The sequence below is a fragment of the Streptomyces sp. NPDC006294 genome, from assembly GCF_042870895.1.
GTDB lineage: Bacteria > Actinomycetota > Actinomycetes > Streptomycetales > Streptomycetaceae > Streptomyces.
The window spans coordinates 1-50,414 of sequence record NZ_JBIAHV010000029.1; the positions used below are offsets into that span (position 1 = coordinate 1).

The following is a 50,414-nucleotide window of genomic DNA, read 5'->3' on the forward strand; positions in this document are numbered from 1 at the left end:
CACCCGTAAACACCCACTGACCAGCCCCGCAACACCCATCCCCGGACCAGCGCGACCGACTCTCACCACCACCGACACCAACCCGAGAGATCGCAGTTCTGTGTGACCGGTTGTGGCGACAACGCGTCTTGGAGGACACGCACGGTCAGATGCCGCACACGCTGGCCGAGGTTCCCCGTCTGCTGACCGAGTTGGCTCGCCGTCTGGGCCGCCCGTGGCTGGTGGAGCAGCTTGCCGCCTCCAGCGCAGGAGCGTTGTTTGCCTGGGTACGGGCGTGTGTGCGGCGGGAGCGCGGAGCAGTGCCCGAGGAAGATGTGTGGGCGGTTCCGGTCGCGCACCGGCCTCGTGGGCTTGCGGCGCAGGTGCGGGAGTTGCGCTTCCAGCACGTCGGCAGTGCGCCGGTGGGAGGAAGGCTGTCCCGTGCAGAGCAGGCGTATCGGGTCGGCTTGGCACATGCCCGTTCCTACACGGCGCGTCACGGGCATCTCGCTGTTCCCAAGTACGGCCGTCACGAGGGATTTGCTCTGGGAGCGTGGCTGGCCAATCAGAGAACCGGAGTAGCAGCGCTCCCCATAGAGCGGGCACAGGCGTTGCATCGCATCGATCCCTGGTGGAATGGTCCCTGGCCTATCTCCTGGCGACGGACGTATCACCGCGCCCTGGTACACGTTCGAAAGCATGGCCTCGTCGACGCCACGGCGGGATTCCCCGGCACCAGTCTCGCCTTGGGCGAGTGGCTCCATGAGCAGTGTTCCCGGTACGACGACCTCCACGTGGGCCAGCAACGCCTGCTCGCGGATCTCGGAATCCGGCCCGCGCACGCGCGCTCGGCACACCCTCGCCGCAAAAGCCTTGCTCAGGCCTTCGCGGCCGGCCTGGACTACGCCCGAGCCTTTGCCGCCGTCCACGGCCACCTCGCCACGTCCAAGAGCACGCGGCAGGACGGTTTTCCTCTTGGGCAATGGCTGATGAGCCAACGCAGCCGGGCCCGCATGGCGGAGAAGGAAACCGACCGGAGCCGTGCGCTGTCCGCGATCGACCCGTGGTGGAACCCGCCGTGGCCCATGGCATGGCAACGCGCCTACCACCACGCCCGCAAGCAGTGCGGCAGTAGTCAGCTGCTGGTGCCGGGGGATGGCTTCGCCGGGGTGGAGGTGTCAGCCGCATCATGGCTGTACACGCAGTGCGCCCTGTTCGAAGAGCTCCACCCCCGCCAGCAAGATCTACTGCGGGAGGTCGGCATCACCTCCGAGGCCGCACAAGCCAGGCAGACCGCGCAGTACCGTGCCACCGGCGCCCGGATCGACTTCGCCGTGGGCTTGGCCCATGCCCGGGACTACGCCGGCGTTCACGGCCACCTGGCGCTGCCGCACCCCGTCCAGCACAACGGGTTCCCTCTGGGCAGGTGGCTCGCCAGCAAACGCGGAGAGGCCGGAGCTCATGCGCGCCGCACACCGGCTCCGTGGCCGGGCATGCAGGCCCTCGCTGCTCTGGATCCGTGGTGGTTTCCTCCGTGGGCGTTCGCCTGGCAGCGCGACTACCACCGTCTGCGCCTCTTGCTCACAGCTGGCCTCGAACCACCGCCCAAGCTGCGCTCCTGGATCAGTGAGCAGCTCGCTCAACGCCACACCCTGTTGCCCGGCCAGCAGCGGCTCCTGCAGGAACTGAAGGATCTCCCGGTCTGACCACGGTGCAGGGGCTCGGCATCGCAGCCGCCGTTCACCCGTTCGGGTGGCGGATCCGGATCACGGCGTCCAGCAGCCCGCCATGGACTTGGCTGTTGAGTGTGGAGGGGCACGAGCACAGCAGGCGGGTGCAGCAGGCTGCCGCAGGGGGCGGCAGTGCGGGAATCGAGGCCGCGTTCACCACGGCCGCCGGGCAGGTGACGCAGTTGCCGTGGGATCAGGCGGCGGCGTCGGTGCGGTTCGAGGACCTAGCGCCGGTATCCGCGTTTCCGGTCGTTCCGGGCCGCCGGTGGGGGCCGGGCTGGTGGTGGTCGGCGACCACTGGACGGCACGTCGTACACGGTTCGGCAACGATGCGCACCCAGTTGATGGTCCTGGACCGGAATCCGGACGTGACCGGCCTGGCCGCCCGTCCGGTACGGCTGCTGTGGCGGGACGCGGCCGACGGGCGGGTGCGCTCATGGGTGCCTCAGCTGTTCGCCCGGTACGCCGACGGCACCGGCCTGCTCGCCGACTGCCCATCCAGCCCGACCGCCGGTGGAGACGGGGCGCAGCGGGCGCGGATAGTCCTGGAGGCGGCGTGTGCCCGCGTGGGCTGGGCTTACCGGCGCCTCGAGCCACCTCCAGCGGTGGTGGCGGCGAACCTGCGATGGCTGGCCGGCTACCGCCACCCACGCAATCAGGGCCCGCCCGGGCTGCAGGCCGCTCTGGCTGAAGCGTTCGCCGGGCCCCGGCCATTGGCCGACGGCGCAGCCGCGATGGGTGATCCTCTGCAAGTGCTGCCAGCTGTCTATCACGCACTGTGGTGCGGGCATCTGACGACGCCTCTTGATGAGCCGCTGCACGAGGAGACGCTGGTCTGCGCTGACGCAGAACGCAGTGGCGGGGGCGTCGAAGAGCGGCTGGGCGCTGGCGGCGGCCGAGGAAGGAGTGAGCGCAGTGGGCGGCACACACGGTAAGAGCCGGCGGCCGGTGGTGGAGGTCGGCGCGCACGTCGCCTACCGGAAACAGACCTGGCAGGTCGCCGCCCTGCAGGGCCAGCAGGTCTACCTGCTGCAGGAGGACGGCACCGAAACGAGACTGCTGCTGGGGCGGTTGTTCGCCGATCCGGGCTTCGAAGTAGTGGGCGCACGGGCGCCGGACGTGGTACCGCAGTGGGGACTGTTCGAGACCGTTCCTGTGGCGGCCCAGCAGCGGGCGCTGGCCTGGCTGCCCCACATCCGCGAGGTCGAGACCGGGTGGCCGCATCCTGAGGGCAGCCGCGAGGGGCAGGCGATGCGGCCGGAGTACGACCCCGAGCGGTGGACCCTGGCGCAGCGGGACGCGGCCAAGGCGAAGGAGCTGGCGGCGCTCGGCCTCGCGCGGGTGACGCGTACGACGGTGGAGCGGATGCGGTACGCCTACCGCAAGCAGGGTTTGTGGGGGCTGGTCGACAAGCGCGTGGTGCCGGCCCGTGGCCGTCATCCGACGGGGTATGCCGACGAGCGGGTCGTGGCCGCGGTGCTGGAGGCGCTGCGGCGCCAGCGGGGCCGGTCGAAGGGGACGGTGAAGGGACTGCAGGTACTGGTCGGGCAGATCCTGGAGGACACGCACGGGCGCGGGGTGGTGGAGATGCCGTCACGCTCGACGTTCTACCGGCTGGTGAGCGTGCTGGCCGACCCGGCCGACCGTCCGGGACGCCCGGCGCGCACCGCCACCGCACCCGCCCGCGCCTCGTCGGCGCCGGTGGTGCTGCGGCCCGGGGAGCAGGTGCAGATCGACACCACCCGTCTGGACATCATGGCCGTCCTCGAGGACGGCAGCCTGGGCCGGCCGGAGCTGACGATTGCCGTCGACGTCGCCACCCGCTCCATCCTGGCCGCCGTCCTGCGCCCGCACAGCACCAAAGCCGTCGACGCCGCACTGCTCCTGGCGGAGATGGCTGTTCCGCATCCTGCCCGGCCGACCTGGCCCTCAGCGCTGCATCTGTCTCGGGCCGAAGTGCCCTATGAGCGGATGCTGTCGCTGGACGAACGGCTGGAGGGAGCAGCTTCGCGGCCGGTGATCGTGCCCGAGACGATCGTCGTCGACCGCGGGAAGATCTACCTCTCGCAGGGCTTCGTCGCCGCCTGCGAGACACTCGGGGTGAGCGTGCAGCCCGCTCCACCGAGGCGGCCTCAGGCCAAGGGCGTGGTGGAGCGAACCTTCGGCTCGATCAACGACCTGTTCTGCCAGCACGTCGCCGGCCACACCGGCTCCAGCCCCCAGCGCCGCGGCTCAGCGACGGCGGCCGAAGCACGGTGGACGGTTCCGCAGTTGCAGGACTTCCTCGACGAATGGATCACCTGCGGCTGGCAGAACCGGCCCCACGACGGACTGCGCCACCCCGTCCTTCCCAAAACCGCCCTCACGCCGAACCAGATGTGGGCCGCGCTGATCACCATCAGCGGCTACGTGCCCGTCCCGCTGACCGGGGCCGACTACCTCGAACTGCTGCCGGTGCGCTGGCAGCCCATCACCGAACGCGGCATCCGCCTCGACTACCGCACCTACAACCACGACATCCTCGACCCCCACCGCGGCGAGCGCTCCCCCATCACCAGCAAGGACGGCAAGTGGGAGGTCCACTACAACCCCCACGACGGCCGCCAGATCTTCGTCCGCCTCACCGACGGACAGCTCCACGAAATCCCGTGGATCCATGGCGACCACGTCCACCAGCCCTTCAACGACGCCATCTGGCGCCACGTCCAGGCCGAGGTCGAACAACGCGGGGATCGCGAGCAGCATGAGGCCGACCTCGCCGACGCCCTCGACCAGCTCCTGCGCCGCACCCGCCACCCCGCCGAGACCGAGCAGAAGACCCGCCGTCGGAGAGCCTCCCGCTCCGGTACGGCAGCACAGTTGCCCGATCTTCCAGGCCAGCGGCGCCCACTCGACGCAGAGACCGCACCGGCCCCGGCACCGGACTGGAGCGAGAGCCTGGACGACCTCAGCAGCGTCGACACGGCGGCCGAGACCGGCACGAGCGAGCCGGAGGGCGCGAGCGTGCTGCCGGCCGAGGCAGGCGGGTACGGGCTGTGGGACGCCGAAGCGGAAGCCGAGCAATGGTGAACACCTCGCCGGGCACGAACGATGCACCAGCCGACAGGACCCTGTCAGCGGCGGACCGGCCTACCGGTGCCGCGGCAAGCGCCGACGGCGACGCCCCTGATCCGCCGCCACAGGCGGTGACCACCTGGGACGGCTTCCAGGCCTTCGCCACCACCCCCGTGGCCGCTCCTCCCCCACCCGGCACGCCGCACCGCAGCCTCGAGGAGCGCCTGGCCTACCACTCGCGGTTCGTCACCGTGCGCACCCCGGCCATCGACACCCTCGCCAAGAACGTGCGCACCCTGATGCTCCTCGGCCGCCACCAGACCGTCACCGCACGGCCGTCCCTGATCGTCACCGGCCCCGCCGGCGCCGGAAAAACCACCGCCCTGCTCCAGGTCGGACGCGCCTGCCACCTCGCCCACACCCGACGTCACGGCACCACGGCAACAGCCGGGCAGGCCCCGGTCGCCTACGTTCTGGTCCCACCCGCCGCCAGCGCCAAGACCCTCGCCATCGAGTTCGCCCGCTACCTCGGCATCCCCGTCACCACCGGCATGTCCCAGGCCCAGATCACCAACTCCGTCTGCCACACCTACACCGCCGCGGGCGTCCAGCTGGTGATGATCGACGAAATCCACCGGCTCAACCCCCGCACCACCACCGGCGCCCAGAGCGCCGACCTGATCAAAGACCTCACCGAACGCATCGGCGCAACCTTCGTCTACGCCGGCATCGACGTCACCACCACACCCCTGTTCACCGGGGTACGCGGCGCCCAGCTCGCCGGACGCGCCTCCCTCATCGACTGCGCCGCCTTCCCCGCCCGCCTCGGCGACGAAGAGCCCTTCCGCGACCTCATCACCGCCATGGAAGGCGCACTCGACCTGCGCCGCCATCGGCCCGGAACCCTCCCCAAGCTGGCCCCCTACCTGCATGAGCGCACCGCCGGCCGCATCGGCAGCCTCGCCCGCCTCATCCGCCAGGCCGCCATCACCGCCCTGGTCGACGGCACCGAACGCATCACCAAGACCACCCTCGACGCCATCCGCCTCGACCACCTCGCAGAACAGCACTACCGACCCCACACCCGGCCCCGAAGCCGCAGTACCAACACCCCGTGACCCGGACAGACGTCACGGCCCGGGATACGGCCCCAGCCGCTCCCGCGCAGCGCAGCGTCCCTACCACAGAGGCATGGCTGCGGACCCCGTCAGCAGCACCGGGCGTGCTCCGCGTACGGCCACTGTCCTTTGAGGCGACCGCCTCATATGTCCAACGCCTCGCTATCGCCTACCGGCTGACGCTCCACCATCTCCTCGACGGCGTCGGCATCACCCTGACCGGCCAGGGCACCCTGCCGGCAGCTGAACTCCACCTCAGCCCTGCCGCCTGCCACCACCTCGCCGCCCTGACCCGCATCCCACTCCCCCACCTGAGACGCGCCCTGCCCCGCCTCGCCCCCAACGACGACGCCCACCACACCGCAGCCGCCGCACGCTGGAAACGGCTGGAGGCCGCACAGCAGCCCGTCCGCGCCTGCACCCTGTGCACCCGCCACCGCAGCCACAGCGCAACCCACGCCGCCTGGGTACACCCACCGCCGCACCGGCTGGTGTGCCCGCGCCACCAGCAAGCCACTCCCGACCCACGGCTCGCCTCCCCCATTCGCACAGGGGCCGTGCCCGAGCTCACCGCCGCAAGCTACGCCCACCAGCGCCTGCTACGACACCCCCGAGCCGCCACCGCCTGGACCACAGCACGCGCCATCACCACCCGCTGGTACGACCACCAGCAACACCTCACCCACCGCTGGCACACCCGCCTCACCCAACTGATCGCTGATAGCCCCCACCTGACCACCACCAGCAGCGCCTCCCCCGCACTCCTGGCACGCGACCTGGTGACCTACCCCGAAACCGTCACCCTCGCCCGCACACTCGCCGTGCTGCCGAACCAGCCACACCACGACACCGACAGCACCCACACCCTCATCGCCCACCGACTCGAACTGCCCCGCCTGGCCAGCAACGCGAACGACCCCCTCCGCGTCTTCCTCACCCACACACGCCACTGACCAGCACCATCCGGAACCCCAAGCCCCAAAGAGTGCAGCTGCCTATAGACGGACCACTACATCGACGGGAAAGCCAAGATCAATCCCACACAACTACCGGACCGCAGACCAAGCCCCCGAACAACCAAACCGAACACAATCCCCAGCCACGCCCACCACGCCCGAACGCAACCGCTCCCCCAGCTCAAAATCCCAACGCAAAGACGGAACACCAGACCAGAACATCCAAGACACCTGAAGATCACTGGCCCGTCACACCAGCGTCGACACCGCAGGGGCGTGGCTGCGGACCCCGTCAGCAGCACCGGGCGTGTTCCGCGTACGGCCACTGCCCAGCGAAGCGACCGCCTCCTACACCCAGCGCCTCGCCATCACCTACCAGCTGACCCTGCCCCAGTTCCTCCACGGCGCCGGCATCACCCTCCACCGCCACGGAACGCCACCGGCCGCCGAACTCATCCTCACTCCGCGCGCGGCCCAGCACCTCGCCGCCCTCGCCCGCATCCCGCTTCGACGCCATCGCCGAGGCCAGCTCCCGCGTCGCCGGGCTCAAGGCCACCATCGATGCCATCACCCAGTTGCGCGAGTCCTGGGCACGGGTACGTACCATCGACGCGGACATCCGCTCGATCAAGGCGGAACGCAGCCGGGTCAACAAGGCCATCAAGGCCATCAAGGCAAAATCCGAGCAGCTCAAGGCCAGCCAGACACTGGTCGACGACCTCAGCACCGAGTTCGGCCGGCTCCTCACCGGCTGGAATCTGCCCTGGGTCGACACGGCCGTCATCGACCGCGACACCTATCTGCCCGTCGTCAATGGACAGCCCTTTGAGAGCCTGCAGGCATCCGGCGGCGGCATCGCCACATCCGTCAACCTCGCCTACAGCCTCACCCTCCTCGCCTTCGGACTCGACCACTCCGAGGTTCTCGTGCCGTCGCTCCTCGTGATCGATTCACCACGCAAAGCCTTCGGGAACAACCAGTCCGACCGGCAACGGGAGGCCGAGATCTACAGCCGATTCAGAACTCTGGCCGACGCGTACGGCGAACGCCTGCAACTGATCATCGCCGACAACGACCCCCCACCCATCACCAGCGACTCCTTTGACAAAGTGGAGTTCGACTACGACCACCCCATGGTGCCCGACGTCGACCACCCCGGCCCCGACCACGCGGGCCGCCTCGAAAACGAATCGGACGGCTAGCCCAGCTACCCTCCGGCGGTGAGCGTCCGGGCGGTCCACGGGGCCCGTCGTGCACCCGACACCGCAGCCGGGCAGGGCCGCCCTGTGTCCCGTGTCATCGAACCTTGAGCGTGTGTCACCGAAGACACCTCATGTTGCTATGCCGTCAAGTCGGTCGGCCGTGAGGGCCGGGGTCTTCGAACACTTCCGACCGGGCTTGGAGAGAATCCCGGCATGGTGATGGCACGGCACTGGTACTCCTCGTCGCCCGTCGTGGACGGGCACCCGCTCCTGGATGAGCCGGGCTTCTGGCCCGCGTACTTGGCGGACCTGGCTGACGGGTTCGCGCCAGAGGCTTTCGGATCGGACGCGGGCGACGCGGACGCCATGCTGGACACGCTTCACGACCGGTCGGCGTGGCCGATGTTCACGGTGCCGCTGGTCGGCGGCTTCGCGATCGTCGTGCACTTCAACAGCGGCGAGGAGTTCACGACCACGGACTACTTCCTCACGCATCCTGACTGGAGCCAGGATCTCGTCCTGGCCAGCGACGATCAGGACCGCATCGGACCGGGGCTGTGCTGGCCCGAGCTCGCCGCCCTGCTGGAGGCGCCACCGGGTGCGGCAGGCGTCACTGACTCTCACGGCCGTCTCCTCCTTCTTCTGCCTGTTCTCGGCGACGCGGCGGTTCCGGAGGAGGCCGTGACGGCGGTGGTGGAGGCTCTGATCGCTCAGGGTGCGCCCGAGGCGAGCGAGGCATTGGCCAGACACCTGCTTCAGGGGCACCCCATGTGGGACGCCGAGGACTGGTGGTTCGACGATGACGAACAGAGCTGGCTCTGCGAGGGCGAGCACAGCCCCCGCAAAGTGCCCCTCGGCGACCATCTGCCCCCACAACAGCGAGCCGCCCTCGAAGCCTGCCTCGCTCCCCGCTGAACACCTCAAGCCGCGGCGACAACGGCCTCAATGGGAGGGGTCCCGAAGGCGAGCGACTCGTCGTAGGTCGTGCTCTGCGTCAGGCAGTGGTAGAGCTGGCCGATCATGCGGTTGAAGAGGTTGCGTTGGGCGGCCGCGTGCCAGTCGCCTTGTTCGCGGCGGCGTCGGTAGTGGGCGTTGGCCCCGGTGGACGCTCGTAGTGAGGCGAAGGCCCAGAGGTAGTCGGCGTGGTTGAGCCGGTCGTTCTTCACCCACCGTCTGGTGATGGCGGACTTCTTGCCGGAGGCACGGGTGATGGGTGAGGAGCCGGCGTAGGCCTTCAGGCCGCGGGCGCCGGCGAAGCGCGTGCGGTCGTCGCCGATCTCGGCCAGGACCCGGGCGGCAAGCTGGATGCCGAGGCCCGGGGAAGCTCAGCAGGATTTCGGCGTCCGGGTGCTGGGAAGGCCTCTTCGACCGCTTCGGCGAGATCGTCGGCGGCGGTGCAGGCGGCATCCAGCTGGATCAGGAGGGCGAGCATCTGCTTGCCGAGCGCGTCCTCGACCAGAGGTAGGCTGATGGGCCCACTCGGCGCGGAAGGCCTCGCGGAGGCGCTCGGCCTCGGCTTCGATCCCGCGCTGGCGGCCAGCGCGTTTGAGCGCGGCCTGGATCTGAGTGCGGGTCAGCCGCGCGGCCCGGGTCGGGGTCGGGGCGGTCTTGAGAAGTTCGCGGGCCTCGGGGCGGCACAGGCCATTGGTCCAGGTGGCGAAGGCGGCCAGGGCTGCGGGGTAGTACTCGCGCAGCAGGGATCGGAGCTGGTTGGCGAGCTGCTGCCGGTTCCACAGTCCTGCTGGGCGCGGGCCAGGACGGCGATCGCGCGGCCGAGATCGGAGTCGTCGGGCAGGGGCCGGTGGGCGTGCATGTCGGTGCGGAGGATGTTGGCCAGGACGAGGGCGTCGCCGGGGTCGGACTTCTTGCGGGAGACGCTGTGCCGGTCGCGGTAGCGGGCGGCGGCCATCGGGTTGATCGCGAACACCTTGCGCTTGCCCGTCCGCAGGACGGCGACCAGCAAACCGCGGGAGGTCTCGATCGCGACCGGGATCGGGTTCTCCTCGGTGTCGCCGTACTCGGCGAGCAGTTCCAGCAGGATCTTGTAGCCGGCCGCGTCGTCGGTGATGTGCCGCTTGGCGAGCAGTTGGCCGGTGTCGTCGACCAGGGCGACGTCGTGGGTTCGTTCCGCCCAGTCGATTCCGCAGTAGATCAAGATTCCCTACCCAGGGCTCGGTGTTTGCGCTGGTCACGAGCGCATGCGGGCCACGCAGCGACCTAATCCCAGGCCTCGACCGCATCGCGGTCGGGCCGCCACCTCACTAGCCGTTCGTGGCACCAGCGCACCCCACGGGCCTCGGTCTCAGCAGGAGCTCAAGCGGCTCGGGCATATCGAGAGGTCACCGTGCGGCGGGCTCGCACCACCAATGGCAACGAGTAATCAAGGCAATGGGGTCGTCGACGCCGGACGGCACCAGCCGAGACCTCATGGGCCAGGCTGGCTTCAGGTATCCGTCCGGCTCCGACGAAAGTGGTGGCGGCCACGGAGACGCCGAACGCCGCCGCTCTTCGGTGAGGCGTTTCACGCCGGGTTGAGCAAAGGAGTCCGCCCGACGCCCACGTGACCGCCACCACTCGCACCAGACCGCGCACCGATCTACGTTGAGGCCTCCACGGCCCGGCTGCACCTGGATGTCACGGTCTGGTACTCGAACGCTCCGAGAAGCACCCGCTCCTGCAGAACGCTCATAACTACGGATTAGGTTGATCGCTACCGGCACCCCTATCAGGCCGTTGGAGGAGATACGCCCGATGGTCAGACAGCGCGTAGCCGCGGCCCCTGGAGAGCTTCCGGCTCCTCAACAGGGGTGTCGGAGGTGGCTTCTGCCGCCTCCTCTGCCGTGTCCTGGGCCGCGGGGCGGAACTTCGTCTTGAGGTGCGGGGAGCACCTTGGCCTCCAGGGCCGCCACCTTGCGCTTCAGGGAACATCCCCGCGGGTGCGGGGAGCACGGACTGGTGCGGTCATGGCGGACACCCTAGGGGGGAACATCGCCCCGGGTGCGGGGAGCACACTTCGTGACCTGCGGCTTTGTCAGGAAGGCGGACCGTTCTGAAGTAGTTTCACCGACTCCGGCAATTCGCACGTAAGGGCCTGATTGCCTATCACCTGCCGTACCGGCGGCGCTTGGCCGCGTTGCTCCAGCCCTTCGGCGGGGTGGAAACGGCGTTCTAGGAACTCTGGGCGTTCGGGCGGCGGATCAGGGTGACGCCCTCGTGGTCGACCGGGTGCCAGTTGCGGTCGTGGGTGCGGAAGGTGAAGCTTTGTTCGTTGTTCGTGGTGTGGGCCAGCAGTGCGCGGCCTTGGCCGGCGTACTGCTGGACCTCCTCCCACAGCAGGTCGCGGATGCGCGCCGACGGGTTGCCGATGAAGACGCCGGCGGAGATTTCGAGTAGCCAGCGGGTGAGGAAGCCCCGTAGGCCGGGCGGGCAGTTGGTGAGGACGATGACGGTCACCAGGCGCCCTCCGTAACCTCGTAGGCGTCGTGGTCGTCGGTTTCGCTGCCGTAGTTGCGGCCCGCCGTGACGGTGTGGCCGCCGTCGCTCTGGAGGGTGACGACGTCGAGGTCGTCGTTCGTCGCTCCGGTCGCGGGAGTCTCGGGCAGCAGAAGGCGCTTGATGTCGTTGACACAGCGGTCCAGCAGAGAAGTCTCGTTAATACGGTCTCGCAGCGCCCGGCGGGTGCGCGGGCCGACGTCCTCCTCGTCCTCGGCAGCGATGTCGAAGGCGAGCGGAATTCCGATCTCGGTCTTGTAGAGGTCGGCGATGTCGAGGACGAAGGAGAGTTCGTGGCCGGAGTGGACGAAGCCGAGGGCGGGGCTGCAGCCGAGGGATGCGACGACCGCGTGCGCGATGCCGTACATGCACTGGGCGGCAGCGGTGATGGCCTGGTTGACCGGGTCGCCGCTGGTGAAGTCGCCGGGGGTGTAGCGGCGGCCGCGCCAGGGGACGCCGGTACGGGCGGACTGGGCACGGTAGCAGTCCTTGACGCGGCTGCCTTCGTGGCCGAGGAGCTGCTGGCGGGTGAGGCCGGCCGGGTCCTCGTCGGGGAAGCGCAGTCGGTACATGGCGCGGGCGACGGCGAGCCGGCTGCGGACGTTCGCCCATTGCACGGCCTGCGCTTCGGCGAGTGCGGAGGAGCGGGTCAGGGCGCGGCCGCCGGCGTAGTAGCGCACGCCCCGCTCCCCCACCCAGCAGACGGCGGCGCCGGTCTCGCCGAGGACGCTCATCGCCTGGTGGGTGATGCGGGTGCCGGGTCCGAGGAGGAGGGTGCCGATGGTGGCCGAGGGGATGTGGGTGGTGCCGTCGGCGTCCTCGGCGGTGATGGCGTTGGCGTCCCGGTGCACCGTGCAGCGCTCCAGGTACACGAACGAGAGCCGTTCCCCGGTGCGGGTGAGCTGGCGTGGGGTGAGCGCGGTGCGTCGGGAGACCGTGGTCACTCTCTCGCTCCTGTCGTGTCGAGCGGGGCCAGGGTGAGCAGGCCGCAGCCGTAGGCCTTGGCCTTGCCGATCCCGTGGGTCAGGGTGCGGCGCAGGAGTTGGGGGTCGGTGACCTCGAGCCGGCCGTCGAAGGTGACGGTGACCAGGCTGACGGGTGCCTTGCGGCTGGCGGCGCCGGGGCTGCGGGATTTGTCGAAGGCGAGGGCGCGTTTGTCGCGGACGGTCAGTTCGTAGCGGTCGCCGTGGTGCGGCTGCCCGGTGTGGGTGGTGCCGCTGGGCAGCAGGCGCTTGTCGTCGGACTTCTCCACGATGCGGAAGCCGCAGGATTCCTGTCGCTTGAGGAGCCAGCCCATCTGGTGGACGGGAGTGAGGTGTGCGGTGCGTTTGGTCGGTTCGCCGTCCTTGCGGCGGGCGTGGTGGACGGGGTTGGCGGTGAGGCGGAACGCCCACTGGTCACCGGTGGCGAGGCGGTCGAGGAACGGAGCGTAGGGGCGGCTCTGCCAGCCGGGCTGGGACGGGTCGGCGGTGGCTGCGGCGGGCCAGCCGGCCTGCTCGACGAGGTGGGTCAGGTCGGGCCGGTCGGGGCTGACGACGTACAGCATGACCTCGGCCCTGGCCGTGTGGTCCAGGCGCCACAGCACACGCGGGCCGTCGGGCGTGGGTGTGTCCGTGGGCAGCAGGTTGGGGAAGGACGACATCACGGCGGCGTGCATGGCCTGGGGCGAGGAGAGGAGGCGGCGGGCGCCGGGGCGCGCGGTGTTCACGCGGAAGCGGGTGAGGAACATCAGGCGCTCTCTTCGTCCAGGGCGTCGAACGGGTCGTGCCGGGGCAGCTGCCGGGCGGCCGGGTTGGAGATGCGCACGCTGGAGGTGATCTGGGTGCGCAGGGTATGGCGGCGGTGTTCGGCGGCGAAGCTGAGCGGCTGGTCGCGCAGGGTGTCCGCGGCAGCCAGCTCGTGCTCGTGCGCCTCGCGCAGCACGGTCAGTTCGATGTCGTCCTGGCCGTGGTACTGCCTTCGGTACCAGGCGCCGGCCTGCCACGGCACCTCGCGCAGTACGTCCATCAGGCTGCCCTTGTCGTGGACGCCGAGTTCGACGGGCAGGGCGGGCGGGCAGGAGCGGCGGCCGAGGAACGGCGCGTACACGGGGGCGCGGAGCGCGGCGTGCAGGTCGGCGAGGAGCGGGCGGTCGCCTTCCAGGGCGGCGACGAAGACGGCGTCGGCGAGATAGAAGCGCTCGGACAGGGGCATAGATTTGCCGGTGACGCCATGGTGAGCGGTGTGGAAGTCCCGTAGCCGGGTGCCGGGCTGGTCGATCCGCACGCCGAACTGCAGGGCGGCCAGTGGTGCGAGCCTGTCGTCGTCGCCGCGTTCGATGCCGACGGCGGCGGCGAGCATGCCGACGACGCCGCTCTTGGTGGGGGCGGACTCGGTGGTGCGGCGGGCGAAACGGGCCGAGGCCCCCCAGGACTGCAGGGGGCCGGCGAGCCGGAGGGTGAGCACGCTCATGCGGGCTTCTCCAGGCGCTCGACGACGGCCTTCCCGACGGCGGCGACGAGCTCGCCGAGGTTGTCGGACTCGGTGCCGATCCCGGCGAGCTTCTGGGTGTTCGGGCCGACGCGCAGCACCCAGGTGAGGGTGGAGTCCTCGTCGCCGTAGGCCCGTTCGATGTCGGGGATGTACTCGGCCAGCCGCTCGGACGCCTCGCGGACGTGGCCGCCCTGGTCGCCGCGGACCGGGTCCTCGAACGCGGCGACGAAGCTGACGGGCCGGGTGGTGCGCAGTTTGACGATCACGGCGTCCGGGAGGGTGTGGTGCCCGAAGGTGTTGATCTTGCCGGTGGGCAGCGAGGCGACGAAGCCGTGGACGAAGGCCTCGACGGCCCGGCGCACCGGTTCGGACCGGGATTCCTCCTCGCGCAGTCCCTGGCCGAGGTTGGCGGCCAGTTGGTGCACGCCGAGCGCGGCGTAGCGGTAGAGGGTGGCGGAGTTGAAGTCGACGGTGCCGATCATGCCGGCGCCGGTCTCCGCGTCGGTGTTCTTGTCGTCGACGGCGGTGTAGTAGTCGGACTCGTTCTCGACGCGGTGGACGCTGATGGCGTGGGCGACCTGGACGGCGGCGTCGACGTTGATGTCCGGGACGTCGGCGACCATGCGGCCGAAGAGGGCGATGTCGACGGAGTGGCGGGTGTCGGCGAGTTCCTTGGCCTTGTCCTTGTTCTTCTTGTCCTTCAGGAAGGCCGTGATGTCGGCTGCGCCGTCGACGGCGAGGCGGGCCAGGCCGTCGAGCTGCCGTGCGCTGAGGAACACCAGGTACTTCGCCTCGGGCGCCGGGGCCGGCTCGCCCTCCTTGGCGGAGTCGGCCTTGCGCTTGGGGACCTCGGTCTTCAGTCCGGTGGCCTTCACGGTCTCGTCCGCGATCCGCAGGGCCGTCTCGTCGGTGAGCGAGGGGTCAAGGGCGGTGATCCTGCCGGCGACCGCCTCCACGATCTTCTTGGTCCGCACCCCGAGCTCACTCGCGTCCAGCAGGTGCTCGCCCTCGAAGTAGGTCCGGGTGGCGCGCTTCCACGCCTGGCTGGACACGCGGGCGCGCGGCACTCCCCCGTACACAGCCGTCTTCGGCGCGCCGGTGTCGTCGCGGTTGATGTTGCTGGGCGGGACGGTCTGCAGGGCGTGCACGTCGAGGAAGATGCGGTTCACGAGGCGTCCTTGTCGGTGTCCGTGGAGCTGGTGGTGTCTGAGTCAGTGGCCTGACCGGCGGCGGAGGGCCGGCTGCCGCTCTTGGGCTTGTCGTGCCAGGCGTGGAAGGAACGGCCCCATTCCCTGCGGACGATGTCCGCGCCACCGGGCCACTGCCAGGTGTAGAGCTGGCCGGCGAGCAGCGCGTAGTCGAGCTCGAAGCCCTCGCGGCGCAGCAGGACGACGATGTCGCGAAGCCGCTGGGCGAGGGTGGCCAGGTCGGGGGCGGTGCCGGCCCGGACCAGGCGCTTGTGCACGGGTTCGTCGATCTCGCCGGGCTTCATCATCCGGCGCACCGCGGCTCCCAGACCCCGGCGGCGGTCGGGCCGGTCTGCCTGGTGCATGCCGGCCGAGCGGGACTGCTGGTGCAGGGCGTAGAGGGTGAGCGCGACGTGCAGGGCGTCCTCGGCCCGGACCAGTTCGCTCTCGCTCAGCGCCCGATCGCCCTCAGGGGTGTCGTGCAGGGGACCGGTGTCGATCAGGGCCCACAGGTCGGGCAGCTGCCCGGACTCCCGGCCGGCGCCGCGCCGGAGCCGGGCCAGGGCTGCGACAGCGTGAGACCGGTCGGCGACATAACCCTGCTGCAGGGCGGCGATGTGGTCGGCGGCGAGCCGGGCGACCCGGGTACGCGGGGCGCCAGGTGCGGTGACGGTGGTCATGCGGGTGCCTTCACAGTGGTCTCGGAAGCCGGAGCCGTGTCCGCGTCCGGCGGCATGTCGGAGGAGTCGGGGCGTCCCAGGCCCTTGCGCAGCGCGGCGCGGAACCACTTGTCGGCGAGCGCGGAGTTGAGCCACTCCGTACCGTGCTTGAGCTGCACGGTTCGCCCCTGCCAGGCCGCGTCCCCGGCTGCGGCCATCAGCCGGTCGCCGAGCCGGAGGGCGGTCTCGTACACCTGCTGCTGCCAGTCGGTGCGCCGCGCGTACGGGTCGTCGGTGTCGGCGAGGCGGGCGAGCCAGGTGCGGTACGGCGCCTCGAAGAGCCCGTAGGCGAGATCACGAGCGGCGGATCGGGGCCCTTCGGTCTCGATGCCGGCCGCGCGGGCCAAGTTGGTGGCGAGATCGCCGAGCGCGTTGACGGCAAGGTCGGCATCCGCGACGGCCGCGACCGCCTGCTCGGCGTAACGCCGGTCCTGCCGGTGGAGCAGGACGACGGCCATGGAAACGTGGTCATCGACGATCTCGTCGATCACGGACTGCTGCGTGCCGTATGTGGCGCCCACGATCCGGCCCCGGACGAGGAAGCCGCGCTCCAGCTCTCCCTCCGTCACCAGGCGGGCCACCCATTCCAGGATCCCCGGCCGCAAGTAGGCAGGCGCCTCCGAGCCCTGAGCACTGCCGGCCTCGTTCGCGACCAGGGCGCCGATCCCGCGCCACGCGGAGCGCTCGGGAGCGTGCTCGCGCGGCAGATAGACCGGAGTCTTCTTGAGCTTCTTCTCCTGAGGCTTGCTGCGCCGCCAGGCAGACATCGGCTCCCGGTGCTGACGGTCACGTGCGGCAAGCGGATCGCCGTAGCCGAGGACGACACCATGCACGCCGGCATCGTCGAAGTGGAGCCGCAGGCGCCGCGTCTGCCACGTGTACAGGTCGCGTACACCCGTGGGGGCGCGCTCCGCGCCACCCGGGCCGCACGGCTCCCGGCGCCATGCCGGGGCGTCACCGCCGTCGATCTCCAGGTTGGAGGTGTCGGCGGCCACCAGATTCAGCAGCAGCGTCTCGCGCAGCGTGCCGCCCTCGACGAACACGCCACCGAGGGCCCCGGCCCAACCGACACCGAGCGGATAAACCTTGCCCCCCTTGGCCCGCTCGTCGCCCTCCACACCGGTCTTGATGCCGGAGGTGTCGTAGGCATGCGCGTGGACGACCCAACGGGCCGCCTCCGCGAACGTGAGCCGCTCGACGGTGGGCATCCGGGCGCTGAAGAACGGCTCCCCGTTCGGGACGTCGGCCACAATCCGGTTGAGGGAGAACACCTCGTCCTTCGCCGTGCGCAGTGCAGCCGTCTGAAAGAACGGCGCGTCGCCGTCCAGCAGGTCGAACCGGCCGCGATGCGCCTCGAGATACGCCCCCACCGGAGTGAAGCAGCTCTCGTCCGCCCACAGCTCCGACCACACCTCGATGTCCTGCGGGCCCTCGAGCGCGTCGTGCGCGACGGCAAGCAGCAGGCGCATTAGGGCGAACTCCTGGGTAGGCAGGTCACCGACAACCCGCCGCAGTCCGTGCGCCTGCTCGAACACCTCGCGCAGCGACAGCTCGTCCTGGCTGCCGTCGCGCCGGAGCACGGGGATCCACGGCCGGGTGGTCAGGTCGAACGACAGCACGCCGTCGCCGCTGGAATGATCGGTTTCAGGCACGGGTCACCTCAAGGCCGTCGCTCTTGCTGTGGCGGAGACAGAAGCCTGCCAGGTGGGTCTGACAGTCCTCGTCGAATCGGCCAGAGTGACCAGTTCTCCCAAGGGCTGGCCTTTGGGGAGCGCCCAGAGGTTCACCCTCACTGACTGTCCGAGCTGCACCAGCAATTGCCATACGAAGCCCCGGATCCTCTAGAGTGCTCGAATCAACTACGGAACAGTCTAAGGGGAGTTGCGACTTGAGTGGTTGGGTCCGTTGGATCCTGGCGACAGGAGCGGTAGTCGTGATCTTCTGGTTAGGTCTCTTGGTTGGCCGCTGGCTGCCATTAGGCGGTCCTGAAGATGAAGGCGCCCAATGGGGAGCGGCCACAGCCCTAGCGAGTGCTGTCTCCGCGGTAGCTGGCCTGCCGTTGGTCCGTTGGGCAGAGGGCCGCCGACCGTCTAAGGAGAGGTGACCCGATCTCCGCGGCTCTTCGGCTATGTGGAGCGACAGGCCAAGAACTTGATCCCCGGCCAATGGGTGAAGTTCAAGTAGCATGCAGCGCTGCTCCCCACTACTCCTGCGGGGATGGCCCCAGTCTGAGGGGCGTATCAACACTGCTCCCCGCCTCTGCGGGGATACCCACATCGCGTGCCACTCGCCGTGATACCTAGCCTGCGGCACGGGTCACCTCAAGGCCGTCGCTCTTGCTGTACCGGAGGGCGAAGCCTGCCAGGTGGGTCTGACAGTCCTCGTCGAGCGGCAGGATCAGCTGACCCGCGAGCCAGTGACTGCCTTTCACCTGCCAGGCCCGGATGTGCAGTTCCTCGAGTTCGTCGATCGCCCGGTCCATGACGTCGGCGTAGCTGAACTGGATCGGCAGTCGCAGCCCGCAGCTCGCCGCTGTGCGGGCCGCGAAGGCGGTGGGCACGTGGTCCGTGGGCAGCGCCAGTCCCGCGCGGGGGCGACCCTGGCGGTCCGGCTCGAGCCACGGCACCGTGGCCAGGGTGCCGTCGGCACGCCGCTGTACGACGACGACCTCCAGGCTTTCCCGGCTGTCGCGTACCTGAGCCTTGCCGGCCGGGGTGTCGTCCGCGTCTCCGACGCCTGCCGCGACCCAGCCGAACAGGGGCCTGCCGGGCCTCGCGGCCGGGTCGAGCCGGAAGGTCGCGGCCCGCTCGGCCTGGTCCGCGCGATGCTCTCCGTACCGCGTGCGGGCGGTCTCGAGCGCCTCCGCCCATTCTGCCGGGCCATCGTGGCCGTCGGCGTACGCACGCTGCACCAGCGGACTGAGGTCGGCCGGCAGCCGCACCGGGCGCCGCGCGCCGTCGACTCCTCCCTCGAGGTGCGGCAGGAGTGCGGCGGCGGAGCGCAGCAGCGCGTAAGCCCCATACACCGCGACCGAGCCGCGCACCGGTACAGGAACGTCCCCGGCCCAGTCGACGCCGGTCACCAGACAGCGCGCCGTGCGCAGCCGGTCAGGCCGGTCGGCCTGCTCTGTCCCGCCGCGCACGTGGCGGTGGAGCCGCCCCATACGCTGCAGCAGCAGGTCGACGGGGGCGAGGTCGGTGACCAGCAGGTCGAAGTCGACGTCCAGGGACTGCTCGGCAACCTGGCTGGCGACGATGTGCGCTCCCTCGGGTCGGCCCTCCGCTTTGCCGGGCGGCCCGAAGCGCCGGAGCAGGTCTGCGTCCTTGGCGGCCCGGTCGACGTCGATGAAGCAGGAATGGGCCACGGTCACGTTCGCGTCGCCGAACCGCTGCCGCAGCGCGGCGGCCGCGTCAAGAACCCGGCGAACGGTGTTGCGCACGACCAGCACGCAGCCGCCGCCGACGAGTTCGCTCTCCAGCCGGTCGGCCAGGACGTACAAGTCGTCCTCGATGCGCTCCAGCTCAACGTCCGTGGTGCGGCCGGACGCCGCCGGGCACCGCATCACCGGCGTACCACCAGGCGTGACGGCTGTCAGCAGCGGATAGTCGCCCGCCTCAGCAACGGCGTCGAATGCCGCCACGGCGTCACCGGTTGCCTTGCCCGCGTATGCCTCTGCCAGCTCCCGCCGCCGTCCTGCGGGCAGTGTCGCGGACAGCACCACCACGGGCACCCGGTAGGCGCCGAGCCACGACAGCACCCGGTCGAGGTAGACGCTCATGTACGTGTCGTAGGCGTGCGCCTCGTCGATCACAATGACCTTCCCGGCGACCGCGAGGTGACGCAGCGCCAGGTGCCGGCTCTTGAGCCCGGCGAACAGCAACTGATCGACCGTGCCCGCGACGAACGACGACAGCATGGCCTTCTTCCGCCCCCGCAACCACGCGTGCGCGACGAACTCGGCCGCAGCCGTACGGTTCCGGCTCGACGGCCGCCACTCAAGCTCCTCGGTGCCGTCGACGTCGACCGCGGCAACCCGCCCGCCCTTGCCCATCAGGGCGACGAAGTCGTCATTGAGAGCGGCCTTGGAGTGGGCGAGAAGGACCGAGTGCCGAGTGCCCTCCGGCGCCGGCAGGCGATCAAGCCAGTCCAGGAGGCGGGGGAACATAGCGTTGCCGGTCGCCATCGTCGGCAACGCGAAGAACACCCCGCCCGCCCCGGAGCGCGCGGCAAGGATCTCGGCGGCAGCCAGCGCGGCCTCCGTCTTCCCCTCCCCCATCGGCGCCTCGATCACCATGAGCCCCGGCTCCTCCATCGACCGGGCCAACTCGACGGCCGCCTCCTGCACCGGCCGGACCTTCGCCCCCGGCGGAAGGTCGAACCGAGACGCGAACACCCCCTGTGCGTCCCCGGCCGGCTCCTCGGCACGCCACGGCCCCGGCAGGTCCAGGCCACGCCAGGCAGCGACGACGCGCTCGGAGCCAGTGCGAGGCACGTCCTCGGGAAAGTAGGGAAAGAGATCGGGATTGCTGGCGATCCAATCGGCGACGATGACCAACGCAGACAGCAGCACCTGGACCGGCTGCGGCAGCTTCACCGTCCGCCACGCCGCCAGGCGATCCCGTGCGCCGAACTCCTCCGCGCAGGCATCGAGCAGTTCCTCCTGCACCCGCTGCCACAGCGTCCGGCTCGGGCCGTGCGCCCGCAGCAGGTCGGGGTGGCGGTCAAGGGCCTGGATCTGTCCGTGCTCGGGAGGCACCCCGTGATGGCCGCCCACCGCGACGGTGAACTGCCCCGTCTGCCTGACCGGCCAACCGTGCCGCTCCTCCAGCCACTCCCCCAGCAGCACCTGCCCGGCCAACCCGTGTGGCGCCAGCCGCCGGTCCGCACCCATCGCCTGCCGCGAACACATCTCCAACCCGTGCTCACGCATGACCTGCGCCAACTGCTCGACCTGGCAGGCGAACGCAGGCGTCGCCTTCCCGATGTCGTGCACACCGGCCAGCCACACCACCAGCCGGCGTCCGTCGCTCTCCCCGCCGGGCAGAGCACCTGCGATCAGAGTCCGTACGGACAGCGGCAGCCATTCGTCCCACAGCCGCCCGGCCACGGCGGCACTGTCATCCATATGCCGCCACAGCGGCAGCCATCCGTCAAAGTCACGGTCGTGCTTGGCCCACACAGTCAGCGCCGGCCCGCGCAGTCGGGCATGAAGACCTGTACGGGCAGCCCCCTCGCCTGTCATGTCAGATGAATACAGGGCAACCAGGAAGCATGGAGACTGGGGAGAAAACGCTGCCAGTTCCCATGAGTCGGCTGACAGTCACAGAGGGGCAAGCCTAGAGTTGGATCTTTGGGTAGCCGCCAAGACAGAACCAAGGAAATCGATATGCGACCTATGCCGGGATCGGTGAAACTCATGGAAACCACGCCGGCTGCCGCGTAAACCCGCAGGTCGCCAAGTCTGCTCCCCGCACCCGCGGGGATGGTCCCAGCCGCAGCTCGCCCAGGGTGGGCATCCCGTTCTGCTCCCCGCACCCGCGGGGATGGTCCCACGGGTATCAGATCAACGTGTTGGACGACAACCTGCTCCCCGCACCCGCGGGGATGGTCCCTCCCCGCCTCGCTACGCCCCCCGGCCCCCGCGCTGCTCCCCGCACCCGCGGGGATGGTCCCACGAGCAGGCGCAGCAGGCCACCGAAGGTGGACTGCTCCCCGCACCCGCGGGGATGGTCCCGCGTGCTCCACCGACACCGGCTCAGGCTGCCGCTGCTCCCCGCACCCGCGGGGATGGTCCCGTGGGGGCGACCGATGGCGGGAACAACACGATCTGCTCCCCGCACCCGCGGGGATGGTCCCGCGCACCTCCATCTCGATTACGTCGGGCACGCCTGCTCCCCGCACCCGCGGGGATGGTCCTTTTGCGGACGACGGGAATGACAGTGTTTTCGACTGCTCCCCGCACCCGCGGGGATGGTCCCTCCATCGCCCACGCCGTCCTCCTCGCCTGCCACTGCTCCCCGCACCCGCGGGGATGGTCCCTACACCCGGACAGGTGGCGCCCGATGACGACGCTGCTCCCCGCACCCGCGGGGATGGTCCCGGCAACGTGCACCTGCGCCTCGGGTCCTTCACCTGCTCCCCGCACCCGCGGGGATGGTCCCAGCTACGGCGCGTCCAACCCGGAAGGCGACCACTGCTCCCCGCACCCGCGGGGATGGCCCCCAGCAGGACACGATGCTGACGTCCTTGCAGGCCTGCTCCCCGCACCCGCGGGGATGGCCCATCTCCCCGAACCGGTCCTGCGACCTCTTGTCCCTGCTCCCCGCACCCGCGGGGATGGTCCCACCAGGGCGTAGGTCTTCAGGAACGACGCGTTCTACTCCCCGTACCCGCGGGGATGGTCCCATCTGCAAGATCGCCGACCTGCCCGACCTGTACTGCTCCCCGCACCCGCGGGAATGGTCCCCCGCCGTCAGGGAACCCGCCGATCGGACCGCCCTGCTCCACGCACCTGCGGGGATGGTCCCCGTCCACGACAGTCCGGCAGCGTCACCGACCCTGCTCCCGGCATTCGCGGGGATGGTCCCGACGGGTCGAGCCGCTCCATCAGGCGGCGCTCCTGCTCCCCGCACCCGCACCCGCACCCGCACCCGCACCCGCACCCGCAGGGATGGTCTCACCATGACCGCCGGCGCCCCCGCGGCGGCCGACTACGCCGCCGACGTCAGCCGTCGCGATACCCCGACCTGACCCATTTCATTTCTGACGCAGGCGACGGATCGGCTTCAGGGAGAGACCCACCGTCCCTGCGGCGCCGACACCGACCGCGCACACCGCCACAGCAATGGTCGCCCCCTGGGCGTCGGCGAGTGCGCCAAGTGCGTTGTTGCCCACCACCAGCGCCAGACTCTGAACGAGCATCAGCAACGCCTGCATCCTGGCCAGGTGCGTGTCCGGGATGTTGGTCAGCACCAGCGGACTGATGTGGCAGGCGAACATCCCGGAGCCCGCACCGACCACGATTCCTCCGGCCACGGCTACGGCGGCTGTCTCAGCCATGGCCACCGCAGCGATTCCCAGCGCCGAAACACACAGCCCCAATGCCGCACCCACGCCTATCCGGCCCAGGGTGCCCCGCCGCGAGACCACCAGCGCCACCGCGACCATCCCGAGGCTCTGACCACCGGCGACCAGGCCGGCCACCTCCGCACTCCAGCCCTGCTCCCGCGCCAGGAGCGGGTTCAGCAGGGGCACCACCGGCAGGAGGAAACACGCGGCAGCGGCCGTCAGCAGCAACGCGGGCCGCAGGACTGGATCCCTCACGGCGATCCGCACCCCGTCGACCGCGCCCGTCAAGAGACCCTCCCCGCGAGGGGACCGTTCGACGTCGAAGGCCGGCCGGACGCAGACGAGCATCACGAGGACGATTGCGAAGGTGCCCGCATTGGCGACCGCCGCGCCGGTCAGCCCGGCGGCCGCGACGAGTACGGCGCCCACCGGAGCCCCGAGCAACGAGGCGATCTGGCCGCCGGCCTGCTGCATGGCCAACGCCCGGGGGAGCTGGTCCTTCCCCACCAGACGGCGGGGCATGGACCCGGTGGCCGGCAGATAGAACGCATCGACAGTGCCGATCACGGCGGCGACCATGACGAGGAGCCAGGGAGATGCTCCCAGGCGCAGACCCACCAGGGCCAGTATGAGCGTGACCGTGAGCATCACGGCGTCCCCGATAATCATCACCCGGCGAGCGCCGAACCGGTCACCGACGGCACCACCCAGCAACAGCAGCAAGGTGCGCGGAAGGGTAATAGCGGTCAGGACCAGAGCGCCCATCCCGCCACCATGGGCACTGGCGGCCCAGCCGAGCGCGAAGTACAGGACAGCATCACCGAGCAGTGAGGCACGGGTGCCGAAGAGCCAGACGAGATACATGCGAGGAAGGGCCGGGCGAGCTGAGACGGGTCGGGCGGTGTCGAGGGCTGCCATGGCCGCTGACGCTAAGGCCCTCAAGTAACTCGAGGGCAAGCGCCTCCGGCGAGATCAGGGCACACGCACGTTGCCCGGCGCCCGAGATATGCCGCTATGTGACACCGCGTCAAGCAGCAGGACGGACCCATGAGGCAGGCTCGGGCACATCCCGAGCCATTAACCGCGAGTGGATGACACAGCCCAACAGCACCCCTCACCGCCCCCGCTGACCTGCGAACCCAGTTACCAACCGCTGGTCGGTGGATCGCGGCCTTCGCTTTGGGGTGCGAGCAAGTCGGTTCCGCTTGGCGGTCAGGCGGGAACGCCGGCCCGATCCAGAACGGCGGCCATCTCGTCCTCGGGAAGCGCCGGGTTGGCACCCGCGCTGGAGGCCAGTTCGGGGACATGGAGGGCCTCGCGGAGCCGGTGGAGCGGGAGGCGCGGGTCGCGGGCCGCCGCCTGACGCGTCCAGACGACAGGGTCGTGGCTGAGCCGTTCTATCAGCTCCGGTGTGGCGGCCGGGTCCCGTACGGCCAGTCGGCGGTAGTTCCCGTCGGGGTGGTCCGCGTAGTGGGCGGCGAGGCCCTTACGGGGAAAGCGGGGGTGCGTCTCCGCCATCCAGGCGGAGAACGTCCCGCCAAGCCTCGCGTACACCCGCATCAGGACCTCCTCCGGGGTGTCGGGGTGGTGAATGCCCAGGCGGTTCTCCACCACCGGGTCCTCGACGCGTGCGAGCAGCCGCAGCAGGTCGGGCGGCAGATGGGGGCTCCGGGCGGCGGCACGTCGGAGCAGTGGGTGAGCGGAGGCTGCGGCCCGACGCAGCACCTCAGGGTCGGTGAGCCCCTCCCGTACCCATTGCACGCCGTCGCCCCTGTCGAGGTCCCCTGCCGTGAAGTCGATTGCCATGCGCGTGTCTCGTCCAGCTCGGGGCGCAGGGAGACGGCGAGCCGTACGTTCTCGTCGGGGTCGACGGCGAGCCGCTCCACGAGGTCGGCGGGCAGCGACGGGTTCTCGGCGAGGGCGGCCAGGTGTGTCCGCTCGGCGACGCACCGCTCGGCGTCGGCGCGGAAGAGAAGCCCGCGGCGCAGTGCCTCGGCGGCGGACTTCGGGTCGCGGAGGAGTTCGGCGGTGACGCGTGCGTCCCGTCGGCACTCCTGCAGCGCGGCGGCCTGTCGCACCTCGGGGTCGGGGTCGGCCAGCAGTGCCGACCGCTCGCCCGCCGACAGGGCCTCCCATGCATGCACGGATTCCCGGCGCGCTGCCGCACGGTGATGAGTGGCCATCGACGCCACGAACGACGGCGCCAGATGGGGCGAGTCCAGCAGTGCCGTGCGGACGGACGGCGCGGGGTCGTCGAGCAGGTGGACGCACACAGCGTCCGGGAGCGGCGCGACCTTTGCGCGCGGATCGTACGCCTCGGGTCCATATGCAAGAGCTGCCCGCACCTTGGGAGAAGGATCGTCCGCGAGCCGGGCCGATGGTGTCCCGCCGAGTGGTGTAGCAGCGATCTTCGTATAGCCCCTGGCCATGAGGCGGCCATCGCGCAACTCTCCGAGTAGCGAAGCTCGTTGAGAGAGGTGACACGATGGCCTTGTCCCAGCATGACTTACTCCGGCTGATGGAGTCACTGCGTACGGCGGACGGAATCGAGTTGATCAGGGTCCTGGCCCAGCGGATCCTGCAGGAACTCATCGAGGCCGAGGCCACCGCCCACATCGGCGCGGAGCCCGGCGAGCACGCCGAGACACGTACGACCTGGCGCAACGGTCACCGCGACAAGGTGCTGACCACGCAGGCCGGGGACCTGGACCTGGCGATCCCCAAGGTCCGCACCGGCAGCTTCTTCCCCAGCCTGCTCGAACGCCGCCGCCGTATCGACCAGGCCCTTTACGCCGTCATCGTCGAGGCATACGTCCACGGGGTGTCCACCCGCAGCGTGGACGACCTGGTCAGGGCCCTGGGAGCGGACACCGGCATCTCCAAGAGCGAGGTCTCCCGGCTCTGCGCCGGACTGGACACCGAACTCACCGTCTTCCGCACCCGCCCGCCGGACCACACCCGCTTCCCTTACATCTACCTGGACGCGACGTACTGCAAGGCCCGGGTGAACCACCAGATCGTCTCCCAGGCCGTGGTCATCGCCACCGGCATCACCGAGGACGGCGGACGCGAAGTGCTGGGACTGATGGTCGGCGACAGCGAGACCGAGGCGTTCTGGAGCGAGTTCCTGCGCTCCCTGCGCGAACGGGGCCTGAACGGGGTCCGCCTGGTCATCGCCGACCACCACTCCGGCCTGGTCAAGGCCGTGCGCAAGGTCATGCTCGGCGCCGGCTATCAGAGATGCCGCGTTCACTTCCTGCGCAACGTCTTCGCGGTGATCCCGAAGGACTCCGCGGAGATGGTGGCAGCGACGATCCGCACGATCTTCGCCCAGCCCCACGCCGCAGCCGTCCGGGCCCAGCTCGACACCGTCGCCGACATGCTCGGCCGCCAGTTCCCCAAGGTCAGTGCCATGCTCCTGGAAGCGAAGGAGGACCTGACCGCGTTCGCGGACTTCCCTGATCGGCACTGGAAGAAGATCCAGTCGACCAACCCGCTGGAACGGATCAACCGCGAGATCAAACGCCGGACCGACGTCGTCCAGATCTTCCCCAACCCAGACGCCCTCGAACGACTCACCACCGCCGTGCTCATCGAGATGCACGACGAGTGGATCGCCTTCCCCCGCCGCTACCTCCCCGAAGGCAGCATGGACAAGATCTACCCCAACAACGATCAGATCGGTCCGGCTACACCACCACAGGGGACATGACCGCCGGGCCCGCTGTGCAGGCTCCGCCCTGGCGCTCATGGCGAAGTCGATCCGGGAGCCCGGGTTCGGGTGGGCCAGGATCAGCGCGACGGCCGGCTCAGGGAGTCCGGCCCGCTGAAGAGCGTCACGGGGCGGACGGTCGCCGTTCCCCTTGAAGGCGAGCAGGCGCAGTAGCAGCGGTGTCGGCAGCGCCGAATTTCGGGCGACTCCGTCCAGCGCGGATGCGTGGAACGCCACCATGATTCCCCTACCCCCTGTGTCTTCCCCGATTGGTCCGCGACCATGATCTCCCGCATGCCCGTCAGGAACCGCCGCACGGCACCAGCTGTTCGGCTGGGTCTGCGCTGTCCGGGTACCAGGAATCCCGGCCATGCCGAGTGACATCGGATCCTTGTCATGCACGACACCTGTCGGCCACCGTTCCGCCGGTCCTTGAGACGTTGACCAGCACAGATGCCCATCGAGGGGAGGGTGCCTAGGTCACCAGCCCAACAGAACTGCCTAGTTGAAGGCAAGCGGCCAGTAGACGGCTGATCTTGGCCGGTGCCCCCATGGCCCGTCGGGAGACGGCCCAGCAGGGCCAGTAATGTACTGGTAAGGAACCTTCCACCCTTGGAGGGCGTCATGTGCCCTTCTCCGCCGCCCGACGCCAATGCCTGGCGCGACCGACCCTGGCGACCCCGCCGGCGAAACCCGCGCGGTCCCAGAGGGCCCAAACGCATCAACCATCCCTGGATTGCCGCGGTCCTGGTAATTATCGGCCTTCTCCTGGGCCTGGGCGGCCTCGGGGCGCTGCTCGATGAGGGCCAGGAGCGCACCTCCGGCACGGCTGCGCCGACGGAGACCTCTGCGACGCAGCCGTCCGACAAACCTCATCACGATTCGCCCGCAGGTACGACGAAGCCGCCTGCTGAGCCCTCTGATGGCTCCGCGGCCACAAAGCCGAAGTCGCCCTCGACGGCTCCGCCGGGCGTGGTGGTGCTCCGCATCATCGACGGTGACACCGTCGAGGTACGTGGCGACGGCCGGGTCCTGCCGAAGGACGCCGTGGCCCGGGTGCGGCTTCTGGAGATCGACACCCCGGAGCGCGGTGCCTGTTTCGCCGACGACGCCACCGCCCGCACCACCACGCTCCTGCCGCCGGGCAGCCGCATCCACGCGGAACGCGACGTCGAACTCACCGACCCCTATGACCGGTACCTGCTGTACGTATGGAACGAGCAGGGCACCTTCGTCAATGAGTCCCTCGTCCGCAGCGGCCACGCCAAGGCGGTCCTCTACCCGCCCAACGACAAGTACTGGCCCAGGATCTCTGATGCCGAGGAGGCCGCCCAGCAGGCCGGAGCCGGCCTGTGGACCGCATGCCCCGAGCAGCCGGAGACCTCCATCGTTCCCCCGGACCGGCCCGACGCGCCTGCCCCGGACACCCCGGCACGCCCAGACCTCCCGGACGGACCTCCCCCAGGCGCCCCAGATGTGGACTGCCCGGACCTGCCGGGCCCCGTCTGGGTCGGCCCCGACGACCCGCACCGCCTCGACCGGGACGGAGACGGCATCGGCTGCGATGCCAACTGATCCGCCCAAACCGTGTCGGACTGAACCAGTTCACCCGGCTGACTATCTGCATGATCAGCCCGCACGCCGCGCTCTGGCCCCGGGCTCCCCACGGATGAGTCCTCCGCCTTCCGGACACCCTCACCGAGACCGAGCGACTCCAGCTCACCGTGAGGAGGCACCTTTCGAGGATGGTCCCGTCTACCCGCCGTCGCCGGACACTGCTCCGCACCCGCGGGGAGGCCCCGCACGGGGCACACGTGCGAAGGAGGCCACTCATGTCCGCGGAGAGCAACTGTGCCTGTCAGGGTCGCCAGGTGCGCAGCAGTGCTGCGATGCGTGTGGTGGTGCAGTTCGGGTCGTAGAGTTCGCCCGCCAGCGCGGTGAGCTGCTCGCGTGTCGGAGTGGTGGGGATGCCGCTGGCCTCGAGGTACATCGCGGCGACAGCGCAGGCGACGGTGAGGTTGGAGTGCTCCAGCCAGCGCAGTCGGTCCAGGGTGTGGACCAGTGCGGCGGCCCGTGCATATGCGCCGCCGTAGACGGGGGTCTCGAGGAGCTCGGCTCGATGTCGTGCGACGGCGGCGATCGGGACGCCGAGGTCGTCGGGGGCGGGGTCGCGGTGGCCGGCGCGTTCGGCGACCTCGAGGATCCAGGACAGGTCGACGTGCAGGGCCATGCTCACGCAGCGGCACCCCGGGGCGCTGGTGAGTGCTGCGCGTCGAGGTCTGCTTCGACGGCGTTGAGAAAGGCGCCGTGTTCGTCGAGGAGACGCTGGGCGCTCGCCATGCCGGCGGCCCGGGTGCCGGAGGTGTCCTCGGCGATCAGCCGTTCGATGTAGCGGTTGAAGTCCAGTCCTCGGGCTGCTGCCGCGTCTTTTCCTGCGGCAAGGACGTCCGGTTCCAGCCGGAGCTGTGTCTGCTTCTTTGTAGAGGCCACACCTACCAAGGTAGCAGGGTGGTAGCAAGCTGGCGAGAGCGGGACGCGGCCGTCCCGGTAGAGGCGGGGTCGTCCCAGTCGACGGGGTGCCCCACCTCCTCGGCGCAGGCGGTCCGCACCGCGACCAGCTGCCCCTCCGCGAAAGCGGCGGCGGCCTTCGCCTCGGGGCCCTGGCAGGCGAGGGCCTTCATCCGCCACCCGGGAGACCCGTATCGCGCCTCGAAGGCGGCGGTCTCGTCGGCGTTCCGGTCCTCTTCGAGGTACATCCAGCGTCCAGTCTCGGCGGCGTCGCCGTAGAGCCGGTACACCTCGGCCAGACGACGGCGGAGCGTCAGGTCGTGCGGGAAGGACGAGATGAGACCGCGCAGGCGCTGGCGCGCGACGGGAACCCGGCCAGAGGCCAGGTCTGCATCGGCTCGGACAAGGGTTCCTCTCAGGGGCATGAACGCATGATCGGGTACCGCACTGGCCTACGTCGACCTGGTTTTGCCGCTCGCTCTCAACGGCATCGGCTGAACCTCACTGAGACGGGACGCCGCCAGTTACGGGACAGCCCTTGGGTCGCGACGTAGTCCCAGTAGCCGCCAGTGAGGTCGTAACTCCCCCGGACTTCGGGGAAATCCGGGAGGGCAGCCGAGTAATCGGTCAGCCTGGCCGACCGAGGGCCCACCAGCTGGCCTTCTTCCCTCCTCTCCCCCCGTGCCGTCGACCGACGCTCACGGTAGGCCGCCTGTCTGCACGCCGCGGAACAGAAACAGCGAGGACGTCCCATCTGCTTCTGGGGGAACGGGGGCGAGCTGCACCCCGAGCGTTCGCATCGGTGCGCCGGCACCTCCGCAGCAGCGGCCCAGACCTCGGCACTGTGACGGGGACTGGCGAGCTCCTGGCGGAGCGCGGGTCCGTACTTCGACATACGGACCCTGTTGAGCAAGCCGCTGACCCGGGCGGCGGCTATCGCGACCTCAGCGTCGTCGAGGCCGGTGAACGAGTTGACCACGCCGTGCAGAGTACCGGCGCATGCCGGTCTCCGTAACCCTCAAGCGATCAAGAAAGGGTGGCACTACGTCTGCGGCGCCCGGCCAGCGCGTCCACCGCCACGAGGTCCCTCGCCCGGCAAAGCGCTCCCACCTCCGGATTGCCATGACACGTCGGCCGTGTCTGTCGGTGAGTTGCTCGTGGTGTCGTGTGCGGGTCACTTCCGTCGCTTGTTCTGTGCTATCTCAGCGTTACGTCGATGTCGAACTCTTTGAGAATTCCCATGATGGACTTGGTGAGCGAGGAGCCCATCCTCTGTCGGGAAGGGGCTGATTCGCGCCATAGTACGTCAAATCGATTGCCGCTTGCTGTGGATGAGGTGAGGCAGTCAGCGAGCCCGTCCAGAGTGGATCCGAAATATCCTCCCACGCCGTTCACTGATTCGCCGAGTTCGCAGTAGAAGCTGCTTTCGTTGAGGATCTTGCTGCCGTCGATGGTGCAAAGCGTTCTGGTGTCGTACCTTGTGGCTGTGCGCCCGGCTGTGAACCATGAGTTCTGAACCACGTGGAGCCAGCTTTCGTGCGCCTCTGCGGGGTATTCCATCCATTCCCCGTGGCGGAGCGGGTCTTCGGAAGCCCATCGACGCCAGATCGCTCCTGCCGCGGGGTGGGGGCAGGTGTAGCCGTAGAAGGTGGCTAGGAAGCCGGCCTGCCCGGCGCGTGCCCCGCCAGGCAACTCGGATCGCAGGCCAACGCGGCCGATGTAGTAGGAACCAACCCTTGCGCCAGTGGGATTGACCACGCGCAATTCCACGTCTGTGAGGTCCTCGCCCACGCGGACTGGCTCTTGTGCCGAACCAAGAATAAGGACGCTCTCTGGTTTGACGCGATCCGGATCAACGAAGAACCCGTTGATCTCGTGTGCCGCGATAATGACCCTGTCGGACTCCTCCTCTACCAGGCGATAGATCGGATGGGGTGTGTCATGTTCGCTCACTTCGTGTCTTTCGGTTGGTGGACAGGGGAATCCTCCACGGAGTGTGGAGAGGTGCGGGCAGCGTCACCTCTCCACGCTCCGTTGCTGTAGGCACTCTCCTACGGGGAGCCAGAGTCACTCACCACCCGGAGTCCGGGAAGTGCGGTGCGCTGAACGGCTTGATTGTCCGGTAGTGGTCGTTCGTCCACCCCATCACTGTCCGCCCGTCGGGCAGAGTCTTCACCAGGATTCGTGCGTCGTCACCCTTGGTGCCGGGAACTCGATACTCCAAGGCCCCCGCCCAGCGCCTTTCGTGAGCCGCCCTCCCCTGGAACACCTTCTGCGCCCCTGTGGCAGGGTCTGTCTGAGGAACACCCCTCCCGGCCTTGATGTCGTCATAGGCCTTCACGAAGTGCTTGGACATCCCCTGCGGAAGCGGGTCAGAAAGCTTCCCGTCGGGGCACTTGCCGTTGCGAACAGGTGTGATGACACCGGTCGCCGGCATCCGGCCAGTGATCGTGGTGAGGTGGGCGCTGAAGGTGCGAGCCTGTGAGGCCGGCGGCGGGCCGGGTAGCGGGGTCCCGGGGGCGATCTCCCCTGTGACGGGAGTGCCGGGGGCGCCTTGGGGCGCGGTGTTCGGGCGCGTGGGGCAGTTCGCGGTGTCGCGTTCGCGTTGGACGCGGTCGACAAGTTGTCTGACCTCGAGCGCGGCGAGGGCGCGAGCGTCGACGAGGGTGTTGGCGCGCAGCGGAATGCTGTACCGGACGGGCCGTCCGCCGTTGGCTCGGGACTGGGCCTGGGCCTTGGCCCTTTCCTGCGCGGCCACGGAGGAGTAGACGGCGCCGGCGCCCGGGTTGGCGCAGCGGAGGCTGCCGGAGACGCGTTCGCCGGTGACGGGGAACGTGCCGTGGCTGCTGGTGCACGAGCCGGCGGGCCGGCCGCCGATGGTGAAGGTGGCGCTCAGTACGGCGGTGACCTTGCCGCCGGTGACGCGCTGCTCTCGGGCCTTGGCGGAGATCTGGCCGGTGAAGCTCTGATCGACGGAGCAGCCTCCGGCGCCGCAGCTCAGCTTTCCCGAGCCGTTGAGGGTGAAGTTGATGCCGCGGTCGGTGGCGTCCTTGAGCTGCTTGGTGCGCTCGAGCAGGTCGTCGAACATCGGCTTGACGTCGTCGCCGGTGAGGGGCGTGAGGTCCATGCCCTCGGCCTGGCCCCCGGCGAGCGGTCCGGTGGTCACGCGCGGGATCTCGGTCGGTGTCTCGCCGTTGCGGTACTGGTCGAGGGCCTCGCGCGGGTCGTAGGACTCCAGGCGCAGTACACGGTGGGGCAGGTCCTTAGTGACCAGCAGCCGGCCGGCCGGGGTGTTCACGGCGCGCGCGGGTGTCCCCTGCACACTGCGGGGCCGTTCCTCGGCCCGGGACGCCGGAGTCGGGTTCTTCGCCACCTCGGCCAGGGCCTTGGTCAGGACGTCCGCGAGCTTCGGCGGGGGGAGGGTGCGGTCGAGGGACTCCTTGACGAGGGTGGAGCCGTCGTCCAGGCCGGCCATCCACGCGCTGGGCTTCTCCCGGGCGCCGGACTCCGCCCCGGGTCCGGGGGCGGGGTTCTTCTGCCAGCGCAGGAACGTCTTGCCGCCGACGCTGAGCAGGTCCCGGTCGTGTCGGCTGTTGCCTGAGCCGGTGGTGCCGTACTTGCTGCCGCCGGCGGTGACGGTGATCTCGTTCTCGGTGATCCCGAAGGCGGAGGTGTCCTTGTAGCGCAGGCCCTCGGCGGTCGCCAGGTTCTCAACGGCCTCCTGGAAGGGCTTGAGGTCCTGACGCGGCGTCTGGTTCTGCTGCGCGGTCCCGTCAGAGCCGCCGCCGGACCGTTCGGGGCTGTTGCGGCCGCCGACGAGTCCGGCGCCGGTCACCACCAGGGCACCGACGACCAGCGCCAGGACGAGGGTGAGGGCACCACCCAGCATCAGCCAGGCACGCTGTCGTCCCGGCCGGGTACGGGCGTGCCGGAGTCCGGGACCGTCCGGCGGCGTCGGCGGGTAGGCGGGTGGCGGCGGTATGGCCGGCGGCGGTGGAGCCGGTGCGTGGCCGTCCGGGGGAGGGGTCGGCTCGTCCATCTGGTGCCTCCTTGGGCTGAGTGGTACGTCGCCTGGTGAACCGTCGTTCTTCCGTAGGGAGGGTGTGCCTCTGACGAGGCCGCCGCCGGGGTTCTCGCGGCGCCGCTTCGTGGGACGGCGCGGCTCAGGCGACGGCGGCGCAGATCGTTCCTCTGCCGCCGTGGATCTCCCAGGCGTAGTCCAGGCCGCAGTTCCCGACGGTGCCGGATCCGACGCTCGTGATCCGCATGATGAAGTCGTACTTGACCGGCGCCCTGCTCGCGTTGCAGTCCCAGATGGTCATCAGGTTCGCCGTGTTCGGGCGCCGGTCCTTCGCGGTGGCGAGGAAGCACTGGCCCGTACGGAACTGCCGCTCCAGGCACAGCACCGTGCGCGTGAGGTCGTCGTTCGTGTGCGACCAGGAGGTGCGCCCGCCACCCGACTCGCACCTGTCGGAGTCGGCCACCCCGGTGACACGTACGTACGCGGTCAGCCAGCCGCACGGCACGGTGTGCGGGGTGTCCTTGCTCCATCTGTCATAGCCGTCGTCGTGGACGTTGAGGCAGTTCCCGCGCCGAACCGCCGCGAACGCCCTGTCGCGAGGGTCCGGCTCTCGGGGCGGGGGCGGGGTGTAACTGTTGTCGACCGAGCCGTAGCCGCCGCCGGTGCTGCTCCCGCTTGTACGGGTGTTGGTGGGGGCGGGGTCGGGATCAGGGGCGGGGGCGGGGGAGCTCGACGAGCTCGCGTTGTCGTTCCGCTCAGAAATCAGCCCGTTCTCCCGGGCGTACGCGAACCCGCCGATGACCGCGGCGAGCAGCAGCATGAGCCCGGTGCAGGCGGCCACCGACCGCAGCGCCTCACGCCTGCGTTCCGCCTCCTTGCGCCTGCGCTCGGCTTCCTCTCGCCTGCGCTCCTGTTCCGCCCTGCGCAGCTGTTCGCGCCGCTTCGCCTCCTCACGTTCGCGCTGCGCGCGCGCCTGCCTCGCACGCTCCTCTCGTCTCCCCTGCTGCACGCGCCGGCGGAGTTCCTCCTGGCGGCGCCGCAGAGTCTCCGCGACGTACCCGAGTCTGGCCCGACGCTGCGGGGTTCGGGCGGCGTCCCGCAGCTGTGTGTCCGCCTCGCGCAGTTGCGTGTAGGGGCGGGTGGGCAGCGCCGGCAGTACCTGGGTGAGCAGTCGTTCCGTCGCTGTCTCGTTGCTGGGGGCGGTGTCCCGCAGGCGCCGGCCCTCGGCCTCGTACGCTTCGATCAGTGCCATCCAGTGTGGTGGCAGCGATTGTTCACTGCCTCCCGGAGGGACGGTCCGGTCCAACTCCGTCAGGAGGTCGGGGAGGTGCGGGCGCTTGGCGGGCACGGCGGCCAGGCAGGGTCGGATCAGCGGGGCCAACTCCCTGGGCATTCCCTTGAGCGTGAGGTCGTTGTTGTCCACGAGGGCGCGCAGTTGGAGCATGTTCTCGGTGTCGCGGTAGGGCGGGCGACCCACGGCCAGGTAGAAGAGCGTCGCGCCGAGTGAGTACACGTCCGATGCCGTGGTGGACGCCTGACCGCGTGCCTGCTCCGGTGAGCTGAACGCGAGAGTGCCTAGCGTCAGGGCGGTCCGGGTGAGGTCGTACGCGTGGGAGATGCCGAAGTCGATGAGGCGCGGGCCCGCCGCGGGTAGCAGGATGTTCTGCGGCTTCACATCCCGGTGGATGACGCCTTCGTCATGCAGGGCGATCAGGGCGCGCGCGGCGCCGGCCGCCACCCAGCGGACGGCGGGGACCGGCAACGGGCCCTGTCTGTCGACGAGTTCGGAAAGCGGGGGAGCCGGTATGTAGTCGACAGCCATCCACGGGCGGGCGTCCGCGAGTCCCGCGTCGCGTACGCGCGCCGTGTAGACGCTGTCCACCCGACGGGCCAGCTCCACCTCGCGTGCGAACCGCTTGCGGTCGCCGGGGCTCACCGTGCCCGCTGCGATCGGCGTCTTGATCGCGACGAGGTGGCCGCCTTCGCCGGGTCTGCCGGACCGCCCGAGATAGATCCGTCCCATTCCGCCGGAGGCGATCCGCCGCTCGATGCGGTACGCGCCGAGCTGCCGTGGGTCGTCCGGACCGAGTGGCAGCAGCCGTGTACCGGTCATCACGTTTCCCTTCGGATACTGGTACGGCGCCCCTGCCGCCGGAGCCGGGCCGGGGCAGGAGCGGAGGGTCATGGGCCGCCCGCGGGTCGGTGGCGCCGAATTCCTTCATCACGGGCTCTCGTTTCGCCTAGCGCTGACAGGAGGCGATGATCAGGAACAGCACGAGGCACGCCAGGCCGAACAGCGGGACGCAGCCGAGTGAGTTCGGGTTCTTCCGGTTGATCTCCACGCTGCCGCCCGGGACGAGTCGGGGGTGCCGGTCGGCGTAGTGGGCGACCGCGAGGTCCTCGGCCTCGGACTCGGTGGTCCACCGGGTGGTGAAGCCGCATTCGCCGCATCGGTAGCGGTACGCCATGTCAACTCCTCGATGCCGCAGGTGCGATGGTGCGTGGGTGCGATGGTGCAGGGGGGTGTGAGAGCGAGGGTGCCGCCGGGAGGTCCGGGGAAACAGGTCAGGAGACCGGCCACAGTGCCACCGGCCAGTTACGGCCGGTGCGGGACGTGGCGCGGGCCGGCGCCCGGGTGCGGCGGGACGCTCCGCGAGATCCCCCGTGTCCCGCGGGGCGCCCCACCCGCCGCCGCGTCAGTACCGCTTCGGCGCGTCCTTGCACAGTGCCGTGTCCAGCAGCTCCGCGAGCTGCTTGGTCGGTGTGTTGAGCTGGAACAGCGTGTTGGTCACGACGGACGCGTGGCGGCCGTCCTTGGTCACCAGGGTCTGCGTGAGGTAGCCCGGTACGCCGCCGTTGTGGCCCCAGGCGACGGTGTCGCAGGACAGCTTGAACTTGCCGATGCCCAGTCCCACGCCGCCGTCGCCACCCGGCTCGGCCTTCCACACCCTCTCCATCTCGGCCAGGCTCGCGGACGAGAAGACCTCGCCCGAGGTGATCGCCCGGTAGAAGGTGGTCAGGTCCTCCAGTGTGGAGATGACCGCTCCCGCGCTGCTGTAGAGGGACGGGTCGTAGCTGAGAGCCGGGGCCCAGAAGTACAGGCCGCCGAGCCGGGCCCCGTGGTAGCCGTTGACCGCCGGGGCGGGCAGGGTGCGATCGCCGGGCGCGGGGAAGACCGTGCGTTCCAGGCCCAGCGGGGTGATGACCCGGTCGGTGACGGCCTGGTGCACCTTCTGGCCCGTCACCTTCTCGATGAGCATGCCGAGCACGAGGTAGTTGGTGTTGGAGTAGGTGAAGCCCGCGCCGGGCGCGGAGACCGGCGGGCTGCTGAGCCCCTTGCGTACCGAGGCGGCCAGGTCGTACGTGCCGTCCGGACTGGGCTTGGGCGCCTGGGTGACCGGGTACGGGTTGTACGCCGCCAGGCCGCTGGTGTGCTGGAGCAGGTGGCGGACGGTGATGCGGGTGCCGTCGTAGCCGTTGCCGGAGACGACGCCGGGCAGGTAGTCGTCGATCATCGCGTCCAGCGACACCTTCCCCTCGTCGACGAGTTGCAGCAGCACTGCCGCGGTGAAGGTCTTGGTCTGGCTGCCGACGCGGAAGTGCTCGTCGGACTTGATGGGCCGCGTGGAGTTGACGGTGCCGGTGCCGACGGACAGGGTCCAGGAGCCGTCACCGTTCCCGGCGTGGACGGCCGCACCCGGGCCGGCGGCGGCCTGGAACCTCTTGAGCGCCGCGAGTGTGGCCGCGTGCTCCTCCTCGGCCGTTGCGCCGGCCTGGGCTGCCGCCGGGCCCGACAGGGCCAGTATCGTCGCGCAGACGGCGCCTGCGACGACGGGAAGCCTCGCCCTGCTCCACTGCTTGTGCTTTGCCATGGTGGTGGCTTCTCCTCGATGAGCGGGTCGAAGTCGGTCAGTTGGTCGCGGCCGCCGCAAAGGCGGCTTCCAGGCGCGGCACGTAGTCGGCGAACGCCGGGGCCCAGCAGCCGTAGTTGTGGCCGCCGTTGCAGGTGGGAGCGAGTGACTTCCCGTTGCCGTAGTCGACAAGGCGACTGGGGGTGTTCAGCTGGTCCAGCCGGGACTTGACGGTGCGGGCGGCGCGCGCGGTCCGCGCGTCGATGACGTCCCCGTCGCCGGTGTAGAGGGTGACCGAGGTGTCCGCGAGCCGGGCCAGGTTGGCCGGGGCCGCGGGGTCGTAGGCGCGCCAGAGGCGGTCGGCGCCGAACACCGGGTAGGGCGAGCCGAAGATGGCGTCGCTGTCGACGTACGGGCCGTAGTCGGGGCACCCGCTCGCGCTGCTCACCGCGCACCAGGCGCCCGGCAGGTTCAGCTCGGTGGCGACGACCGTCGCGCGGATCTCCGCCATTCCGAAGTCGAGGCCACCGGACAGCGCGGCGACGTGGCCGAAGAGGTCGGGTCGGGCCTGGGCGTAGTGCAGGGCGCCGGAGCCGCCCATAGACAGACCGGTGACCGCCCGGTGCGCGCGGTCGGGCAAGGTGCGCAGATTGGCGTCGATGAAGAGGACGACCTGCTCCAGGTGGAAGGTCTCCCAGTTGGCCGCCTCCAGCACGGTGTTCTGCATCTTCCAGTTCGCGTACCAGCCCTTGCGCCCGCCGTCCGGAACCACGGTGATCATCTTGTCGGAGCGCAGAGCGGGGGCGGCCGCGGCGTCGTTCACGTTGCCGCCGCCACCGTGCAGGAAGTATGCGACCGGCCAACGCTTGTGCGGGTTCGCGGCGTAGTCCCGAGGCAGGAAGACGCGGATCTTGTGCGGGCCGGACACCTGTGGCGTGGTCACGGTGAGGGTGAGGTCGGTACCGGAGTGCACCTCGGTCGGCTGGGCGACCTGGAGGCCGAACCCGTCGGCGAAGTCGGGGATGGCGGGGGCGTCCGCCCGAGCGCCCGGGCCGCTGAGCGCGGTGAGTGCCAGCGCGGCCGCGAGTGCCGCGCCAAGGGCCCGCAGGCGACGTGGAGTTGAGGGTCCCATTCGGGAGTGCTCCTTCGTGTGACGTGCCGGCGGGGGCCGCCGGTCCGTTGTCACGATGGCGTGCACGCGGTTCAGGGAACAGGCCAGTCGACCGGCCATGCGTGACCGGTCGTCACGCTACGCTCAGGACCGCCGTATCCGTGCGAGGTGGGAGCCCCGAATGACGGACCAACCAGGCTCGCTGCTGCGCCAGTTACGCAAGCGTGCCCGCCTCACCCAGGAGCAGTTGGCGGAGCGGTCCACGGTGAGCGTACGCACCATCCGCAGACTGGAGACCGGCAAGTCCACCGGCCACCGGGTGAAGACGCTGCACCTGCTGGCGGACGCTCTGGAGGCCCGGCCGGAGGAGCGCCGTCGGCTCACCGACACCGTGGACCGGCCACCGACGGCCCCCGCGCCCGAGCCGGTCCCCGTCACCGTGACCGGGCCGCCGCCCCCGCCCGCCTCCGCGCCGCCCGACACCCCCGCGCCGCGTCCGGTCGACGACGTGCTCACGAGCGCCGCCGACTCGTTGGCCAGGGAGGTCCGGCGGCGCTGGCGGCGCGAGGAGGAGCAGCGCCGGGTCCACGATCCGTTCCCGCTTCCGGTGCGATGGCAGCCGGCGCCCGCCTCCCTGACGGACCATCCCGAGAACGTCCAGCGGCTGGAACCGGGCGCCACCGCCGGGGGCGTGGACCTGAGCGGTGACGTGCGCAGTGTGGCGGAGACCTACCGGCGGATCGGGTCCGGGCGGTTGGTGATACTCGGCCGGGCGGGCTCGGGGAAGTCGGTGCTCGCCGTCCGCTTCGCCCTCGACCTCCTCGCGGCCCGCGCGCCGGCCGATCCGGTGCCGGTGATCGTCAGCCTCGGCTCGTGGGACCCGGCCACCACCACCGTGCGGGACCTGCTGGTGGGCCGGCTGCTACGGGACCACCCCCACCTCGCCCGCCGGGTCGCCGGTGGAACGACGCAGGCCGCCGCGCTGGTCGACGCCGACCTGATCCTGCCGGTCCTGGACGGGTTCGACGAGATAGCCCGGGGCCTGCGCGACGCGGCGCTGGACGCGCTCAACGACACCTCCCTGCCGCTGGTCCTGACCAGCCGCCGGCACGAGTACGAGCAGGTGGTCACCGCGACCCGGGCACCCCTGGTGTGGGCCGCGGGCATCGAACTGGCCGACCTCACCGTCGAGGATCTCGCGGCCTACCTGCCCCGCACCGCACGACCCGTCGCCCACGAGGTCCGCCGCGCCACGGGTGGTGCCACGGGCAGCGGCACCGGCGTGTGGGACGAGGTGCTGGAGGCGTTGCGAACCGGTGACGCCCCCGGGGCCGCCCAACTCGCCGACGTGCTGCGCACTCCGCTGATGGTGATCCTGGCCCGGACGATGTACAGCGAGGCGCCCGACCGGAGCCCGGCCGAACTACTCGACACCACACGCTTCCCCACCCCGAGCGACCTTGAGGAACATCTGCTGGCCGGCTTCGTACCGACGGTCTACCGGCGCCGTGCGCCCGAGCGGTCCGAGGACGGTCGGCGGCAGCGGGAGTGGGACGCCGAGCGTGCCCGGCACTGGCTGGGCTACCTCGCCCACAGCCTCAGTCAGGGGGACGGCGGCCGGCAGGATCTCACCTGGTGGCGACTGAGCCGCGGGCTGCCGACGGGGACCCGCGTCCTGCACGTCACCCTGACCTCCGCCCTGTGCATGGCCACCGCCACCTGGCTGGTGGGGCTGGTCGCCCAACTCTGGCAGTCCGTCGAGTGGTTCGGCCCTGCGATCGTACTGGTCCAGGGGACACTGGTCGGGCTGATCGCCGGGGTGGCCTTCGGGCTCGTCTACGCCGTGATGGCAGCCCTGGACCGGGTCGCCCTCCAGCCGTCCCGGGTACGGCTCAGACTGCCGGCCGCCGACCGCCGGGTGGCCCGCCGGCCGCTGCGCGCGTTCACCGCCCGCTTCGGGTTCATGCTGCTGGGCGGGGCGGTGCTGGGCATCGGGTACGCCTGGGCGCACGCGCTGCTCCGCGCTCTCTACCTGGGGTCGTCGCTCTCCGACCCCGGGGTGCTCCGCGGCGTGCTGATCAACATGCTGGTCTTCGCGCTGATCTTCGGCCTGTCGGCCGGGCTGGTCTTCGGGCTGCTCGCGGCCTTCGAAGCGCCGATGGACATCACCGCGGCGGCCACGCCCCTCCGGCTGCTGTCCGCCAACCGCGCGACCGCCGGACACCAACTCCTGGTACTCATGCCGGCGGTCACCCTCGGCGTCTGCCTCTGCGGCTTTCTTGTCGTCGGCCTGTTCCAGGACCTCCTCGGGCCGCTGGTGTGGCGGCTGGCGGACGCGGCCCTGCTCGGCGCGGTCGGCGGACTGGGCGGCGCGTCGTCCTACGTGCTGGCCTTCACCGCCTGGGGGCAGTGGCTCACGCTGTCCCGCGTCTGGCTGCCGCTGACGGGCAGACTGCCCTGGAACACGGTCGTCTTCCTGGAGGACGCCTACCGCCGTGGCGTGCTCCGCCAGACCGGCGCCGTCTACCAGTTCCGCCACATCCGGCTGCAACGCCACCTCGCCCAGTCCTACCGGCCGTCACCTCAGCCGGTGGACCAGGCGACGACGACCCGCCCGAGGTTGACGCGGACGTGAGTGTCGGCCAGGCCCGACCCCGGGCCGTGGCCCGCGCAAGTGACCCGGACGTTCAGTTCGTCGCGGCGGACAGGAGGACGTCCACGAGTCGGTCCGCCGCGTCGGGGCGGCCGTGGGCACGGGCTCGCTCCGCCATGGCCTGCCGTCGGGCGGGGTCGGTGAGGAGCGGTGCCAGCGCTTCCCGGAGGCGGCCCGGTGTCACCTCGTCGAGCAGGGCGACGGCGGCACCGGCCTCCTCCAGATGCCGGGCGTTGTGCGCCTGCTCGTTGCCGGCCGAGGAGGCGAGCGGGAGGAACACGGCCGGGCGGCCGAGGGCCGTCAGCTCGGCCAGCGTCCCGGCGCCGCTGCGGGAGACGACGACGTCGGCGAACGCCAGCACGTCGGGAAGTTCGGGGCCGACAAAGCCCGTGAGGTGGTAGCGGCCGGCCAGCGCCGTCGGTAGGGCGGACGCGTGTCGGCGCAACTCGTCGACGTTGTCGGGGCCGCACTGGTGGACGACGTTCGCCCGCTCCAGCAGCCAGGGCAGTGAGTCCCGGACCACTCCGTTGATCTGCTGGGAGCCCTGGGCGCCCCCGGTCACGTACACGGTCGGCAGTCGGCGGTCGAAGTCGTGCAGGCCCAGCGCGGCGACGGCCTTGTCCGGGTGGCCCGCCAGGACCTCCGGTCGGATCGGGTTGCCCGTGACGACGGCCGCGCCGCGTGCCGCCTCGGGCAGCAGGGGCAGCGTCGACTCGGAGGAGACCGCGATCCGCGTCGCGGAGCTCGCCAACTTGCGGTTGGCCAGGCCCAGGCGCACGGTCTGCTCGTGGAGCACCAGCGAGCGCCGGCACAGCCGTGCCGCCAGGCCGGTGGGGACGGCGACGTACCCGCCGGTGGCGAGCACGACGTCCGGCCGGAAGTCCGCGACGAGCTTGCGGGCCTGCGCGACACCGAGCGGCACGCGCGCCATGTCCCGCACGTTCGACGGGCTCACCAGCTTCAGCGGGTTGGCCGACCGGCGGATCTTGCCGGTGGCCACCGTCTCCTCTCACCGCATGGTCCGCGCTCGGGTTGAGCATGCTTTCGCACGGATGAAGACCTGGAAGATCCTGCGCGACTGCCGCCTCAAAGGCGATGGCGTGCACCACGCGATGCTCGGCATCGCCCATCTGCACAACCTTGCGCGCCGCGACTGACCACCCCCGGCGAAAGCACTGTCCGTTCAGGATTCGGCGGGCAGGAGCTGGACCAGGCCGACCCAGTTCTCCTCGTCCACCTTGGTCTGGGCGGCGCGGACCCTCCAGCGGCCGGCGGGCAGTGGGACCGGTGCCTCGGCGGGCATCCCGCCGTCGGGGTATTCGACGCCCAGGTCGGAACCCGCTTCGGCGGAGTCCATGAGCACCGCCGGACCGTCCGAGGCCCAGGTGCCGCACTCCTCCCACACCGTGGCCGGGTCTGCGAGGACAGCGTCTGCCGCGGCTCTCAGTCCGGCCTCGGATTCCGCGGCAAGCCACCGCAAGAACGCTCGGTGCCGGAGCAGATAGCAGCTGGTCGCCGGCTCGTCCGCCAGCACCAGTGCCTGCGCACCGCTCTCGTCGATGGGGATCACACCAGCCAGATCGTCCACCGCGCAGGCCCGGTCATAGTCGTCTGGAGCGGTGGCGTCTCCCGCCACGCACGATGTCACGGCCACCCGCAACGAGGGCATCGCCGTCTGTTTCCAGCACTTCTCCGACGTCGAGGTCCTCCTGGACGACGGCTACCTCGGCCTCAGTCGCGACCACCGAGGACAAGCGACCACGCCGCCCAGAAGGCCGCGGCCGGGAGCACTGCCCAGCAGAGTTGAACAGTGGGAACGCGACCGCCACGGCCACTCGTCCGACCGCATCAGCGTCGAACACGCCCTCGCCGACCACAAACGCTGGAAACAGCTGACGCGCTGGACCCACCGCCGCGACCGCCTGCCCGACACCTACCGAGCCATCGCCGGTCTCGTCTCCGACCGCACCAACAACGCCTGACAACAGGCCACGACCAAGCCAAACACGCCTCACCCGCTATCACGCACCAACTCGTCAATTGGCTCGGCAAGTCCCCCTCGTCGGGCTCATGCAAGCCGCTGGCCAGTACAGAAGGGTCAAGCTGCCGCCGGTGTGCGATCCAGCCGCAGTGTTGCATCCGATGAAATTGCGGCCACTTGGTACAGCGGTACAGCGGTACAGCGGTTAACGCTAAGGGGGCGATCACGGGATCGGGGCAGGAGGGGACTACGGACAGCCCGGCCATCCGGGTGTCAGTGCCCGCACCTAGGGTGCGGGGCATGATCACGTTCACCGTCGAAGAGTCCTGGGACCGCATCGAGAGCTGGCTCGCGAGGCACGCGCCCGTCACCCACGGACTGCTGCGACCGCCAGCCGTCCTGGCGGACATCGCGGCGGCCGAACTCCGGCTTGGGGTGGCCTTCCCGCCCGACCTGAGGGAGTCGCTGCTGCGGCACGACGGTGTGGAGCTCCAGGACGGAACGCTCCAGCTCGACCACTACGGACCGCTGTCCGGAGTCGGGGAGATCGTCTGGAGCGCCGAGTTCCTGCGCGAGGTCGGGGAAGACGCTGCCGAGGAGGAGGCCGAACTCAACGAGGAGGAGCGCGACGAGTACGCGTACTGGCCGCACGAACGACTGCTGGTCACACTGGGCATCGGCTGGCAGTCCTCCGACGGACTCTTCCTGGTCACTCGCCCCGGCCCGCACCACGGGCGGGTAGGCCGGTACTTCGACGAGACGGGCTCGACGTTCACGCCTTGGGCGGGACTGCGGCACGTCCTCTCCGACTTCGCCACAGCCCTGGAGAACGGCCTGCCCTTCGACGGGCAGACACCCCTGGCCCACGAGGGCCGGCTGATCTGGGACGGTGGCGGGACGGTCGTCGCCGACCCAACCTCCGCCCTGGACATCGCTGCCGGGGCCCCCGAGCCGCAGGTCCCCGCGGTCGAGCCGGCCCCGCCCGTCCCGCAGCCTGACGGGGCATACGCCGTCTTCGGGGGCGGCGGATTCTTCGGACCCGAACCCGCACCGCCCGTGCAGCCGGACGTCGTGTTCGTGGCGGGCATCGACCCCGGGGACCTGCTGGACCGGCTGGGCTCCGTGCCCGCGACCGCTGGGCCGCGCAGCCGGGAACAGGCGCGGCTGTCCGCCGGCGCGCCCTGGGCCGCGCACCGCCCGATGGTCCGGGCCGGGTCCTGCGGCGATGGGTGGTCGTACGCCACGCAGGAGGGCGGTGACGCCCAGTTCGGCCGTCCCGAGGTGCTGGGACGGCTGTCCCGCGGAACCCGGGTGGTGCGGCTGGCGAAGCAGGGATACGAGGTGCGCGTGACTGTCGTGGAGGACGGCACGGAGCGGCCGGAGGCAGGCCACCGGGTCGAATCGCCGCGCGAGGACTACGTGACCGGCCCCGACGGGCAGCCCGCGCTCGGACGCGACGGACAGCAGTGGCAGCGGATCGGCGTCGATCCCTGGCCCGGCTCGACGGCCGCCTACGCGCGGCTGCTGGCAGGCCTGACGGCGGAGCACGGCATCAGCTGGGACCCGGCGGACGACGCAGCGGTACCGCTGGCCAGCGCGCTGCTGCTGCCGGTCCTCGACGACGTACCGAAGGCGCGGCACCCGGTCACCGTCGTACGCGACTTCGACCTCGGTGCCATCGTGGAGCGGACCCCGCCGGAGCGGTTGCGCTCCGCGATGGCGGCGCAGCTCGCCCGGCTGGCGTCGGAGACCGGCATCGACGGCTACCCGGAGATTGCCCGGGCGCTGGAGCAGGTCGGCCGGGGCGAGCCGGTGGACCTCCCGGCCGACGAGGCCCTCGACCTGCGGATGCGGACCGTCCGGGCGGAGGTCCGGGCCGTCCGGGGACTGCTCGACGCGGCCCGCCACCAGCCGGACCCGGCGCCAGTCACCGAGGCCGACCTCGCGGCGTGGCACGGCCGGGACGCGGCGGCCGAGGCCCTGCGCCGGTTTCTGCTGCTGCCCCTGCCCGCGGCGGCGGAGACGATCCTGAGCCTGCGCATGTCCGTGCACTGGCGCGACGAACTAGCGGCGGACCTGGCCGACTAGCTGTTCTGTCTGGGGAGGTTGTGGACGGGTGAGCCAGGTCTCGGCTACAGCTACCTGCACACCGCCGTCGACGACCACTCCCGCCTCGCCTACAGCGAAATCCTCCCCGACGAGCAGAAGCAGACCGCCGCCGGCTTCTGGACCCGGGCGCAGGCGTTCTTCGCCGGCGTCGGCATCACCGTCGAACGGGTACTGACCGACAACGGCTCCTGCTACCGCTCACGCGACTGGCGCAACGCCCTGGCAGCGGCCGGAATCGCCCACAAGCGCACCCGGCCCTACCGGCCCCAGACCAACGGCAAGGTCGAACGCTTCAACCGCACCCTGCTGGACGAATGGGCCTACGCCCGCCCCTACCGGTCAGAAGCCGAACGCCGCGAAGCGTTCCCGCAATGGCTACACACCTACAATCACCACCGCGGACACACCGCACTCAAAGGCCGACCACCCGCCAGCCGCGTCCCCAACCTCACGGGCCAGTACAACTAGCTAGCCGCCCAAGCTCATCGGCTTGGCGTCAACCGCTGTACCGGCCGGTCCTGCTGCTCCTGGTCGTCGCGCTCGACGGTGACCTCGACCTGGTCGGCGACGTCGGCCAGGACCTCGATGTAGATGCGGCACCCGCTGCCGCGCCGGTTGGGCACCGGGCTGGAGACGTCCCCTACCCGGCACTCCGGCCAGGCCCGCAGCGCCCGCACGACCGCGTCGGCCGTGCGCTGCACGTCGTCCGAGTCCGAGCCCATGAGGCGGATCTGCGGCATCAGGCACTCACCTTCTCGGCTTCCTTCGGCTGCGCCCAGGAGGGAGCGGCAGCCAGCTGACGGAGGACGTCCAGCGCGGCCAGCGCGGCCCCGAGGGCCCGGTGGCCGCACCAGGAGTGTGGAGCGGCTGCTGCGCTCGACCAGCGTGCCGATCGCGGAGCGGCCCGTTCCGATGATCAAATCGCCTACCCAGTGTCCGGGGACCGCGCGGTCCCCGGCCTCGGCGGGCCGTTCGCTGAGGACGACGTCCGCGGTGACATGCCCCTGCGGCTTGTTCTGTGACCGTGCACGGGGAGTCCGCAGCGCCCGGCCGGTGCGCAGACACGTGACCACTGAACTTAAACGCGTGATGTCGGCGGCTTGGATCAGGTGATCACCGCTTACGGTTGGGGCTCCACTCGTAGGCTCCCGGGGCCGTCTCAATGACTTCGCGGGGCCAGGCCAGCCGGACTTGTTCCAGGCGCCCGCGGTGCTCAGCAATCCAGTCTCCCTGGGGCCGCGTTCCCAGGGCCGTCGTAAGGCGGTCCGGGTCGCTCACCTGGATCGACAGCCAGCCGTCTTCGTGCATCTGGATGTCGAGGCTCAGGCCGCGGTCTCCGCCGATGCTGGCTGTCTGGCCGGGACGCAGATTGGACAGCTGCTGCTCCCAGGAGTCCAGGTCATGCGGGAAGAGGTAAAGGTCGAGCCGGGCGTCGACAAAACTCGCGGAGGCGAGCACGTCCGCGTGCAGGATGTCGTGGCCACTCAGCACGCCCGGCTGGAACCGTCCCGTGACGCGCACGATGCAGCGGTCCCCATCCGGATCGGCAAGGTGGATAAGGTCCATCGAAGCGTGCTCCGTCATGAAGTTGCTCGCCTTCGTGCGTTGGTGTGGGCTGCATCGTCTCCTATCGCCGGTCGAGCGACATCGTCAGGACCCGGCCTGAGAATCAAGGGCCCAAGGGGCCAGGCCGGTGCCGGGCGAGACAGCCGTCCACCAGGTCCGGGCGGTACTGGATCTGCTTGAGCCTGCGCTTGACGGCCCGGGTGCGGCGTGCGGGCCGGGCGGCGGCCGTCGCCGACGACGGTCTGACGCAGGTAGCAGCGGTACATCTGACCGGCCCGGATGATCTTGATATCCACTGTCATGGAGACCACGCCACACGGCCCTGACCTGCAACAAAAGGGCGGTCAGCGGTACGTCCCGCCAGGCGGGAGCGGCGGCCGAACTTTCTTCTCAGGTGCCCGCCGGGCGGGAAGCGGCCCCGGGCCGAACGCGAATGTCATCGCCCTCCGGCAGCACTCACCCCACGGCCCGGACAACACCAACAAGCACCACTGAGCACTATCCAGCGCCACCGAACGAACACCAGCAAGGAAGCACCGCCTACAGCAGCCCCCGGCACCCGCCGGGGGCTTCGTCGTGCTGCCCGGAGGAAACCACCGCGCCCACCTCCGAGACCCTCCCCCGCTTCGACAGGAAACGCCTGTATGGGGGCGCGAGCCCCGCCGGCGTCCGGCGGGCGCGCACCGTTCAGACCGCGGCCATGGGGCTCGCCGATTCGGCGGTGCGGCGGTACTCGGCGTTGATGCGCTGCGCTTCCTCGAGCTGGTCCTCGAGGACGATGATGCGGCACGCGGCCTCGATCGGGGTGCCCTGATCGACGAGTTCCCGGGCGCGGGCGGCGATGCGCAACTGGTAGCGGGAGTAGCGGCGGTGGCCGCCCTCGGAGCGCAGCGGGGCGATGAGGCGGGCGTCCCCGAGGGCGCGGAGGAAGTTCGGTGTGGTGCCGAGCATGTCGGCGGCCCGGCCCATGGTGTAGGCGGGGTAGTCGTCGTCGTCGAGACGGCCGTAGGAGTCGTCTGCTGTCATTGCACCTCTCTCATGGAACTCATGGAACGCGCGGAGGGGCCCTGGTGCCGTACGGCACCAGGGCCCCGAAGGAACTACACCATCTGCCGGCCCTGATACTGCGCCGGCCTTCTGTGTCCGCCGACCCGACCTGGCTGCTGTCGTGGGTGCGGGGATCGCGGTTGCTTGACCGGAGACCACCTCACTATCGATGTCCTGCGGTACCCGGGCCCAAGACCTCCGCCCGGGCGATCCTGATGGTGCTTCGTTCCTCCGTTCTTCCCTCGGTGATCAACTACCTACCAAACGGGGACTTCCTACTGCTGGTACTGCTCTACTGCGTACTGCTGGTGATGCGAACCGCTCAGTGACCTGTGACAGCGCCACTCTTCGGCAGCCGCTCCGTTGCCCGTCCTGCGTCTGCTCTGGCTTGGAACCCCACTGCCGAACCTCCCGGTGCGCGCGTCCGCAGCCGACGCCTTCACCGAGGTACTGCTCACTGACTTCACTGCTGGGTACTGCCACTACGGTGGCGGCCCCTGATCACTGCGGGCCGCCCGGTCCGGTCGTCAGTCCCGTCGCCGTCCTGCAACAACCCTGGCTTCGAAACTCCACCACCGCACCGTCCTACCACCGCGGGTATTGCTGCCTGGCGGTTCGTCTCTGCCAGGCCCTGCGGTCCTTTCTGGGTTACGAGAGAAACATAACCACACCCCTGCCCAATGTCTACTCTGGCCGACATAGATTTTCGCGCGCTCGGCAGGAAGGTAATCACCCTCAAACAGTGATGGGTGCTGGAACGAGCCGGGTTGACGGTCCACAGCCGGGGCACAAGCCCCGGGCAGACAGGACCAGATGTCGACGATCCAGAGACCGGGGTACCCGGATGGGCAGGACGAGCGTCAAAGTCGCACCCCTCCTCTCGGCGACATCCGTAGCCGACGCCCGCGACAGCGCTCGGGAGTTCCTCGAAGGTCTCGTACCGGCGGGCGCACCCGAGACCGCCGACACGGTGGTCCTGGTCGTCTCCGAGCTCGCCACCAACGCCCTGCGCCACGGCGGCGGCGCCTGCACCCTGCACCTGACCGCGTACCCGGCCAGCATCGAGGTGCCCGTGCACGACCCAGTCCACAGGTGCCACGCATGCGCACCCCCGACCTGAACGGCGGCACCGGAGGCTTCGGCTGGCCCATGGTCAACCGCCTCGCCCACGCCACATCCGAAGCCAAGACACCGGGGCGGCCCGGCCGTCCCCGGAACGCTCTCGCCCATCACCGCTGCCGACGCGGCCGATTTCGTTTGTCGCCCGCGACGGCTTCTTCGGGGCCGGCATCGCGGACCGTCGGCTCGATGCAGTCGAAGTACTGCGTCATGAGCCTGTTTCATCCTCTTCGGTGATGTCGCCGCGTGACGTGACGAGCCGTGCGCTGCCTTCGGCGAGCTGGTAGCCGAGGCCTACGGCGGCCACTTCCCCTGCGTCGACCTGTTCCGAGAGCAGGTGTGAGCCGTCGAGGAGCAGGTCAACCGTGTGGCGGATGTGCTCGTCCACGTCGCTGGCGAAGGTCAGTCCTGCCGTGCGGGCGGCGAGGACGCTCGGGGTGACGCGTTCGACGACGTCACGGACGAAGCCGCCGACGGACAGTCCATCCTCCACGGCCACCCGGGCGGCCGCGACGGCGCCGCACGAATCGTGTCCGCGGACGACGACCAGGCGGCAGCCGAGCACACTGGTCGCGTACTCCACACTCCCCAGCACCTCCGAGCCCACAACATGCCCGGCTGTACGGACAACGAAGAGATCCCCGAGCCCCTGGTCGAAGATGATCTCGGCGGCCAGCCGCGGGTCGGCCTCGTGCAGGTCGGCGATCCGACGCAGCACCACGGTGTCCACGAGGAGCCCGTCGTCGTCCAGGTCCACGACGACGTCCCCGAACTCGCGCAGCGCGTCCTGCGCGACGTTCCGCCCGCCGGAAACGCTCAGGTTCTCGGCGAGCTCCACGCAGGCCACGCGCACGGCGACACCCAGGCGCGGTCGCGTCAGGTCCTCATTGCAACGGCCTGAGCCCCAACCCGGACGTCCGGACTGGGACTCAGGGAAATCCCGGTGGGAGGCTACCGAATCCGACTGTCCGGAAGCCCTTTCACGAACCGCACAACCACCCACGCAGAATGCTCGGCGGGGAACCCGGCCGAGCGTTCTGCGTGATGACGCAGTGCCCCAAGGAACCCTCCGTCTGTCCGGCGGGTTCCTTGGCCGTTACCTCACTGGTCCTCCCGCAGAACGACCACGAACCTGTCGTCGTGGGGCTTGCTCTCGTCCTTCGGCATCAGCAGCAGCGACAGCGTGGAGCGTTCACCCCCGTGAAACGAACATCGGCGGAGGCTTCCTTCTCACCCAGGCGGAAGTCCACCGTGGCGGGGCGCTGGGCGGCATCGCCCCAGCGGGCCACCCAGCGCTTCGCGTCCTTCTCCCTCTCGCCGCCCTCCGCGGCGAGCTCGGCCAGACCGTCGGCGTCGCGGGCCTCGAGGCGAGCCAGGACGTGTTCGCTGGTCGTGAGGGTGCCAGGGGAAGGGCGCCCGGTCACGGTCAGTTCAAGCTCGGCCGTGCCGCCCTTGATGCGGCCGGGCGTCTTGCCGGTGGAGAGGACATCGCAGCCGCCGAGCAGCAGCACGAGTGCTCCGGCCAGCCACACCGACGTACCCGCCCGCCTCAACTTCGCTTCCCCGGGCGAATGGTGCTGATAGCACTCAGATTCTTGTTGTTCTTGAACCATTGGTTCAGTGTCGTGTGATGGACTCGGCCATGCTGGGTGATGCTGATATTGCCCCCGTTATGTTTTTCGCGGTCCTGCAACGGGACCGCTGGCCTCCGGGCCCGGCATGACTGTGTCCCCCTGTCGAAGGCATGACCTGGGGGGTG

35 protein-coding genes, 8 pseudogenes and 1 CRISPR repeat array are annotated in these 50,414 nt (G+C 70.2%); of the genes and pseudogenes, 15 read left to right on the top strand and 28 right to left on the bottom strand.

Annotation, left to right across the window (positions count from 1 at the left end):
- Positions 1-149 precede the first annotated feature (149 nt).
- From ACFYOP_RS33015 to ACFYOP_RS33045, 7 genes are all read left to right on the top strand, one after another.
- The gene (locus tag ACFYOP_RS33015) at positions 150-1,685 is read left to right on the top strand and encodes a helicase associated domain-containing protein (protein ID WP_356899087.1); all 1,536 of its coding nucleotides are present in this window, start codon (positions 150-152) and stop codon (positions 1,683-1,685) included.
- Positions 1,686-1,813: 128 nt separating this feature from the next.
- The gene (locus ACFYOP_RS33020) at positions 1,814-2,644 is read left to right on the top strand and encodes a TnsA-like heteromeric transposase endonuclease subunit (RefSeq protein ID WP_356899086.1); all 831 of its coding nucleotides are present in this window, start codon (positions 1,814-1,816) and stop codon (positions 2,642-2,644) included.
- On the top strand, positions 2,625-4,778 hold the full coding sequence (locus tag ACFYOP_RS33025) for a Mu transposase C-terminal domain-containing protein (RefSeq protein WP_356899085.1): 2,154 nt from the start codon (positions 2,625-2,627) through the stop codon (positions 4,776-4,778). Before ACFYOP_RS33020 ends, ACFYOP_RS33025 begins: the two co-directional genes overlap by 20 nt.
- 116 nt (positions 4,779-4,894) lie before the next feature.
- A complete protein-coding gene (locus tag ACFYOP_RS33030; protein ID WP_356899084.1) occupies positions 4,895-5,881 on the top strand; it encodes an ATP-binding protein in 987 nt (328 codons plus the stop codon).
- Positions 5,882-5,985: 104 nt separating this feature from the next.
- Positions 5,986-6,834: a TniQ family protein gene (locus ACFYOP_RS33035; RefSeq protein ID WP_356899083.1), complete on the top strand. Its 849-nt coding sequence runs from the start codon at positions 5,986-5,988 to the stop codon at positions 6,832-6,834.
- Between the two features lie 578 nt (positions 6,835-7,412).
- The gene (locus ACFYOP_RS33040) at positions 7,413-8,039 is read left to right on the top strand and encodes a hypothetical protein (RefSeq protein ID WP_356899082.1); all 627 of its coding nucleotides are present in this window, start codon (positions 7,413-7,415) and stop codon (positions 8,037-8,039) included.
- 213 nt (positions 8,040-8,252) lie between these two features.
- Positions 8,253-8,954 (top strand): hypothetical protein, encoded by a 702-nt coding sequence (locus tag ACFYOP_RS33045; protein ID WP_356899081.1) that lies wholly within the window; start codon positions 8,253-8,255, stop codon positions 8,952-8,954.
- 5 nt (positions 8,955-8,959) lie between these two features.
- On the opposite strand, the pseudogene ACFYOP_RS33050 reads toward ACFYOP_RS33045, so the two are convergent.
- The 11 genes and pseudogenes from ACFYOP_RS33050 to ACFYOP_RS33100 form a co-directional block, all read right to left on the bottom strand.
- Positions 8,960-10,197, bottom strand: a pseudogene (locus ACFYOP_RS33050) (IS110 family transposase).
- A 944-nt stretch (positions 10,198-11,141) separates the two neighbouring features.
- Positions 11,142-11,492 (bottom strand): annotated as a pseudogene (cas2e, locus tag ACFYOP_RS33055) (type I-E CRISPR-associated endoribonuclease Cas2e).
- On the bottom strand, positions 11,489-12,475 hold the full coding sequence (cas1e, locus tag ACFYOP_RS33060) for a type I-E CRISPR-associated endonuclease Cas1e (protein ID WP_356899080.1): 987 nt from the start codon (positions 12,473-12,475) through the stop codon (positions 11,489-11,491). Before cas1e ends, cas2e begins: the two are co-directional and overlap by 4 nt.
- A complete protein-coding gene (gene cas6e / locus ACFYOP_RS33065; RefSeq protein WP_356899079.1) occupies positions 12,472-13,260 on the bottom strand; it encodes a type I-E CRISPR-associated protein Cas6/Cse3/CasE in 789 nt (262 codons plus the stop codon). Before cas6e ends, cas1e begins: the two co-directional genes overlap by 4 nt.
- A complete protein-coding gene (cas5e, locus tag ACFYOP_RS33070) occupies positions 13,260-13,982 on the bottom strand; it encodes a type I-E CRISPR-associated protein Cas5/CasD (RefSeq protein WP_356899078.1) in 723 nt (240 codons plus the stop codon). The genes cas6e and cas5e overlap by 1 nt, the downstream gene beginning before the upstream one ends.
- The gene (cas7e, locus tag ACFYOP_RS33075) at positions 13,979-15,172 is read right to left on the bottom strand and encodes a type I-E CRISPR-associated protein Cas7/Cse4/CasC (RefSeq protein ID WP_356899077.1); all 1,194 of its coding nucleotides are present in this window, start codon (positions 15,170-15,172) and stop codon (positions 13,979-13,981) included. Before cas7e ends, cas5e begins: the two co-directional genes overlap by 4 nt.
- Positions 15,169-15,870: a type I-E CRISPR-associated protein Cse2/CasB gene (gene casB / locus ACFYOP_RS33080; RefSeq protein WP_356899076.1), complete on the bottom strand. Its 702-nt coding sequence runs from the start codon at positions 15,868-15,870 to the stop codon at positions 15,169-15,171. The genes cas7e and casB overlap by 4 nt, the downstream gene beginning before the upstream one ends.
- Entirely contained in the window at positions 15,867-17,561 is a 1,695-nt protein-coding gene (gene casA / locus ACFYOP_RS33085; RefSeq protein ID WP_356899075.1) for a type I-E CRISPR-associated protein Cse1/CasA, read from the bottom strand. Before casA ends, casB begins: the two co-directional genes overlap by 4 nt.
- Positions 17,562-18,208: 647 nt before the next feature.
- Positions 18,209-21,151, bottom strand: coding sequence for a CRISPR-associated helicase Cas3' (cas3, locus tag ACFYOP_RS33090; RefSeq protein WP_356899074.1), 2,943 nt, complete (start codon positions 21,149-21,151; stop codon positions 18,209-18,211).
- A 219-nt stretch (positions 21,152-21,370) separates the two neighbouring features.
- Positions 21,371-22,496: direct repeats of the CRISPR family, unit length 25 nt; unit sequence CTGCTCCCCGCACCCGCGGGGATGG.
- 169 nt (positions 22,497-22,665) lie between these two features.
- Entirely contained in the window at positions 22,666-23,895 is a 1,230-nt protein-coding gene (locus ACFYOP_RS33095; protein WP_356899073.1) for an MFS transporter, read from the bottom strand.
- A 294-nt stretch (positions 23,896-24,189) separates the two neighbouring features.
- Entirely contained in the window at positions 24,190-24,783 is a 594-nt protein-coding gene (locus tag ACFYOP_RS33100) for a hypothetical protein (protein ID WP_388453856.1), read from the bottom strand.
- Positions 24,784-25,462: 679 nt separating this feature from the next.
- Here ACFYOP_RS33100 and ACFYOP_RS33105 point away from each other — a divergent pair.
- Together ACFYOP_RS33105 and ACFYOP_RS33110 are read left to right on the top strand one after the other, a co-directional pair.
- Positions 25,463-26,689, top strand: coding sequence for an IS256 family transposase (locus ACFYOP_RS33105; RefSeq protein ID WP_356899070.1), 1,227 nt, complete (start codon positions 25,463-25,465; stop codon positions 26,687-26,689).
- Positions 26,690-27,661: 972 nt separating this feature from the next.
- Positions 27,662-28,264: a thermonuclease family protein gene (locus tag ACFYOP_RS33110; protein WP_356899069.1), complete on the top strand. Its 603-nt coding sequence runs from the start codon at positions 27,662-27,664 to the stop codon at positions 28,262-28,264.
- Positions 28,265-28,547: 283 nt separating this feature from the next.
- Here ACFYOP_RS33110 and ACFYOP_RS33115 read toward each other — a convergent pair whose 3' ends face one another.
- The 9 genes from ACFYOP_RS33115 to ACFYOP_RS33155 all read right to left on the bottom strand — a co-directional run bounded on the left by ACFYOP_RS33115 (position 28,548) and on the right by ACFYOP_RS33155 (position 38,201).
- Positions 28,548-28,919 carry a fic family toxin-antitoxin system, toxin component gene (locus ACFYOP_RS33115; protein WP_356899099.1) on the bottom strand — a complete coding sequence of 124 codons (372 nt, stop codon included), beginning with the start codon at positions 28,917-28,919 and terminating at the stop codon, positions 28,548-28,550.
- A gap of 2 nt (positions 28,920-28,921) precedes the next feature.
- On the bottom strand, positions 28,922-29,179 hold the full coding sequence (locus ACFYOP_RS33120; protein ID WP_356899068.1) for a hypothetical protein: 258 nt from the start codon (positions 29,177-29,179) through the stop codon (positions 28,922-28,924).
- A 2-nt stretch (positions 29,180-29,181) separates the two neighbouring features.
- Positions 29,182-29,622, bottom strand: coding sequence for a DUF6584 family protein (locus tag ACFYOP_RS33125; protein ID WP_356899067.1), 441 nt, complete (start codon positions 29,620-29,622; stop codon positions 29,182-29,184).
- Between the two features lie 772 nt (positions 29,623-30,394).
- Complete coding sequence (locus tag ACFYOP_RS33130; protein WP_356899066.1) at positions 30,395-31,150, bottom strand: barstar family protein; 756 nt, start codon at positions 31,148-31,150, stop codon at positions 30,395-30,397.
- Between the two features lie 118 nt (positions 31,151-31,268).
- Positions 31,269-33,236, bottom strand: a complete 1,968-nt coding sequence (locus ACFYOP_RS33135; RefSeq protein WP_356899065.1) for a hypothetical protein — start codon at positions 33,234-33,236, stop codon at positions 31,269-31,271.
- Positions 33,237-33,360: 124 nt separating this feature from the next.
- A complete protein-coding gene (locus tag ACFYOP_RS33140) occupies positions 33,361-35,331 on the bottom strand; it encodes a serine/threonine-protein kinase (protein WP_356899064.1) in 1,971 nt (656 codons plus the stop codon).
- A gap of 127 nt (positions 35,332-35,458) precedes the next feature.
- Positions 35,459-35,686: a hypothetical protein gene (locus tag ACFYOP_RS33145; protein ID WP_356899063.1), complete on the bottom strand. Its 228-nt coding sequence runs from the start codon at positions 35,684-35,686 to the stop codon at positions 35,459-35,461.
- 228 nt (positions 35,687-35,914) lie between these two features.
- A complete protein-coding gene (locus tag ACFYOP_RS33150; protein WP_356899062.1) occupies positions 35,915-37,090 on the bottom strand; it encodes a serine hydrolase domain-containing protein in 1,176 nt (391 codons plus the stop codon).
- 37 nt (positions 37,091-37,127) lie between these two features.
- Entirely contained in the window at positions 37,128-38,201 is a 1,074-nt protein-coding gene (locus ACFYOP_RS33155) for an alpha/beta hydrolase-fold protein (RefSeq protein ID WP_356899061.1), read from the bottom strand.
- Between the two features lie 160 nt (positions 38,202-38,361).
- Here ACFYOP_RS33155 and ACFYOP_RS33160 point away from each other — a divergent pair, with 160 nt between their 5' ends.
- Positions 38,362-40,815: a helix-turn-helix domain-containing protein gene (locus tag ACFYOP_RS33160; RefSeq protein ID WP_356899060.1), complete on the top strand. Its 2,454-nt coding sequence runs from the start codon at positions 38,362-38,364 to the stop codon at positions 40,813-40,815.
- 52 nt (positions 40,816-40,867) lie between these two features.
- Here the strand turns inward: ACFYOP_RS33160 and ACFYOP_RS33165 are convergent.
- Positions 40,868-41,836, bottom strand: a pseudogene (locus ACFYOP_RS33165) (glycosyltransferase); the annotation flags it as partial.
- 4 nt (positions 41,837-41,840) lie between these two features.
- Here ACFYOP_RS33165 and ACFYOP_RS33170 point away from each other — a divergent pair.
- Positions 41,841-41,990 (top strand): annotated as a pseudogene (locus tag ACFYOP_RS33170) (transposase); the annotation flags it as partial.
- Positions 41,991-42,016: 26 nt separating this feature from the next.
- Here ACFYOP_RS33170 and ACFYOP_RS33175 read toward each other — a convergent pair.
- Positions 42,017-42,403: an Imm21 family immunity protein gene (locus ACFYOP_RS33175; RefSeq protein WP_356899059.1), complete on the bottom strand. Its 387-nt coding sequence runs from the start codon at positions 42,401-42,403 to the stop codon at positions 42,017-42,019.
- A gap of 67 nt (positions 42,404-42,470) precedes the next feature.
- On the opposite strand from ACFYOP_RS33175, the pseudogene ACFYOP_RS33180 reads away from it, so the two are divergent.
- From ACFYOP_RS33180 to ACFYOP_RS33190, 3 genes and pseudogenes are all read left to right on the top strand, one after another.
- Positions 42,471-42,815, top strand: a pseudogene (locus tag ACFYOP_RS33180) (transposase); the annotation flags it as partial.
- A 299-nt stretch (positions 42,816-43,114) separates the two neighbouring features.
- Positions 43,115-44,902, top strand: coding sequence for an SMI1/KNR4 family protein (locus ACFYOP_RS33185; RefSeq protein ID WP_356899058.1), 1,788 nt, complete (start codon positions 43,115-43,117; stop codon positions 44,900-44,902).
- Positions 44,903-44,938: 36 nt separating this feature from the next.
- Positions 44,939-45,391, top strand: a pseudogene (locus ACFYOP_RS33190) (integrase core domain-containing protein); the annotation flags it as partial.
- Positions 45,392-45,405: 14 nt separating this feature from the next.
- Here the strand turns inward: ACFYOP_RS33190 and ACFYOP_RS33195 are convergent.
- The 4 genes and pseudogenes from ACFYOP_RS33195 to ACFYOP_RS33210 all read right to left on the bottom strand — a co-directional run bounded on the left by ACFYOP_RS33195 (position 45,406) and on the right by ACFYOP_RS33210 (position 47,515).
- Complete coding sequence (locus tag ACFYOP_RS33195) at positions 45,406-45,663, bottom strand: hypothetical protein (protein WP_356899098.1); 258 nt, start codon at positions 45,661-45,663, stop codon at positions 45,406-45,408.
- An 87-nt stretch (positions 45,664-45,750) separates the two neighbouring features.
- Positions 45,751-45,996, bottom strand: a pseudogene (locus ACFYOP_RS33200) (IS30 family transposase); the annotation flags it as partial.
- Positions 45,997-46,036: 40 nt separating this feature from the next.
- Positions 46,037-46,507, bottom strand: a complete 471-nt coding sequence (locus tag ACFYOP_RS33205; protein ID WP_356899057.1) for a DUF5959 family protein — start codon at positions 46,505-46,507, stop codon at positions 46,037-46,039.
- Positions 46,508-47,176: 669 nt separating this feature from the next.
- Positions 47,177-47,515, bottom strand: coding sequence for a MerR family transcriptional regulator (locus tag ACFYOP_RS33210; protein WP_356899056.1), 339 nt, complete (start codon positions 47,513-47,515; stop codon positions 47,177-47,179).
- An 865-nt stretch (positions 47,516-48,380) separates the two neighbouring features.
- Between ACFYOP_RS33210 and ACFYOP_RS33215 the strand changes: the two are divergent.
- A pseudogene (locus tag ACFYOP_RS33215) lies at positions 48,381-48,733 on the top strand (ATP-binding protein); the annotation flags it as partial.
- A gap of 130 nt (positions 48,734-48,863) precedes the next feature.
- Here the strand turns inward: ACFYOP_RS33215 and ACFYOP_RS33220 are convergent.
- Entirely contained in the window at positions 48,864-49,508 is a 645-nt protein-coding gene (locus ACFYOP_RS33220) for a carbonic anhydrase (RefSeq protein ID WP_388453868.1), read from the bottom strand.
- Between the two features lie 313 nt (positions 49,509-49,821).
- Positions 49,822-50,268 carry a hypothetical protein gene (locus tag ACFYOP_RS33225; RefSeq protein ID WP_356899054.1) on the bottom strand — a complete coding sequence of 149 codons (447 nt, stop codon included), beginning with the start codon at positions 50,266-50,268 and terminating at the stop codon, positions 49,822-49,824.
- Between the last annotated feature and the right edge of the window lie 146 nt (positions 50,269-50,414).

Excerpts from the sequence above, each read along its gene's own strand:
- cas5e (WP_356899078.1), bottom strand. The coding sequence starts at position 13,982 with ATGAGCGTGCTCACCCTCCGGCTCGCCGGCCCCCTGCAGTCCTGGGGG.
- ACFYOP_RS33140 (WP_356899064.1), bottom strand. The coding sequence starts at position 35,331 with ATGACCGGTACACGGCTGCTGCCACTCGGTCCGGACGACCCACGGCAG.
- casB (WP_356899076.1), bottom strand. The coding sequence starts at position 15,870 with ATGACCACCGTCACCGCACCTGGCGCCCCGCGTACCCGGGTCGCCCGG.
- ACFYOP_RS33045 (WP_356899081.1), top strand. The coding sequence starts at position 8,253 with ATGGTGATGGCACGGCACTGGTACTCCTCGTCGCCCGTCGTGGACGGG.
- ACFYOP_RS33155 (WP_356899061.1), bottom strand. The coding sequence starts at position 38,201 with ATGGGACCCTCAACTCCACGTCGCCTGCGGGCCCTTGGCGCGGCACTC.
- ACFYOP_RS33145 (WP_356899063.1), bottom strand. The coding sequence starts at position 35,686 with ATGGCGTACCGCTACCGATGCGGCGAATGCGGCTTCACCACCCGGTGG.
- ACFYOP_RS33205 (WP_356899057.1), bottom strand. The coding sequence starts at position 46,507 with ATGACGGAGCACGCTTCGATGGACCTTATCCACCTTGCCGATCCGGAT.
- ACFYOP_RS33015 (WP_356899087.1), top strand. The coding sequence starts at position 150 with ATGCCGCACACGCTGGCCGAGGTTCCCCGTCTGCTGACCGAGTTGGCT.
- ACFYOP_RS33185 (WP_356899058.1), top strand. The coding sequence starts at position 43,115 with ATGATCACGTTCACCGTCGAAGAGTCCTGGGACCGCATCGAGAGCTGG.
- ACFYOP_RS33160 (WP_356899060.1), top strand. The coding sequence starts at position 38,362 with ATGACGGACCAACCAGGCTCGCTGCTGCGCCAGTTACGCAAGCGTGCC.
- cas6e (WP_356899079.1), bottom strand. The coding sequence starts at position 13,260 with ATGTTCCTCACCCGCTTCCGCGTGAACACCGCGCGCCCCGGCGCCCGC.
- ACFYOP_RS33150 (WP_356899062.1), bottom strand. The coding sequence starts at position 37,090 with ATGGCAAAGCACAAGCAGTGGAGCAGGGCGAGGCTTCCCGTCGTCGCA.
- ACFYOP_RS33100 (WP_388453856.1), bottom strand. The coding sequence starts at position 24,783 with ATGGCAATCGACTTCACGGCAGGGGACCTCGACAGGGGCGACGGCGTG.
- ACFYOP_RS33095 (WP_356899073.1), bottom strand. The coding sequence starts at position 23,895 with ATGGCAGCCCTCGACACCGCCCGACCCGTCTCAGCTCGCCCGGCCCTT.
- ACFYOP_RS33125 (WP_356899067.1), bottom strand. The coding sequence starts at position 29,622 with ATGCCCCTGAGAGGAACCCTTGTCCGAGCCGATGCAGACCTGGCCTCT.
- cas3 (WP_356899074.1), bottom strand. The coding sequence starts at position 21,151 with ATGACAGGCGAGGGGGCTGCCCGTACAGGTCTTCATGCCCGACTGCGC.
- ACFYOP_RS33195 (WP_356899098.1), bottom strand. The coding sequence starts at position 45,663 with ATGCCGCAGATCCGCCTCATGGGCTCGGACTCGGACGACGTGCAGCGC.
- ACFYOP_RS33105 (WP_356899070.1), top strand. The coding sequence starts at position 25,463 with ATGGCCTTGTCCCAGCATGACTTACTCCGGCTGATGGAGTCACTGCGT.
- ACFYOP_RS33115 (WP_356899099.1), bottom strand. The coding sequence starts at position 28,919 with ATGGCCCTGCACGTCGACCTGTCCTGGATCCTCGAGGTCGCCGAACGC.
- ACFYOP_RS33210 (WP_356899056.1), bottom strand. The coding sequence starts at position 47,515 with ATGACAGCAGACGACTCCTACGGCCGTCTCGACGACGACGACTACCCC.
- ACFYOP_RS33135 (WP_356899065.1), bottom strand. The coding sequence starts at position 33,236 with ATGGACGAGCCGACCCCTCCCCCGGACGGCCACGCACCGGCTCCACCG.
- ACFYOP_RS33225 (WP_356899054.1), bottom strand. The coding sequence starts at position 50,268 with ATGGTTCAAGAACAACAAGAATCTGAGTGCTATCAGCACCATTCGCCC.